Origin of the sequence: Streptomyces litchfieldiae (genome assembly GCF_031845365.1) — a bacterium.
In the GTDB taxonomy this organism is placed as follows: domain Bacteria; phylum Actinomycetota; class Actinomycetes; order Streptomycetales; family Streptomycetaceae; genus Streptomyces; species Streptomyces litchfieldiae.
In genome coordinates this window covers 1-56857 of record NZ_JAVREL010000012.1, presented here as the reverse complement: position 1 = coordinate 56857, position 56857 = coordinate 1, and the positions used below count along the sequence as shown (strand labels likewise).

Here is a 56857-nt window from a genome sequence, read left to right as displayed (position 1 = left end):
GCGCCGTGGCCCTTGCCGTACTCGTCGCGCTGACCCTGGTCCCCGCGCTGTTCGGCTACTTCGGCCGGCGGGTACTGTCCCGCCGCGTCCGCAAGGCCACCCGGCAGGGAGGCGAACGTCCGCACGCGGTGCCCACCGCGGCCGGCCGGCCCGGCCTCGGCACCCGCTGGGCGCGGTTCGTGCTGCGCCGGCCGGTGGCCGTGCTGCTGACCGCCGGGCTCGGCCTCGGCGCCGTCGCCCTCCCGGCGCTGAGCCTCGAACTCGGGTTGCCCGGAGACGAGTCCAAGTCGGTGGAGACCACCCAGCGTCGTGCCTACGACCTGCTGTCGGAAGGCTTCGGGCCCGGCTTCAACGGCCCCTTGACCGTGGTCGTGGACACATCGGAGTCCGGTGACACCCGTGCCACCACGGACCTGGTTGTCACAACCGTGCGGGAACTGGACGGGGTCGCGTCCGTCGGCGATCCCGTTCTCAGCCGGGCCGAGGACACGGCCGTCCTCACCGCCGTCCCGGAGACCGCACCGAACAGCAGCGAGACCAAGGACCTGGTGCACGCGATCCGGGACGCGGTCTCCGGTGTCGAGACCGACACGGGCGCCGACGTCCTGGTGACCGGCACCACCGCGATGAACATCGACATTTCCGAAGCCATGTCCGACGCCCTCATCCCCTACCTGACCGTGGTCATCGGCCTGGCGGTACTCCTGCTGACGGTGGTCTTCCGCTCGGTCCTGGTCCCGGTCAAGGCCGCGCTCGGCTTCCTCCTGTCGGTGGGTGCCGCCTTCGGCGTCCTCGTCGCCGTCTTCCAGTGGGGCTGGGCGGCAGACCTGCTCGGCGTCGAGCAGACCGGACCGGTCATGTCGCTGATGCCGATTCTCATCATCGGGATCGTCTTCGGCCTCGCCATGGATTACGAGGTCTTCCTCCTCACCCGGATGCGAGAGACATACGTGCACGGCGCGTCCCCGGACGAGGCCATCGTCAACGGTTTCCGGCACAGCGGACGCGTGGTGGCCGCGGCGGCGATCATCATGGTCAGCGTGTTCGCCGGATTCATCGGGATGAACAGCCCGACCATCCAGACGATGGGCGTCGGCCTGGCCGCCGCCGTCGCCTTCGACGCCTTCGTGGTCCGGATGGCGATCGTGCCCGCGGTCCTGGCGCTGCTCGGCCACCGGGCCTGGTGGCTGCCCCGTATCCTGAAGCGTGTGCTGCCGAATGTGGACATCGAGGGTGAATCACTGAGCAGACACGCCCCGCCCTCCGCGAGCACGCCGGACACGGCGGTGGTTCCGCGGCTCCCGGTCCGCCCGCGCTGAGCCGGCCATGACGAACACGGGTGGCGGTGGCCGGCGACCACGCGGCACGTGGCGGCGAGAGGGAGCGATCACGGCGACGGCGTTCGTGCTCTGTCTGCTCGGCGGCGTGGTGCAGGTCGACGACACGCTGTCACCGCCGCCCGCCGCCGCCTACCTCGTCGCCGTGCTGTCCTGTGCCGTGCTGCCGGTGCGGCACCGGGCGCCCCTGACCGCCCTGGCGGCCACGACCGCGGCCGGCTTGCTGGTGCCGCCCCTGGGCCTTCTGCTGAGCCCGCCCATCATGGCCCCCGCCGTGATCACCGCCTACTCCTACGCGCTGAACGCGCGCACCGAACGGCGCGCGGCGACCATGGTGTCGCTCGCCTCCGCGGCGCTGCTGCTCGCCACCACCCCCTGGTTCGAGAACCTCTCGTGGCAGGACGCGAGCAGGATGGGCTCGGTGGCGGCGTTCCCGCTGGTGGCCGGTGTACTCGGGCGCTCGGCGCACAACCGGCGGGCCTACCTGGCAGCCGTGGAGGAGCGGGCCCGGCGGGCCGAGGAGAGCAGGGACAGCGAGGCGCGCCGGAGAGTGGCCGAGGAACGGGTGCGCATCGCACGGGAACTTCATGACCTGGTGGCCCATCAGATCACCCTGGCCAACGCTCAGGCCACGGTCGCCGCCCACCTCTTCGACGTCCGCCCGGAGCAGACCCGCAAGAGCCTGAAGGAACTCGTCGAGACCACCAGCAACGCCCTCGACGACCTGCGGGCCACGGTCGGTCTGCTGCGTCAGTCCGGGGACGCGCCCGCGCCCGCCGATCCGGCGCCCGGACTGTCCCGGCTTCCCACGCTCCTCGACTCCTTCCGCCGCGCGGGTCTTGAGGTGTCGGTGCACCAGGAGGGCACGGCCAGGCCGCTGCCGCCGGGAGTGGACCTCACCGCCTACCGCATCGTCCAGGAGGCCCTGACCAACGTGACCAAGCACGCCCGTACCGGCAGCGCCCGGGTGCGCGTCGTCTGGGACCGCGATCGCGTGACCATCACCGTCGCCGACGACGGAGAGGGCGCCGCTCGTACGGCACAGACCGCGTCCACGGGACCGACCGCGTCCACGGCACCGGACCGTCCGCCCGGTTTCGGCCTGATCGGGATGCGTGAACGTGCCACGGCGGTCGGGGGACACCTCGCCGCGGGCAGGCGCCCCGAGGGCGGTTTCCTCGTCTCCACCCGGCTACCCCTCCCGCCCGCCAGGGACACGAGGCGAAGGACCGACGGAGAGGCCGGGGATGCGCCGTGACGCTCCGGGTGCTGCTCGCCGACGACCAGGCCCTGCTGCGCGGCGCCTTCCGGATGCTTCTCGACAGTGCCGACGACATCACCGTGGTTGGCGAGGCCACCGACGGCGGGGAGGCGGTGAGACTCACCAAGGAGCTGCGCCCGGACGTGGTGATCATGGACATCCGCATGCCCGAGGTGGACGGTCTCACCGCCACGTCCCAGATCTGCGCGGACCCGGAGCTGCGTGCCAGCCGCATCCTGATCCTCACCACGTACGAGACCGACGAGTACGTCGCGCAGGCGCTGCGCGCGGGGGCCAGCGGCTTCATCGGCAAGGGCATCGGGGCCGAGGAGCTGCTGGACGCCGTGCGCACGATCGCCGCCGGCGACACTCTGCTGTCCCGCGCCGCGACCCGCTCCCTGGTCGCCCGTTTCCTGGCCACACCGGACGACGCCCCGTCGCACCGCCCCGAACAACTCGCCGTGCTCACCCCGCGCGAACGCGAGATGGTGGCCCTGGTCGCGACCGGCCTGTCCAACCAGGAGATCGCCGAGCGGATGTTCCTCAGCCCCTTCACCGTCCGCGCCCACGTGCAGCGCGCCATGACGAAGCTGGAGGCCCGCGACCGGGCGCAACTCGTCGTCATCGCCTACCAGACGGGCCTGGTCCACGGCGGCACCGACCGACTGTCGTAGCCCGGTACCGGGTCTCCCTTCGGCGGCTCCGAGCGGCCGGCTGTATGAGGTCCCCGGGGCTGTGAGGTCACGGCACCGGGGCGAACTCCGGCAGCGTCAGGCCGAGTGGGCCGGTCGTGCTGTCCGAACCGATTCGGGCACCGGCCATGGGCTTATCCGGGGTCGGTCACGGGGATCTCGGCGATCGCCTCGCCGTTCGCGCCGTAGGCGATGACCTGGAAATCGAGAGCGAAGTCCGGGTGATGGCTGACGTCGAGATAGAAGACGCCCCAGCCCGACTCCCCCGCCAGCGTGACCACGGTGGCCGGATAGGTGACGTCCTGGCCCTCGGGCGCGACCACGATCCGCGACGGCGTCTCGTCCAGCCGCCAGGCGCCCTCGACCAGCACGACCGCGCCGGTGTCCTCCCGGTAGCCGGCACTGATGCTGTCGGGGTCGATGTTGCTGCCAGGGAGGTGCTTGTTGGCCTCGATGTCCTCGTCGAAGTACTCCGGGAGGGAGATCACGTAGTTCTGGTCGCCCTCGGGCAGCAGCCCCAGCACAAGGCCGTCGTTGATCACGTGGCGCTCGTAGGGCCGTACCTCCACCGGCGCGCCGCTGTCGTCGCCGTTCGGGAGCGCCACCTCGTGCGTGGCCGCGGGTGGTGCCGCGTCGTCGGGGGCGGCGGGGCCCGCTTCGGCCGAACCCAGCCATGCCAGGCCCGCCGCCAGCACGCCCGCCGTTCCCGCGCCCGCCGCCGCCATCCGGCGGCGGAACCGGAGCGCGCGGCCCCGGCGGATCATCTCCTCCACCGGCGCCGGCCCGGCCGTCGTTGTCGCCGCTGCCCGGCGCAGTTCCTCAACGAGCTCCCGCACGGATCCTCACCTCCTGTCCTGCCTCCGGCGCGCGCAGGTCCCGGACCGCCGGGTCGGCGCGCAGTTTCTCCAGGCCGCGCGCCGACCGGCTGCGCACCGTTCCCACCCGGATGCCGAGCAGCGCGGCGACCTCGGTCTCGGTCCGGTCCTCGACGTAACGCAGCACGACGGCGGCGCGCTGCCGCGGCGGGAGCCGTTGCAGCGCGGCCATCAGCACGTCCCGGGCAAGGACGTGGTCGACCCGGTCCCGGACGGTCTGCTCCGGGAACCGGGAGGTCAGCCACTCGGGCACCCGCAGCCCACGAATCCGGTCGCGATTGACGTTGATCATGATCCGCCACACGTAGGCGTCCGGATCGGTCGCCTGCGTCACACGCTCCCAACGCGCGTAGGCCCTGACCAGCGCCAACTGGACCAGATCCTCCGCGTCGTGGTGATGGCCGGTCAACAGGTACGCGGTCCGCAGCAGCCGGGGCCACCGGCTGACCGCGAAGGTCCTGAAGTCGGCGTCGTGGGCTTCGGGTGCACGAGTCATGGGAATCGTCAGCGGCCGAGGGAGACCTCGAACTCGCTGAACACCTCGCCGTCCCTGTCGGTCGCGGTGATGGTGTATGTGTCGACGCCGTCGATCTCCTCCCATTGGGCGGGATCGAAGTAGAAGGTGCCCCAGCCGTCCTCGTTCTTCAGCGCCACCGGCTGTGCGGCGTAGCCCCACTCCTCACCTTCCGGGGTGACCGCGATGAACGGCACGCCCTCGTCCAGCCGCCAGACGCCCTCGATCAGGGTGATCTCGCCGTCCTCGCCGTAGACACCGGCACCGACGCTGTTGGGGCGTATGTCGCTGCCGGGGTAGTGCTTGGCGGCCTGGATGTCCTCATCGAAGTACTCCGGGGAGGAGACCACGTAGTTCTGGTCGCCCTCGGGCAGCAGCCCCATCACGAAGTCGTCATTGATCACCACACGCTCGTAGGGCCGGACCTCGATCAGGTCCATCCCGCCGGCCTGGGCTCCCTGCGGGAGGAGCACCACCATCGCGGCGGCGGCAGCGGCGCCGCCGAACAGGGCGCGCCTGAGCGTCAATTGTCCGGTCATGAACCCTCCAAGGGGTCTGTCGTTGGTCGGTCATGACTCAGACGTCGGCCGTCGGCCGAATCTATCCACCGCCCCGGTCGGCGCATGGGGGCCGGTGGTACCGGGAGATGGGTGGCTCGGATGCGGGGCCACCCCCGGCGAGTCAACGGGGCCGGCGCCGTCAGGGGACGGTACAGACGACGGCCCGCAGGGTCTGTTCCGTGGTGCCGATGTTCTTGCCGAGGACAGTCCAGCCGGTGCCGGCCGGGTAGCAGTCGGTCTGTGGCTGGTCGCCGCCGCTCTCCCTTTCCTCCTCCCGCTCAGGGTCAAGGACAACAGCAGGCGAACGTCCCGGTGCTGCGCGCCGTCAAGCGGTACTTCCAGACCCTTTAGGCGAGAGGAAGCTCGGCGATTTCCGCGACGGCCACCACCGTCCAGAACACCGGCTCCGGTGCGTTCTCGGGTGGTTGCTCCTCCATCCAGTCGCGGATTCTGGTCGCGTTCTCATGGGTGTCGAGAAGTCCCACGGCGTTCGGTCGAATCCCCAGTTGTTCCTCGACTTCCCTTTCATAGCTGTGGCAGAGCCAGGAGTGAAACTCCGACATCGCCCATCCCACGCCCACCACCTCGAATCCGAGGAGGCGGCAGTCGGCGGGCATGGGCGCTCCCGAGGGCAGCAGCTTCAGGGGGTTGGCGACGTCGGACCCGGGTTCGTCGGGGGCGGCGAAGGTGTCCGTCATTTCGTCCAGCAATTCCCGTGCGTCGTCCGGAAGCATGCCGACTGCCAGCAGGCGGGGCCGCGCGTCGAGTCCGGTGCGGGTGGTGGACCGATCCGCCGGGTTCAGGCATCGGCTGACCGTGATGAAGTGGGCCGGCACCAATTGTGAATTCTGGTAAATCTCGCGCGGGGCGGGGAGGGCCAGGACGTACCCCGCGAGAACGGCTTGGGCGTCGGTCATGGGGAGAGTCTGCGGCCACACTGCTGCCCGCGCGTCAGCCGGGTGTCATTCACTGTCACTTCACCTGTGGCAACATGGCCCGCGCGGTCGGCTCATCACGACTGTCCGCCAACGACCGTAAATCGGCGGTCTATTCACATGAAAGCTCCGCATATCACCAACCGGAGCGGCGAGATCACGTCACGCAGACGTAGTCGCGCGACACTCACAGTGACGGATGCCTGAACCCCCTTGACGAGTGCTATCAGTCTCGAAGATCGTGGACCAGCCTTCCACGCGCGGCGAGTTAACGGCCGTTGTACGGTCCAAATCGCATGCCAGCGTCCCGCACATTCTCCCGCGTGCCAGGGGGCGTACAGCACGAGTCCCCGGTTGACCAGCCGGGGACATTCACGCTGGAGGGGGAACGTTGGCAGGACGCGAGCTGTGTCAAGCCGCCTCATGTCGAAGTGCGGGAGAGGAGCCCGGCAGAGCCGGCCCCGGATCGTTTTTATGCGTGGCGTGTCGCGACCGGCTGATCAATGACCTGCTGAATTTGCCCGCCCTGTACGGCGATTGCAACAGGGCCGCGGGCCCCGATGTGGTGCGCGTGATACGGAAGACCCCCCGGAAGAGTGCCACCGCCGACTCGATAAATCCTGCCGCCGCCGAAATACGGTCCGCTATTCGTACGGTTCTGGCATCCTGGGCCGGTCTCGTCGCCGACGAGCGCCGGTTGGAGCCCCCGGACCGGGACATCTCCGCGCTCGCCAGATTCCTGAGCCGGCATGTCGATTGGCTGATCCGCCACCCCGCCGCGGGTGATGCGGCGGAGGAAATCCGGAACCTCACGCGAACCGCGCGCAACGTCGCGTATCCCCACAACGTCCGACGCGTGCCCATTGGTTACTGTCCCGACGGCGACTGCGACGGCGAGCTGGTCGCCCTCATACGCCCCCGCGGCGATCTTCTTCCCTCCGAAATCGTGTGCACCGTTTCCCCCGGTCATTCCTGGCCGGCCACGTGGTGGACAAGGCTCGCCCGCCAGATACAGAGAAGCCAAGGAGAGAGTGCTTGAATCGCGAAACCGCGATGGCCGGCCTGACAGCCGATGACATTGCCTCCGTCTGGCGCATTCCCAAAGGCACTATCTACCGTTATGCCCATCAGTACCAATGGCGCCGTTACACCGAGACCGGCCGCGCTTACTACCACCCCGCCGATGTCACGGCCACCCTTGACCAGTTAATCAAGGAAGAACGCTAGTCACCACCCAGGTGTCCGCCGGCGTCCGGCTCCGCCCGGCCGCCCGGCGCCGGCCGTCGCCCGGCCAACCCTCAGCGTCTGCCCTGGAGTTGGCCCTGGGTGACCTTGACACCGAGGTGACGAAGAATATATACATATAATCACACCCCGGAGTCCGCCTTCATGGCGCCGGCTCATTCTCAGGTCCCTTCGCCGTGCGCTTGGCGCCCGGACGGCATTCGCCTGGTTTCCGGCGAATGCGGAGACCGCATGCCGCGCTCCGAACCACATCGGACCTGTCCCGCTGCTCCTCTTCACCGTCGGCAACGCCGAGCAGCGGCAGCTCATCACGTCAAATCCACCCAAGCCGGACAGGATTCTCCCGTCCGGCCGCCGGTGCCTCCATCGGACGCCACGTCGCACCACGCCCACAGCCAGCGGGACGCGACGGACCGGCGTTCCCCGAGCCCGAGCCCGACCCCCGCTCGGCAGTGTCGGGAGACTGCGAGAGAGATTTTCCGCACCAAAGGCAGATGACTCTACAGAAAGTGGATTCTAGACATGCCAAGGCTATGCAAGCCGTCGGTGAGTGTGCCGGAATATGTCATCACCATGGAAGAGACTCTGGAATTCGCCGAGAAGGCCCATTCCGGTAAGCCGCAGCTTCCTTTAGCGCTTCGTTTGATCCAGAACACCGGTGTGCGGAAGCGGCACATCGTGCAGCCCATCGAGGAAACGCTTCGCCACCCGGGCTTCGAGGAACGCAACCGCATCTATGAGATGGAATCCAAGAAGCGGTGCCCCGAGGTCATCGATCAAGCCCTGGCCAACGCCGGCGTCGCGGCCCAGGACATTGACGCGATCATCTATGTGTCGTGCACCGGGTTTCTGATGCCCTCGCTGACCGCATGGCTGATCAACACCATGGGATTCCGATCCGACACCCGGCAGATACCCATCGCGCAACTGGGCTGCGCGGCCGGTGGCGCGGCGATCAACCGGGCTCACGATTTCTGCACGGCCTACCCCGAGAGCAACGTTCTGATCGTCTCCTGCGAACTGTGCTCCCTGTGTTACCAGCCGGAGGACGACGGCGTCGGATCGCTGTTGTCCGACGGGTTGTTCGGTGACGCCGTCGCGGCGGCCGTCGTGCGGGGCAGCGGTGGCACCGGCATAGAGCTGGAACGCAACTCCTCGTATCTCATTCCGAACACCGAGGACTGGATTTCCTACGCCGTGCGGGACACGGGCTTCCACTTCCAACTGGATCGCCGGGTGCCCGGAACGATGGAGCCGCTCGCCCCGGTGATGCGTGACCTCGCCGGTGAGCACGGCTGGGACGTCAGAAACCTGGGCTTCTACATCGTGCACGCCGGCGGTCCGCGGATTCTCGACGATCTCGGCAAGTTCCTCGATGTCGACCGCAAGGTGTTCCGCCATAGCTGGGCCACTCTCACCGAATACGGCAACATCGCCAGCGCGGTCGTACTCGACGCGCTGCGCAGGCTGTTCGAGGAGGACCCGCCGATGGCGGGTGCCACCGGCGTGATCGCGGGATTCGGCCCCGGCATCACCGCGGAAATGGCGCTCGGCAGATGGGCCGTTGACGCGCCCACGCACAGAGATTGACTCCGACGGGGCGCGTCACCGCCCCACCTTCAGCGGGATTTCGCACAGACGACAAGGAAACGAAGGGCATGAGCGGCCTTATTGTCCCAGCCGGCCAGGGTCGAAAGCTGATCACCAAGGCGCAGGAAGTCACCTTCAAGGTCACCGCGGCGGACGGCGCCGCCACATCGTGCTTCGAGGTGGTGGTGCCGCCCGGCTTCGACGTCGGAGCGCACACTCATCACCGCTCGCAGGAGCTCTTCTACATATTGGAAGGAGAGCTGGACCTCCTGGCGTTCGAGCCGGTCAAACGCACCGAGGACAGTTGGCACGACTGGGAGTCCGCCGAGGGGGATCGCGTCGTCCGCGCGGGCGCGGGGAGTTGCATGTTCGTTCCGCCCGGCTGTCCGCACGCGTTCCGTAATTCCACCGACAAGCCGGCGCGCATGCTTTTTCAGAGTTACCCGTCGCCCGATCACGAGCGTTACTTCGAGGAGATCGTGGAGATCTTCTCGGCCGGCCAGTCGGTGGATCCCGAGGCCGTGCAGGAGCTGCGCGACCGTTATGACGTCAGCCAGATCACGCCGCTTCGCTACGAACCGAGCGGAAGGTGACCTCGATGGACATGATTCCCCAGGTTCACGCAAGTCTGGGCGAGCAGGAACTGGCAGCAGTGGCCGAGGTGTTCGCGTCGGGCTGGCCGGCCGGTCAGGGCCCGCGGGGCAAGGCGCTGGAGGCGGAGCTGGCTCAGCGTTACGGCGTCGGTGGCGCGGTCGCGGTGAGCAACTGCGGCGCCGCGCTCCACCTGGCGCTGCTGGCGCTGGGCGTGCGGCCGGGCGACGAAGTGATCGTCGCCGACTACACGTTCCCGGCCCCCGCCCACGCGGTGCGTTACGTCGACGCGGTCCCCGTCTTCGCCGACGTGCGCGCCGACACCGGCACCGTGGACCCCCAGGCGGTGGCGGATCTGATCGGCCCGCGAACGGTGGGCGTGATCGCGGTGGACACAGTCGGTCTCCCCGCGGACTACGCGGAGCTGAAGTCGATCGCGGACCGCCATGGACTGTTCGTCGTCGAGGACGCCGCCTGCGCAGTGGGCGCGACGTACCAGGGGCGCGAGGCGGGTGCGCTGGCGCCGGTGGCCTGCCTGTCCTTCCACGGACGCAAGGGAGCCACCAGCGGCGAGGGCGGGGCGTTGCTCACCGAGGACCCGGCGCTCGCGGCGGATGCGCGCATCCGGTCGTCGTTCGGTATCGGAAGCATCTTCGATCAGGCACAAGTAGTCGGCCTGCCGATCCCGGTGTTTACCGAAATAGGCTTCAACTACAAGCTGTCGGACATCGCCGCCGCGATCCTCCAGGTGCAGATAGGCCGGATCGACGAGCTGCTGGGCCGTCGGCGCGCCGTCGCGGCGCGCTACGCCGAACTGCTCGCCGACGAGGAACTGATCACGCTGCCGCACGTGCCACAGGACCGGACCCACGCCTGGCAGTCGTACATGGTGACGCTGGATCCGGGCGTGGACAGGGCGGCGGTCGCCGCCGACCTGCGCGCCCAGGGCGTCGGCTGCGGGCACGGCACGTGGGCGTCCCACCTGCAGCCCGTCTATGAGACGAAGCAGACGTGCCCGGTCTCGGCGGATCTCTTCGAGCGCAATCTCGCCATCCCGATGCACGCCGAGCTCAGCATGAACCAGGTCGAACGGGTCGCCGAGGTCCTGCGTTCCGCGCTCAAGACCCACGCGCGCCCGCACGGCGCCTAGGAAGGGCAGCATGAACAACAACCAACCGACGCCCGGCCGGATTATGCAGCTCATCAACGGCTACTGGGCCACCGGCATCCTCGGCGCGGCGGCGAGCCACTCGCTGTTCACCCACCTCGACGCGGGCGCGGAGACCGCCGGGCAACTGGCCGCCCGGGCCGGGATATCCGAGCGGGGCGCGCAGACGCTGCTCGACGGGCTCGTCAGTCTCGGGCTGGTCAAGCTGGACGACGGCACGTACCGCAACACCGAGGAGGCGGCCACGTTCCTGGTCGAGGGCCGGCCCACCTGTCTGAGCACCTTCGCCACGCTCAAGCTGGCCCAGATGGGCGACTTGGCGGCCCTGCCCGAGGTGGTCCGCGCCGGGGGGCCGGTGGCCGACGCGACGGTGGAGGTGGCCGACAACCCTCACTGGGCGCAGGTGGTCCCGGCCATCGCCGGGCAGTCCGTTCCCGTGGCGACGGTCGCGGCCGAGCTGCTGGGGCTGGCGGACGCCGGGGAGATCTCGATCCTGGACGTGGGCGGTGGCTCGGGCATCTACTCGGCCATCTGGCTCGGGCTCAACCCGGCCGCCCGCTCCACCCAGCTCGACTGGGCGCCGATCAACGCGATCGCCCGCCGGATGGTGGCCGAGCGAGGCGTGGGGGACCGTTTCACCTGCGTCGACGGTGACTTCCACACCACCGGCTTCGGCACCGCCGCCCACGACGTCGCCGTGTACTCCCACATCGCCCACCAGGAGGGGCCGGAGGACAACGTGGCGCTGTTCAGCAAGCTCCGGGGCGCCCTCAAGCCCGGCGGCACCCTGGTCGTCTGCGACTTCATCGTCGACGACGACCGCGGCGGCCCGCCGTTCCCGCTGATCTTCGCCGCCGAGATGCTGCTCAAGAGCAAGCAGGGCGGGACCTGGCGGCGGGCCGACTACCAGGACTGGCTCGCCAAGGCCGGCTTCGAGGACATCTCGTTCCACCCGACACCGTCGCCGGCCACCCTGGTCTTCGCCCGGTAGCGAGCTCGCCGACGCACTCAGACTGACACTTGGAGGATGAATGCCCGAGACCGCTGACTTGGCAGGTTATTACTCGGCCATCGAGGAAGCGGCGCGGCTACTGGATGTGCCCTGTTCACGTGACAAGGTCTGGCCCATTCTGACCGCGTACCAGGATGGTCTTGCTCAGTCCGTGATCGCTTTCCGGGCGGCGACCGGCGCGCGTCGCGCGGGAGAGCTCGACTGCCGCTTCACGATGCTGCCCAGGGAGATGGACCCGCTCGCCGTGGCCATCTCGAACGGCCTCCACCCGGAGACGGATCATCCCGTCGGCTCCCTGCTCTCGGATATCCACGAACGGTTCCCCGTCGACTGTTACGGCATTGACTTCGGCGTCGTCGGCGGCTTCAAGAAGACCTGGTCGTTCTTCCCCCCGGACAACATGCAGCATCTGGGGGAGCTCGCCGGTATCCCGTCCATGCCGCGCAGCCTGGCCGAGAACGTCGGCTTCTTCGCCCGCCACGGGCTGGAGGACAAGGGGAGCCTGATCGGGATCGACCACCGAAGCCGGACGCTGAACGTGTACTTCGGTGAGCCGCCGGCCGAGTGCTTCGAGCGGAAGGCCATCCTCTCGATGCTCGACGAGCTCGAACTGCCGGAGCCGAGCGAGCAGATGCTCAAGCTGGGCGAGCTGGCGTTCGGTATCTACGTCACCCTGGGGTGGGACTCCCTGAACGTCGAGCGGATCACTTTTGCCGTGATGACCCCGGATCCGCTGGCGCTTCCTGTTCATATCGAACCCACAATCGAGCAGTTCATCAAGAACGCTCCCTACGCGCCCAGTGCGGCCGACCGCAGGTTCGTCTACGCCGTCACGTCCGGGCCCGACGGGGAATACAACAAGCTCCAGTCCTACTATCAATGGCAGCCGCATATCCTGAACCTCATGCTGCTGTCCGACTCCGTCGAAGAACCCGCGTAATGTTTCGCCCAGGTCCTGTCCGGTCCTTTTCGGGCATGGGTATGCCGAAGGTATTCATCTCCGGCCGGCTCGCAGCAGCCGCCCGGTTCACGGGAGGCAGGTGACCCGCCATGGTTACTCGGGAAGCGCAGCTGGTGGAGCTGGTCGGCACGGACGGTGCCGCCACCGGTTCCTGCACGGTCGCCGAGGCGCACACCGCGCCGGGCCGGCTGCACCGGGCGTTCTCGGTGATGCTGCTGGACGACTTGGGCCGCGTCCTGGTGCAGCAACGGGCCGCCGAGAAGACGCGGTTCGCGCTGCGCTGGGCCAACGCCTGCTGCGGTCACCCGGTGCCCGGGGGGACCGTGTCCGACGCCGCCGCCCAGCGGCTGATCGAGGAGATCGGGGTGCGGGAGGTGACGCTGCGCGAGGCGGGCGTGTACCTGTACCGGGCCGAGGACCCGGCGACCGGCCGGGTCGAGCACGAGTACGACCACGTCGTGGTCGGCCGGATGCCGGTGGACCCGCCACTGCGCCTGGACCCGGCCGAGGTGGCCGACGTCCGCTGGCTGGCGCCGGACCAGTTGCGCGCGGACCTGGGTGACCACCCGGACCGGTACGCCCCCTGGCTGAGCGGTGTGCTCGCGGTGGCCACCGAGGCCGCCGGCCGCCTGCCGGAGGCATCCGCGCTCGCCGTTCACTAGGGCCTGTATCGAGTTCCCGCCCGGGCCCGCGACGCCAGTCACGGCACCTCGCCGCTCCCCCAGACTCCGTCTGGGAGGTGCCCCCAGCCGAATCGCGCGAATACGGCCGGGTATGAGCTGCGATCCGGTGCCTTGCTGGGGGTACCTCCCAGGCCCCCAAGGGCCTGGGGGGGCACCGCGTCTGACGCCGCGGGCTGATCCGACCGGGAACTCGATACAGGCCCTAGGCGACGGAGAACGTTCCCGGCCGGCGGGCCCCGGGCTGGTGCCCGGGGCCCGCCGGGTCAGGCGGCGCGGCCGGCCTTCAGCGCCGCCGCGGTGTCGACGGCACGCCGGGCCTGGTAGTGGGCCGCCTTCAGGACCACCTCACCGGGCGGGCCGTCGCCGGCCACGTGGGAGGTGCCGTACGGGTTGCCCGTCCGGAACTCGACGGGGTCGGTGTAGCCGGGCGGCACGATGATGCCGCCCCAGTGGTAGAAGGTGTTCGCCAGCGCTGGGGGTACCTCCCGGGCGGAGTCTGGGGGAGGGTGGACTCCTGGCCGTCATGGGCGGTGTTGGACGCCGTGAAGGCGGAGTACACCTTGCCGGCGAGCCTGCCCTCGAACCACAGGCCGCCCACGCTCTCGATGAACGCCCGGAGCTGGCTGGCCGGGTTGCCGAAACGGGTGGGCGTGCCGAACAGCACCACGTCGGCCCAGGCCAGGTCGTCGGGGGCGGCCTCGGCGACATCGGCGGTGTCCCGTATGTGCCGTTCCCACTCCGGCCGGGCGCCGATCGCCTCCGGCGCGGCCGTTTCGGCGACCTTGCGCAGCCGCACGCGCGCGCCCGCCTTCTCCGCGCCCTCGGTGGCGGCCCGCGCCAGGGCGTGCACGGTGCCGGTGGCGCTGTAGTAGATGATCGTGGCGTTCACGGGATCCATGAGTGGGTCCTCTTCTTTTGTTCGGACGGGGTCGGTGGCATGGCGCCACCGGCCCCTTCGACGTCCGAGGTGGCGATCGGCGGTCCCGCGTGCGGATGGCCGGGCGGGCCGGCGGGAAGCCGATCCGGTCAGCAGTACGACGACGTGGCCCCGCGTTGTGTGAGGTCACGCCGGTCACACGGTCACGCGTGGATGACGCCCGCCGATCGCGTCCTCGCGCGCCACCGAGCCGCGACAGCCCGAATATCCATCGATCACCACAAAGGAGACAGTCTCGATGAAGGGCTCCGCAGTCTACAAATCGATACGGGAGAACGGCCTTTACTTCGGCACGGTGCCGGAGAAGGCCGCAGCCATAAACGGTTCGACGCTGATCACTCTTGATCACGATCTGGACGTCCTCCCCGAGGCGGGACGGCGCCTGACGGTGGCCGAGCTCGCCGACCACGTGGACGACCTGTCGGCGCGGCTGTGGGCGGCCGGGGTGCGCTCCGGCGAGCACATCGTGATCCACAAGTCCGCCAACTCCGATGTCTGGGTGCTCGCCACCGCGGCGGCGCGCATCGGAGCGGTTCCCGTCATGCTGTCGCCCGCCCTGGACGCCGCGACCATCGGCGCCCTGCTCAACCGGCTGGATCAGCCGTCTCTGCTCACCGACGTGCGCAAGCTCGACACCTTGGCCGACGTCCCGCTGACGGACCTGACCAAGCGGGTGCTGATCGTGTCCGGAAGCAGGCCGGGCGCGGAATCGCTCACCGAACTCGCCGGATCCCCGCGGGTCGAGGCGGTGTTCCGGCCGCAGGACGAGCCCGCGAAGATCACCCACACGTCCGGCACCACGGGACTGCCCAAGCTCGTCGTGCACACCTTTCGGAGCATGGGCCAGCGGCTCATGCCGCAATGGCGGCTCCTGTCGTTGATGCGGAAGCGGGAGACCGTCGCGATCCACATTTCCTTCGTTCATTCGCGGATGTTCGCGGCGATGGCTCTGGCACTCCTCAAGGAAATGCCGGTGCTGCTCATGAACGAGTCCGATCCGGACGAGGTCGCCGAGCTGTTCCTCAAGAACCGGCCGGGATTCATCGAGGCCCTTCCCAACTCGCTGATGGAGTGGGAGGGGCTGGCCGACGATCCGCGAAAGCCGTTCGCGTCGGTGAAGTACTTCAGCAGCACGTTCGACGCGATCCATCCCGGAACGATGAGCCGGCTGCTCAAGTCGTCCGAGCGGCGCGGGGCGTTGTTCTTCCAGATCTATGGGCAGAGCGAGGTGGGCCCGGCCGTCGGCCGCCCCTACTTCCGCAACTCCGCGCACCGGGCGAACGGGCGCTGCGTCGGCTTCTCGATGCCGGGCTGCGCGAAGGTCCGCGTGGTGAGCCGGGACGGCAAGCCGCCGTCCAAGAAGAACCCGGGCTTCATCGAGGTCGCGTGGAACGGGCTGGCGAAGACCTATTTCGCCGAGCAGGACCGGTACGACGAGAACCGGCACGGGAACTGGTGGCGGACCGGCGACGTCGGTTACCGCACCCGGCTGGGGTGTCTGCACATGCTCGACCGGGAAGTGGACATGATCCCCGGGGTGCGCAGCTCCCTGGAGGTCGAGGACGTGGTGCTGAGCCGGCTGCGGGAGCTGAGCGAGCTCGTCGTGGTGCGGGGTCCGAAGTCCGAGCCGGTCCCGGTGATCTGCACGCACGACGACAAGCCGCTGGACCGGGAGCGCTGGCGCACGGCCGTCGCCGAATTCCCCCAGCTCGCCGACCCGGTCCAGATCCCGCAGGCCGAGCTGCCCCGGACCGCCACGCTGAAGGTCCAGCGGATCGAGCTGTCCCGCCGGCTCCAGGAACAGACGACCGGCGCCGGCGACTGATTCACCGGCCCCGCACGCCTCACCACACGGTGGTGGGGTCAACCAACTCGAAAGGGATCAGTGCAATGACACCAGAAGCCACACTCGCGCGCTTTCGCGAATACATGGTGGGACCCGCGCGGTTCATGACCCTGCTGTCCTGTTTCGAGCTCGGCATCATCGACACGCTGCGGGAAACCCCCGGCATGACTGCGGCCAAGCTCGGCGACGCCGTCGGCGTCAAACCCGATGCCGTGGAACAACTCCTGCATCTGCTGGTCAAGGAGGGCTTCGTCGCGCACGACGAGGAGTCCGGCGCCTACACCCTCGACGCGCTCGCGGACGTCGACCAGGCCGACCTGCGGCGCGCGCTCACCTATATGAACATGATCAAGGTCGTCGCGCTCCGGCAGTTGTTCTATCTCACCGAGAGCGCGCGGACCGGCACGCTCGTCGGCCTGAAAGAGCTCTATGGATCCGAGGGAACGCTGTACGGCGCGGTGGCCGAGCACCAGGACCTGCGCGAGTCCTGGGCGACGCTGATGAACACCGTGACCGCCCGCATGGATCCCTGGTTCTTCGACAACATCGACGTACCGTCCGGGTCGCAGGTGCTCGACCTCGCCGGGAACACCGGTCTCGGCGCGATTCACACGTACAAGATGAAGGAGTCGCCCGGGCTTCGGGTGACGACGTTCGACCTGCCCGAGAAGGAGAAGGAGTGCCTGGCGAACTTCCGGGCGGAGGGTGTGGACGAACACTGCTCGTTCATCGGCGGTGACGTCTTCGAGGGGATCCCGCAGGGCTTCGATGTCGTGCTGATCAAGCACTTCCTGGACATGTTCGACAAGGACGACGTGTTCAAGATCCTCGAAGGCGTGAACGGCTCGCTGGAAGTGGGCGGCCAGGTCCACATCATGGTGCCGGTGTACCCGGAGAACATCACCGACTCCGACAACTACAACGTCGACTTCTTCCCGGCCTTCTTCATCGGCTGCACCATGGGCCAGGGCGGGCCGCAGAAGCTGTCGACCTACCGGAGCTGGCTGGAGGAATGCGGATTCAAGGTGACGAAGGCGATCACCAAGGCCCCAGCCGACATCCCGCCGGACGTCATTCCCGTCCAGGCGATCCTGTGCGCGACGAAGGTCGCGTGATCAGCCGGGCCCGGACGTGAGGACGGGGCCTCCTGGCGGCGGCTCGGCGCGGCCCTGCCGACCGAGCGCCGGGAGGCCCCGGAAAACCGTTCGCGGGTCAGGAGCGCCGGCGGGTGGGCTTGTCGGCCTGTTCCGCCTGCTTCTCCTTGATGCGCGCCGCTTCCTTCCGTACCTCCGCCTGCGTGGCGCGCTCCTGCTGGAGCCACTCGGGGAGGTCGTTCTTCAGCGCCTCGATCTGCTCCGTGGTGAGTGCCTCGGTGACTCCCCCGCGCGCGAGGCCCGCGATCGAGACGCCCAGCTTCGCGGCGACCACCGGCCGCGGGTGGGGGCCGTTGCGGCGGAGCTCCCGCAGCCACTCCGGCGGGTTCGCCTGCAGCTCGTTCAGCTCGGCGCGGGAGATGACGCCCTCCTGGAACTCCGCGGGAGTGGCCTGGAGGTACACACCCAGCTTCTTCGCCGCGGTGGCGGGCTTCATCGTCTGGGTGCTCTGGTGCGAGGTCATGGCCCCAAGGGTAACGAGCGCGTGCGGGCCTTCCGACCGGGACCGGATAGCCTGGCCGCGTGACAGGCTCGGAAGTGCCACCTTCGTTCCGGCTCGCGTACGTTCCGGGCGTGACGCCGGCCAAGTGGGTTCGAATCTGGAACGAACGGCTGCCCGACATCCCGCTCACCCTGGTCCAGGTGCCCGCCGCCGAGGCATCCGATCTGCTGCGGCGGGGCGGTGCGACGGCGGGATTTCTCCGGTTGCCGACGGACCGGACGGATCTCAGCGTGATTCCCCTCTACACCGAGACAACGGTGGTCGTGGTCCCGAAGGACCACGTGGTGGCCGCGGTCGCCGAGGTGTCGGCCGGGGATCTCGCCGACGAGCTCGTGCTGCACCCCCTCGACGACACCCTCCCGTGGGAACGCCCGCCGGGACGGCCCGCGAACGAGCGCCCCGCCACGACGGCCGACGCCGTCGAGCTGGTGGCGGCGGGCGTGGGACTGCTCGTCGTTCCGCAGTCGCTGGCGCGCCTGCACCACCGCAAGGACCTCACCTATCGGCCGGTCTCGGACGTCCCCGAGTCGCGCGTCGCGCTGTCGTGGCCGGAGGCCGCGACGACCGAGCTGGTGGAGGACTTCATCGGGATCGTCCGCGGGCGGACGGTCAACAGCTCGCGCGGCCGGCCGACCCCGCCGCAGCCGAAGCAGCAGAAGCAGAAGCCGAAGCGGCCCGCGCGGCAGACGCCCGCGGCCGACCGAGGTTCGCGGCGCGGCTCCGGCGGCGCCAAGGGCGGCAGGCGCGGCAAGCCCCGCCGCCGCTCGTAACGCCACCGGCACGCTCAGGCCCGCACGGCGTAGAGGTGGCCGTCGCGGCTCGCCACATACACCACCCCGTCGGCCACCACCGGCGACGCCCACACCTCGTCGCCGGTCCGGTACCGCCACCGCTCCTCGCCCGAGCCGGTGTCCACCGCGAACAGGTGGCCGTCCTGGCTGCCGACGTACGCGACCCCGTCGGCCACCGCGGGCGCCGACCAGCTCCCGCCGCCGGTCCGGAACCGCCATCTCTCGTTGCCCGACGTCGCGTCCACCGCGTACAGGTGGCCGTCGCGGCTGCCGACGTACACCACTCCGCCGGTCACCGTCGGCCATGACCACACCGAATCGCCGGCCGTGAAACGCCACCTCTCCCGGCCCGACGCCACGTCCACGGCGTACAGGTGGGGGTCCTCGCCGCCGAAGAACACCACGCCGCCGGACACCGCGGGCGACACCCCCACCGGCCCGCCGGTGGGGAACCGCCACCGCTCCTCGCCCGAGCCGGTGTCCACCGCGTACAGGTGGCCGTCCTGGCTGCCGACGTACGCGACCTCGTCGGCCACGGCCGGCGGCGACCAGATCTCGCCGCCGGTCGCGAACCGCCACGCCTGCGAGCCGCCGCCCGCGTCCACGGCGTACAGGCGGCCGTCGACGCTGCCGGCGAACACCAGGCCGCCCGCCACCGTCGGCAAGGTGAACGCCTGGCCGCCCTCCGTGAACAGCCACTTCTCGGTGCCCGCGGCCCCGGTGGCATCGACCGCGGTCAGATAGCCCCGGTCACCGCTGACATACACCACATCGCCGGACACGACAGGCGTCGACAGCGTGTCGCCGCCCACCGGGCACCGCCATCTCTCCTCGGCCGAGGCCGCGTCCAGCGCGTACAGATAGCCGTGGTCGCTGCCGACGTACATCGCGCCCCCGGCCACCGCCGGAGACGCGTCGATCCCCCATTCCTCGGTGGCGACCCGCCACACCAACTCGCCCGGGGAAACGGGCGGCGGGCCACCGGTGGAGCCGGCGGGCGAATCGTCCTCGGAGGCGATGAGGCGCCAGGCGCCCAGGCCGGCGCCCGCCACGCCCGTTGCCACGGCCAGGCCGAGCAGGGCCCGGCGGCGCGGCCCCGGGGACGAGGGAACGGTCGGGGCGGAGGGGCGTTCCGGCGGGGTATCGACGGACGACTCGCGCGACTCGCGCCGGGTCGGCGCGACGGGGGTCCCCGGCGGCGGCGAGGGCTCGGTGGGCAGCGATGTCCCGACGGGCGGCGCGGTGGGGCCCGCCAGGGCCCGGGCCACCGGCGCGGGCAGCCATTCGACCGGCATCGCCCGCCCGGGCGCGCCGGTCAGCTCGTCGAGGAGCTCCTGGAGGCAGGGCCGCTCCCCCGGCTTCTTGTCCAGGCACGCCTCCACCACCGGCCGCAGCTCGTCCGGCATCCCCGCGAGATCCGCCGGCTCGTACACCGCGCGGAAGTTGATGGCGTGGATGGAGCCGGAGCCGAACGGGGGGTTTCCCGTCGCCGTGTACGCCAGCACCGCGCCCAGCGCGAACACGTCGCTGGCCGGGCCGACTTGCTCGGCCCTCAACTGCTCGGGGGACATGAATCCGGCCGACCCCAGCACCGTTCCGGTCCGGGTCAGCCCGCTGCTCTCCACCGCGCGCGAGATCCCGAAGTCGATCACCCGGGGACCGTCCTGCCCCAGCAGGACGTTGGCCGGCTTGAGGTCGCGGTGGATCACCCTCACCTCGTGGATCGACTGCAACGCCTCGGCCAGCCGCGCCCCCAGCGCCCTGACGTTCTCCAGCGGCCATGGCCCGTGCTCCGCCACCGCCGTTTCGAGCGACATCCCCGGCACGAACGCGGTGACCAGCCACGGCGGCGAGCCCTCCGGGTCGGCGTCCAGCACCGCCGCCGTGTACGCGCCGTTCACCCGCCGGGCCGCCGCCACCTCCCGGGCGAACCGCCGGCGGAACTCCGGCTCCTCGGCCAGTTCCGGCCGCACCACCTTCACCGCGACGAGCCGGCCGGACCGCGACTGCCCCACATACACCCGGCCCATCCCGCCGGCGCCCAGCCGCCCCACGATGCGGTAGCGCCCCACCTGCGAGGGATCGCCCGGCTCCAGCGCCCCGAACCCCGCCATCCTGCCCCCACTCCCTCCTGCGAAGCCCGCGTGCCGACGTCCGGAACTCGCCAGCCAGTATGCGGACTTGAGAACGCACAGGGTAGAGGAGACACGCGTCGCCGCCATGTTGCGCCGTTGGCCGTGACGTCGTTTCAGCGGAAACTTTGATCCCCGTTCATTTCCCGGAAGCGGCGGCGTTCCGGCCCGCCCGGCGGGCCGGAACGGACGGGAACGAGCCGCGACGCGTCAGCTCGCCGCGGCGGGCTGCGAGTCCGGCTGGGCGGCGGCCGCCAGCGTGCGCTGGGTGACCAGGCCCGTCTCGTAGGCGAAGACCACCGCCTGGGCGCGGCTGCGGAGGGCCAGTTTGGTCATCGCGCGGTTGAGGTGGGACTTGACCGTGGTCTCGCTGATCACGAGCTGCTCGGCCATCTCCGCGTTGGACAGGCCGCGGGCGGTGAGGCGGAGGATCTCGCGTTCCCGGCCGGTGAGGAGTTCGAGCTGGGCGGGCGGGGCGACCGAGAGATCGGTGTGGGTGACGTAGGTGTCGATCAGGCGCCGGGTGATGCTGGGCGCGAAGTAGGTGCCGCCCTCGGCGACGATCGCGATGGCCGTCGTCAGGCGTTCCGGGTCGCCGTTCTTGAGGAGGAAGCCCGCGACGCCCGCGCGGAGCGCGGCGTGCACGTATCTGTCGAGGTCGAACGCCGTGAGGATCAGCACGCGCGGCCGGGGGTCGGTCTTCAGGGCCAGGATGCGTTCCGTCGCGGTGATGCCGTCCATGCCCGGCATGCGGATGTCCATGAGGATCACGTCCGGCCGTAACTGGCCCGCCCGCGTCACCGCTTCCTCCCCGTAGGCGGCCTCGCCGACCACGTGCATGCCGGGCGCGGCGTCGATCAGCGCGCCGGATTCCGATGCGGATGAGGTACTGATCGTCGACGACCCGCGCGTCCGCTTCACCGGGCTGCTGCGCGGCCGGGCCATCGACGACTTCTACGCCTCCATCGACGTGTTCGCGCTGCCCTCGGTCTCGGAGTCGTTCGGCATCGTCCAGGTCGAGGCGATGATGACGGGCGTGCCGTCGGTGACCACCGAGCTGGCGGGATCCCGGTACCCGGTGCAGGCCACCGGCTTCGGGAAGCTGGTGCCGCCCCGGGACGTCGGGGCGCTGCGCCGCGCGATCCTGGAGGTCGCCGCGCTGTCGCCCGAGGAGCGCGCCGCCGGGCGGCGGAAGGCGACCGAGCTGTTCGGCGGGTCGGCGTTCCTCGACCGGCACGAGGAGGCGTTCACCGAACTGACCCGGCAGCAGGGGGAGTTCGTCGGATGACCCGGCAGACGGCGGACACCGGCCACCGCGCGGCCGGCCGCGACTCGGGGACCGCCCTGCGCGGCGTGACGGTGGTCTGCCACCAGTACCCGCCGTGGTCCCTGGGCGGCCCGGCCGAGTACACCGAGCGCTTCGTGCACCGCGCGCTCGGCGACCACCCGGGGCTGGCCCCGACCCCGCACACCCTGAACGGCCGCGGCGACCTGCCGCACCGGGAGCGGCACGGGGACCTCACGATCCGGCGGCACCGCCTGCCGCGCGGGCTCAAGCGGCGCGTCGTCGCCCCGCGCGACCACACCTCGGCGGCCGGGCGGGCGGCCGTCGGGCTGGCGCTGCTGCTGTTCGACGCCGCCACGTTCGCCACGCTGTGCCGGGCGCGGCGGCGCGCCGGCCTCGCCCTCTGCCGGCGGGCCCTGGCCGGCGGGTGGCGGCGGTGAACGCCCGGACGCCGCGTGTTCGGTGGCGCGCCGTCACCGGCTGGGCGCTGGTGGGCGTGATCCTGGCCGGGCTGTATCTGACGCTGCGCGGGCAGGACTGGTCCGAGGCCCGGCCCATGGTGTCGGCCCGGGCCCTGCCCTACCTCCTCGCGTCCTGCGCGGTGAACGTCGTCGCGCTGCTGCTCGCGATGCTGTCCTGGCGCAGCGTGCTGGCCGACCTGGGGCATCCGCTGGGCCGCCGGACCGCGTCCCGCATCTACTTCGTCGGGATGAGCGCCAAATACGCGCCCGGCGCCTTCTGGGTGGCGCTCACCCACGCGCGGCTGGCCAAACCGGCGGGTGTCAGCGGCCTGGTGACGTTCGCCGTCTGGCTGCTCAACATCCCGCTGTTCCTGCTGACCGGCCTGGTCGTCGGGGCGCTGGCCGGGCCGATGGTGCTGGGCGCGTGGAGCTGGCTGCTGCTGGGGCCGGTGGCGCTGCTGCTGGCCGTGCTGGCCCGGCCGGCCGTGCTCGGCCGGGCGGCGGCGGCCGGCGCCCGGCTGCTGCGGCGGGAGATCGACGTGTCGCGCTCGGGGGCGCACCCCCGCGCCGCGCTGGGCTGGATGATCGCCTGCCGGCTGGTCTCCGGGCTGTACCTGTGGCTGCTGACCCTCGCCATGGGCGCGCCGCCCGGCCGGGCGCTGCTGCTCAGCGTGGGCGCGTTCGCCCTGGCGACCACGGTGAGTTCCCTGGTCATCGTCCTGCCCGACGGCGCGCTGATCCGCGAACTCCTGCTGATCGGCGCACTCGCCCAGGTCCTCCCCCTGACGACGGCGGGCGCCGTGACGGTCGCCAGCCGGGCGGTCTGCCTGGTCACGGACCTGGGCCTGATCGCGGTGCACGCCCTGACCCTGGCGGCCGACCGGCCCCCGGCCGTCCGGGCCACTCCCGCCGCGTCGGCGGGCGAACAGGCATAGGTCCCGCGAGGCGGCACACCGTTATACAGTGCGGATATCGTCCAAGTACACGCAAACGGGGGGGCATGTCATGGCACTCTTCGGCAACGCGCACGCCATCGACCCGGCGGCGGCGCAGCAGGACTACGCGCGGCTGCTGGGCCAGGGGGAACAGGTCCAGGCCGCCTACCTGTTGATAAGGGACTCCATCCTCTTCACCGACCGTCGGCTCATCCTCGTCGACAAGCAGGGGATCACCGGCAAGAAGGTCGAGTATCACTCCATCCCCTACAAGAGCATCACGCACTTCGCGGTGGAGACCGCCGGGAACTTCGATCTCGACGCGGAGCTCAAGATCTGGGTCTCGGGCACCCCGACCCCGATCCAGAAGACCTTCACCAAGGGCGTCGACATCTATGAGGTGCAGGCGATCCTGACGCAGTTCGTGGCGCGGTAACCCAACGCGCCGGGCCACGCGCCAATCCGCCCAAACGGTCGAAAGTACACCCGCCGTCTGTCCGAAGCTGGCCAGTGGTGCGAGATTATTGCCGGTTTGAGTGAGATTGATGGCCCATGCTGAGAAGAACCTTTCTTCGCGCGGGGTCACTGACGAGCGGCGCGCTCCTCCTCCAGAGCGCGGCGCCGTCGCCGGCCTGCGCACGGCCGCGCGTCCCCCTGCCGCCCGTCGTCGATCCGCTGTACGGCCAGCCCATCGCCGACGCCCGCGCCATCCCCCGCTTCGTCAACGCCCTGCCGCGCCTGCCGCGCATCGAGGTGGCGGACGGCGACTCCCCGAGCCTCGTCCTGGCCGAGACCACGCAGGACGTCCTCGGCGGCGGCCTCGGACTCCCCACGCCGGTGTGGGGGTTCGAGCACCGGATCGGCGACGGCGACCCGGTCGCCTCGTACCCCGGGCCCACGATCGTGGCCCGCGCGCACCGGCCCCTCCGTGTGGACTGGGTCAACGCCCTGCCCAATCAGCATCTGCTCCCGGTGGACGAGACGGTCCACTGGGCCTTCACCGGACACGGGTACACGCTGGCGCGGCACGGCGTTCCGAGCGTGGTGCATCTGCACGGGGGGCACACACCGTCGGCAGACGACGGCCACCCCGACGCCTGGTACACGGCCAAGGACGCCAGGGGCCCGTCGTACTCCGGGACCCGTTTCACCTACGAGAACACCCAGGAGAGCGCCACCCTCTGGTACCACGACCACACGCACGGACTCGCCCGGCTCAACATCTACGCCGGCCTGGCCGGGTTCTACCTCCTGCGCGACGACCGGGAACTGGAGCTCATCGCGCGGGGCGAGCTGCCCGGCGGGCCGTACGAGGTGGAACTAATGTTCCAGGACCGGACGTTCCGCCCCGACGGGAGGCTGGCCTACCCCGTCCACGCCGCCCACGACGCGGGCCCGAAGTCGACGCACCGGGACTTCTACGGGCAGGTCATCGTCGTCAACGGCAAGGCGTGGCCGTATCTGGACGTGGAGCCCCGCCGCTACCGGTTCCGGCTGCTCAACAGCTCGAACTCGCGCTTCTACCAGCTCTCCGTCAACGGGGAGTGGCCGTTCCCGGTCTCCCTCATCGGCAGCGACGGCGGCTTCCTGGAGCGGCCGGTCACGCCGCTCCGGCCGGTGCTGATCTCCCCCGGCGAACGGCTCGACCTGGTGGCCGACTTCAGCGAGGCCGCGGGAGCCACGTTCGACCTCATGAACGAGGCGCCCACGCCGTTCCCGCACGGCGCCCCCGTCGAGCCGCCCGCCGACCGGGTGCTCCAGATCCGGGTCGGCCTGCCGTTCGACGGCGCGGCCGCCAACGCCCCGCTGCCCGCCGTGCTGCGGCCCGAGCCGTACACCATCCGCAGTGAACCGGCCCGCACCCGCCAGTTGCTGCTGGTGGACCGGACGGACGGGCACGGCCGGCCGCAACCGATGCTGGGCACGGTGGAGCAGGGCGTGCTCGCCTGGTCGGACCCGGTCACCGAGACGCCCCGGCTGAACGACACGGAGGTCTGGGAGTTCTACAACACGACCCAGGACGCCCACGTGGTCCATCTGCACCTGGTGCAGTTCCAGGTGGTCGAGGAGGCGCCGTTCACGGCCGACCAGGACCCGGAGACCGGCGCCCTGTCGAACATCCAGCTCGGCGAGCCCGAACGGGTGGACCCGGCCGAGCTCGGCCCCAAGGACACCGTGCGGGTCCCGCCCGGCCATGTGACCCGCATCCGGGCCGTCTTCGACAAGAAGGGCACCTATGTGTGGCACTGCCACATGCTGGAGCACGAGGACCACGGCATGATGCGCTCGTTCGTCGTCGGCTGAGGCCGGCCGGGTCCGAGGAGCCGGCCGAGGGGGTCCGTCCGTCCGCGGGCGGGCCCCCCGGGCGCCCCGCGCAAGTCGGCCAGCGGAGCGACGGGGCGGCGCTGTGCCAGTCCGGGTCGGGGAACATCTGCGCGCGCGAGAGCAACCACTGGGACGTCCTCCACTACAACTGCGGCGGCTGCTGAGCCGGCGCGGCCAGCGCCTCGGCGAGGAAGGCGAGTTGATGGGTCAGCAGGTGGGTGACCGTCGACTCGTCGGTGGGCCGGTGGGCCGTTCCGGACAGCGGGAGCACCCGGTGCGGCCGGCCCGCCGCCAGCAGGGCCGCGGACATCCGCAGGGTGTGCGCGGCCACCACATTGTCGTCGGCCAGGCCGTGGATCAGCAGCAGCGGGCGGCGCAGGGCGGCGGCCTCGGTGATGGGTGAGGAACGGTCGTAGGCCTCCGGGTGGTCGTCCGGGTGGCCGAGGAAACGTTCGCGCCAGTGGGTGTCGTACAGCCGCTGGTCGCTGGGCGCGGCCCCGGAGATCCCGGCGTGGAAGACGTCGGGGCGGCGGATCAGCGCGGCGGTGGCGAGGGTGCCGCCGTAGCTCCAGCCGCGGATGGCCACCCGCGACAGGTCCAGGTCGGGCAGCCGCGCCGCGGCGGCGCCCAGGGCCGTCACCTGGTCCTCGATCACGGGGGTGAGGGTGTCGCCGTGCACCTCCTTCTCCCAGGCCGGGCCGCGGCCGGGGGTGCCTCGGCCGTCGGCGATGACCACCGCGTAGCCGGCCTCGGCGAACCACTGGGCCTCGCAGAAGAAGGCGTGCCGGGTGCGGGTGACCAGTTGCATGGCGGGGCCGCTGTACGGGCTGAGCAGGACGGGCAGTCGGGTGCCCGGGGTGTGCCAGGACGGCAGCAGCAGCGCGGTGCGGATCGCGCGCGGCCCGGCGGCGAAATGGGTGACGCGCGGCGTGAGCAGCGGCTCCGCCTCGTGGGAGGCGAGCGGGACGGGGGCGGCGCCGGGGCGGGTGAGGGCGGTGGCGCGGCCCCGTTCGGTCGCCGAGACCAGGAGCAGCGCGCCGGTGGCGGGGTGCGCCCGGTGCACGCCGGGCGTGTCGGTGACGCGGGCGGCGGCGCGGCCGGGGGCCGTTGACCAGACGTGGGTCTCGGTGGGCTCGTCGCTGGCCGTGAACCAGACCGTCTCGCCGTCGGCGCCCAGCACCTCGCGCACCTGGAGGCCGTCGGGCGTGACGGGCCGGCCGGCCACGGCGAGGCGGTGGGTGCCGCCGGCGTCGGTGACGGTGACCAGGGCGCCGGCGGCGGTGCGCAGCGGGGCGCCGGGGATCAGGGCCACCCAGGCGGGGTCGCGTTCCTCGTGGAGGGTGGTGGTCGCGCCGGTCGCGGGGTCGGCGGCCAGGACGCGCACCGTGCGCTGGTCGCGGCTCTGCACGGACAGCAGGGGGCCGTGCGCGTCCCAGTCGGCGGTGGCCAGGTACTCGAACGCGGCGCGGTCCCAGGTGATCTCGGTGCGCCCGCCCTTGGGTCCGAACACGTGGAGGGTGACCTCGGCGTTGGGCGTGCCCGCGGCCGGGTAGCGGATGGCGCGCGGGGGGCGGGCGGGGTCGGCCGGGTCGGCGATCCACCAGCGCCGCACGGGCGAGGTGTCGACGCGGGCGACGAGCAGGCGCCGGCCGTCGCGGGACCACCAGTGGCCGCGGGCGCGGTGCATGGACTCGGCGGCGACGTGTTCGGCGAGGCCGTAGGTGATGTCGGCGTGCTCGGGGGTGGCGAGCGCCCGGTCGCCTGGGGCGGTGAGGTCGGCGACGCGCAGCGCGCCGTCCGTCACATAGGCGACGCGGCGGCCGGTGGGGTCGACGCGGGGGTCGGTCACCGGGCCGGGCACGGCGAGGCGGCGGGGCGGGGCGCCGTCGGCGGTGACCGTCCACAGCTCGCCGTTCCGGGTGAACGCGACGGTGGTGGCGGTGGCGTCGGCCGAGTACGCGGTGATGCCGCTGCCGGAGTCGGGGCCGGGGTCGGCCACGAGGCGTTCGCGGCCGTCCGGAGTGAGCTGCCAGAGGCGGGCGACGGGGTCCTCACCGTCGCTCCCGCGCAGGAACAGCACGCGCGCGCCGCCGGGCGCCACGGTGAAGGCGTGCGGGACGCCGAGGGTGAAGCGGCGGGTGCGGGCGAACTGGCGGGGAAAGGCGGCGGTGGCCGGCGTGGTGGCTGATGTGCTCATGGCGTCCTTCACTGGGCGTGTCCGGGCATGCCGAAGATCCGGTACGCGGCATGCGCGTACCGGACCGTTGGCCGGAGTGGGTGGTGCGGGTGGTGCGGGTGCTCAATCCGCCGGCGCTCGCGACGGCGCGTGGGGCGGAGAGTCGTTCGGGAGTTTACCGCGGGGGCGCGCTCACGGGGTGGGCGGCCCTCCGGGGTCCGTCCAGTTCGGGCCGGTCGCGCCGCGGTCCTCCAGCTCCCGGGTGATGATCCGCTGCCGGTGCTCCTGCGCCTCCCGGGCTGCCGTCGCGATGGCCTCGATCTCCCGGGTCAGCAGGCCGAGTTGGCGCTCCAGGTGGCGTTCGGACGGCTCGCTCCCGGGGTTCAGCCGGGACCACCAGCGGGTGCGCAGATACGCGTCCACCGCCTCCGGCACATCCCGCCGCACCGCCCGCCCCAGCACATGCACGGCCTCGGGATCCACGCCGATCTCGCGGGAGACCAGGCCCGGCTCCAGCACGGCGGCCAGCAGCCGGTCCAGCTCGGCCAGCGGCCGACCGGCCTCGCCCGGCACCCCGGCCGTCTTGAGGTAGGCGCGCAGCGCCGCGAAGTCCTCGCGCAGCGCGTCGAGTTCGGCCTCGGCCTGCTCCTCGGGGGTGGCGAACCGCGGCGTCGCAGGGCGGTCCGGCGGGGCGATCAGCGCGCCCGCGCCGTACAGCCCGGCGACCACCACGGGCCAGTAGGTCCCGGCCAGCCCGGTGAGGGCCAGTGCCAGGCCGGCCAGCCCGCAGACACAGCCGGTCAGATTCTTGCGGGACTCCAGGTACGCCAGCACCCGGCCCCCGTTACTGGTAGCCACGGATCTCCCGGAACGCGTCGCCCAGCGGTTCGCGGACCGCGTCGAACAGCTCCCCGCCCGTCAGCCCGGCGATATACCCCAGCTCATCCCGGTCGCCGTCGCCGAACAGCACGGTGAACACGGGTATGGCGGCGCGCTGTTCCGCCGGCAGCTCCCGGTGGAACGCCTCGAAGTCCTCGGCGGTGACGCTGTCCCGGTTCTCGCCGTCGGTCATCAGCACGATCGAGGTGAACGCGTCGGAGGCGCCGTCCGCCGTGAGGAACTCGTACGCCTCCATCAGGCTGCGGTAGACGGCCGTGTCGCCCTCCGCGGTCAGCGCCGCCACCTCCGCGCGGATGTCGGCCAGCGCCGGTTCGGGGTCGCCGGCCGCCACGGTGTGCGTGGTCACCGACACCACATCGGAGTTGAACGGCATCAGCGTCACCTCTTCCCGGTCCCGGAACCGCTCGCCCGGCGGGGAGCCGGCCGTGCCGGTCAACTCGCCCATGGCCTCCTTCAGTTCGGCCAGCCGCTCGCCCTCCATGGAGGCGGAGGTGTCCAGCACGTACACCGTGCGCGAGGGGCGGCGCAGCCGGTGGTCGAACTCCGCCAGCAGGCCGTCCGCCACCTCCAGCGAGCCGGGGTAGGGCAGTTCGCGGCGGCGGTCGGCCGGCAGCTCGGCGGCGGGCGCGACGCCGGTGGCCACCGGGCGGCGCAGCGTGTCCTCGGTGAGCGTCCGCTGGGCGTCGTCGCCGCGCAGGTACTCGGTGAGGTCGCGCAGCGCCTCCCGGGACTCGGGCGAGGCGGAGGTGAGCACGGTCAGCGGGTAGCGGGCGGTGACGACACCGTCGGTGGGCCGGACGACGGTCAGGTCGCCGGTGCCCGGGCCGGCCCTTGACATCAGCACCGACTCGTAGTTGATGAGCGCGTCGACGTCCGGCCGTTCGGCGAACGCGGTGGCCAGCCAGCCGGACGAGCCGGAGGTGAGCCGCTGCCCGGTGAAGAACTCGCGCAGTTCGGGTCCCGAGTCGTCGATGTCCTGCTGGGTGAGGGCCGATTGGGCGCCGGAGAGCGCGGAGGTCACGGAGATCAGCGCGCTGTAGCCGGAGTTGGAACGCAGCGGGTCCGTCATGCCGAAGGTCAGCTCGCCGCTGGCGGCCGCCCGGTGAACCGCTCCCCAGGTGACGTCCTCGGGCTCCCAGCCGAGCCGGTCGAGCACCGTGGGCCGGAAGCCGAGCGCCACCGGCGAGGTGACGATGGACGTCTCGGAGACGATGCGTTCGGCGGCCTCGGGGTGCAGCCGCAGATAGTCGTTGGTGGCCAGCCACAGCGCGTCGTACTCGCCGTCCGCCTCGCCCGAGGTGACCAGCCGCGTGGCGTCCAGCGTGCCGGACCAGGTGATGTCCGCCCGGACGCCGGTCTCCTCCGCCGCCCGCTCCAGCAGCGGCTCGGTGTCGGCGAGTTCGCTGCTGGCGAGGATCCGCACGGTGCGCGGGCCGTCGGATCCGCCGCCGTCGCCGTCTTCCGAGTCGCCGGAGCAGGCGGCCGCGGTGGTGAGGGCCAGCGCCAGCGCGGTGAGCAGGGCGGCGGCCCGCCTTCGGGGTGTCCCCGGTCTCATATCAGTCCCCCCTCGGCCCGCTCGGCCCGGGAGCGTTCCAGATGGCCGGCGGCCTGCTCCAGCTCGCCGGACAGCGCCCGGGCGGTCGCGGCCATCGACTCGGTGGCCTGCGCCTTGTACGTGTCGATGGCGTCGAGCGTGCGGTAGATCTGCTGGAACGCGGCGCGCAGCGTCTCGGCGCCGACGGCCGGTTCGGCGGCCAGCCGCTGGATCTCGCCGCTCTGCGTGGCCAGCATCTCCGCGTTGGCGGTGACCAGTTCCTCGGTGGTGGTGCGCAGCGCGGTGACCTGCTCGGTGACCTTGCGCTGGTTCTCCAGGGCGGCGGACAGCATGATGCCGATGCGCAGCGCGGTGACGGTCGTGGTGGCGGCGCGGTCGACGCCCTTGATCAGCTCCTCGCTGTTGCGGCGGACCACGTCCATCGCGAGATAGCCCTGGGCGCACACGGCGAGCTGGGTCAGCAGGTCCTGGTGCTTCTGCCGGACGGGGAAGAGGACGTCGGCGCGCAGCGCGTCGGCCTGCGCGGGGTCGGTCGCCTGGAGGTGGTCCACGCGCCGCTGGATCTCGCCGTCCAGGGCCTCGGTGAGGATCGCGTACTCCTGGAGCTTGCCCATCGTGTCCCACAGCCGGGCGCGTTCGGTGTGCAGGGCGGCGCTGTCCCGGCGCAGTTCGTCCTGGCCCGCGCGCAGGGTGCCGACGATGGCGGTGAGGGTGCCCTGCGCGGAGGCGTAACGGGCCAGGTGGTCGCGGAAACGGTTGCCGCCGGGCAGCCTGGCGAGCAGGCGGCGCACGCCGCCGCCTGCGTTCAGCTCGCGCGGGTCCAGGTCCTCGACGGTGCGGCGCAGGTCCACCAGCGACTGGGAGACCCGGGCCTGGGCGTCGCCCGCGTCGCCACCCGCGCCGCGTGCCAGGGAGCGGATGCTGCGTTCCAGCATGCGGTTGGACTGCTGGGCGGCGGCCTTCATCTCCTGCGCGCCGAGCGCGGTGACCTCGCCGACGCGGGTGGCGAACTCCGGGGAGCGCGCGTCCAGTTCGGTGAGGGAGTCGACATAGGCCGAGGCCCGGCGGCCCAGTTCCTCCCGGGTGTCGGGGTCCACGGGGACAAGGCCGGTGGCCTGCTCGGCGCGCACCGGGGCGATGGGCTCCGGCGGGGTCAGGATGAGGGGCTGCTCGGTGTCTGTCATACGCGGAACCGCCTTCCGGTGCGTGCCTTATTGCCGGGCGCGTGCCGCCATGTCCAGCAGCACGTCGGTGGTCGGTGCCGGGGCCTGCCGGACGCCGGCGAGGTCGTCCTTGAGGAAGGCGGCGTGCGGCTCGGCCGCCTCGGTGAACTCGGCCGTGGTGCCCTGCGGCCGGAACCCGTGCCGCACTGTGAGGCGGCGCAACTCCGGGTCGGTGGCGAGCAGTTCACCCAGCTCCCGGCCCTCCTCGGTGAGCGGCACCAGGGTGTGGTCGCTGGAGACGGTGGTGTCCGGGTAGAGCACCACGACGTCCCCCGGGTCCCGCCCGTCCGCGAGGAGCGCCGCGATCTGCGACTCGTAGACCAGGACCAGCGGGTTGCCGATGCCGCTGACGAAGTCCGAGAACGGCGCGTCGGAGCTGGGCGGCTGCGTGCCCTGGACCTGGATCAGCGTGCGCATCAGCGGCGCGGTGGCCTCGACGGCCGCCGCGTCCTGCACGACGGCGCCGCCGTTGGCGACGAATGAGGCCGCGGCGAGGTAGAGCGCGCCGGAGTTGGAGGTCAGGGGGTTGGTGCTGGAGATGTAGAGGGCGCCGGTCAGCTCGGTGTGGGCGGCCGCGCCGTCGAGTTCCTGCCAGGTCCGGCCGTCCTCGACGGCGGCCAGGTACGCGTTCATGTCCAGCAGGCCGCGGTGGTCCGCCTCCAGCGTGACCAGGCCCTCCGCCGCCAGCACGTCGGCGGCGGAGCGGTGCGCGAGCACCACCAGCGGCGAGTAGAATGGCCGCGCCACCGGGCCCGCCGTCTCCCGGGCGGCCTGGATCTCCTCGGCGGGGCCCTGGCTGCCGGGGAAGGCGAAGTCGTAGTCGGCCAGTTCGGCGTCGTCCATGGCCCAGGAGCCGGCCGGGTCGGTGCGGACCGTGAACCCCCGGCCGGCGAGCGCGGCCACCACCTCGGGATCGGTGAAGAACGCGCTCTTCTCCGACCCCACGATTCCCTGGACGGTCGCCGTACCCGTCCCCTCGTCGCGGCCCAGCAGGACGGCGACCACCACGCCGCCGAGCAACAACACCGCCAGACCGATCCCCCACGCTCGTCTCACACCGGCAGCCTGCTGGCAACACCCCACATCCCGGGGGTAATTGGGTGACCGGAAGGTGAAGTACCGATCCCGGAACGCCACGGGATCACCATGCCGTGACGCCGTTCCGGGTGCGACCGGGGCATGACACGCCAGCGTGGTGACGCAGGGTGACCGCCCGCGCACGTCCGGCGCGGGCCGGCGGCGAAGGGCGCCACACCTGAGCGGAAGGGGTGCCACCGGCCGCCCGGCGCGACTGGCATGCTGGGAACGGCAGGCGGGCCGACGGGCCGCCGGTGCCGGACCGACCGTAGCGGGAGCAAAGCAATGAGATAACCGAGCGTACAGTCAGCGTTTACCACGCCGTCATCTGAGCGTATCCTGACTCGCTGGTCGCGTGTTTACCGTCGCGTTTATCCTGTTCACAGTCTCTGGAAACCCGGTGCCCAAGCTCTCTGTCATCGTCGCCTGCCACAACGTGCAGGATTTCGTGCCCACCACCCTGCGCAGCCTCGCCCGGAACGCCGGGCCGGAGACCGAGTTCATCCTGGTGGATGACCGTTCGACGGACGCGACCGGCGAGATCCTCGGCCGGGCCGAGGGAGAGCTGCCGAACGCGAGAGTCATCCGGCACGACACGAACATGGGCATCTCACAGGCTCGCAACACGGGGATCGACGCGGCCCGCGGCGACTACCTCACGTTCCTGGACGGTGACGACTGGTACGCGCCGGGCTACCTCGACGCGCTGACCGAGGCCATCGAGACCATCGACGTCGACTACGTGCGCACCGATCACGTGCAGTCCAACGCCAAGCGGCGCACGGTCGTGCGCGCGCCGGCGCCGCGCCGGGGCGTGCCGATCAGCCCGCGGGACGCGATCACGCCGGCCGACCGGAAGACGATGGTCGACTACCCCTTCGTCTGGGCAGGCGCCTACCGGCGTTCACTTTTCGAGGACGGCCTGCGTTTCCAGACGCACCTGCGAACGGCCGAGGACCGGGTGTTCTGCTGGCAGTTGCAGCTCCGCGCGAAGTCGTTCGCCTCGGTGGGACTGCTCGGCGTGTTCTACCGCCGCGGGGTGACGACCTCGCTCACGCAGATAAAGGACGACCGGCAGCTCGACTTCATCCCGGCCCATGACCTGATCCTCAAGGAGGTCATGGAGGACCGGGAATCGGAGCGGTTTCTGCCCAAGATCGTCCGGACGTACTGTGCCATGATCGCTTTCCACGCCGCCAACTCCGAGCGGTACGACGCGGATGCCGCCCGCCGGCTGAAGCAGGAGTCCTCGGCGGCGCTGCGGCGCTTCCCGCCGCAGCTCCTGGAGCGGACACTGGTGGCCATGGGCGAGGAGCGCGGCAGAGTGCTCAGGCGGTTGCTCGGCCGCGGACGGAGGGCGGCCTGAGCCATGACCGAACGCACGCAGATCTTCGAGGTGTCGACGCTCTACGGAGCGGCGACGATCGCCGCGGCGCTGGACGCCGGGCAGTTCGGGCCCCGGCACGAGGCGCGCCGGGTGCTGCTCGTTTCCAACAACGCGGCCATCCCGGAAACGGCCGCCGAGCTTTCGGACATGACCGGCTGGAATCGGATCGTTACCCGTTTCGACCAGGTCGTCGACTGGAACGAGACCATCCGGCCGCACCACCCCAGCGACTGGTCGCCCGCCGACCGTGACTCCCCGCTGTGGGAGCGGCTGCTGCGGCGCTACTGGGGGCTGGGCGAGGACCCGGTCGAGCTGGTGGTGGAGTCCGTGCACGCCAAGCCGGCCTCGGCCCTCGCGGTGATCTTCGCGAACGCCGATGTGCACGTCTACGCGGACGGCCTGATGAGCTACGGGCCCACCCGGGACCGGCTGCCGCAGGAGACGGCGATACGGATTCAGCGGCTGCTGCACCTGGACCTGGTGCCGGGGCTGCGTCCGCTGCTGCTCGCCGAGCACGGCGTGCCCTCCGAGGTGGTGCCGAACGCGGCCTTCCGCGCGGTGCTGGACGAGATCAGCGGGGAGCACCGGCGCGGGACCGTGGACGTGGGATCGTCCGGGGTCGCGGTCATCCTCGGTCAGTATCTGGCGGCGCTGGACATCCTCTCCGTGCGGGAGGAGGAGTCGCTGCACGAGCGGATGCTGCGCGGGGCGGCGGCGGCCGGGTTCCGTTCGGTGGTGTTCAAGCCGCATCCGACGGCGCCCGCGCAGTACTCGAAGGTGCTGGAGAAGGCGGCGGCGGAGGCCGGGGTGCGGCTGACCGTGCTGGACACGCCGATGCTGGCCGAGACCGTCTTCGACCACTACCGCCCGGAGCTGGTGGTCGGCTGCTTCTCCACCGCGATGCTGACCGCCTCCGTGTACTACGGGGTGCCGATCGCACGAGTGGGCACCAAGCTGCTGCTGGAGCGGATCACCCCCTACCAGAACAGCAACCGGATCCCGCTCACCATCGTGGATCTGCTGGTGCCGGACCTGGAGGAGCGGAAGGCCGGCGAGATCGTCACCGAGCGGCCGGACGTGGCCGGCGAGGTGTCCCCGCTGGTGCGGACCGTGGGCTTCTGCATGCAGGCCAAGACCAACCCGGGCCTGCGCGAGGAGGCCGAGGCCTGGCTGGACGCCCATCTGAACGAGACCACCTGGCGGTACTTCAAGCGGGCGCGGCTCACCGCGCTGGCGCTGCCCGGCGGCTTCGCCTCCGGGATCACCCGCCAACTGCCGGGCGGCAGTACCGCGATTCGCATCGCGCGCAAGGTGCGCAAGGCGACGCTGCGCAACAAGTGAGCCGGCCGGACAGGGCGCCAGTGGCGCCCGGCCCGGCCGTGGCCCGCTAGCCCAGCCAGCGGCGCAGCCCCAGCTTGCCCCACAGCAGGCTGGCGCCGTAGCTCAGCACGATGGTCATGGACACCATGGCGATCAGCATGCCGCTCGCGGTCAGCGGTCCGTAGTCGTCGGTGACCCAGCGCTTCACCAGCTCCTCGACGAAGAAGACGTGCACCATGTAGGCGCCCATCGCCGCGGCGGCGAGCTTGGTGAGGCGGGGGCGCCACCGCTCGGGGATGCGCACCCGGCTGACGAGCAGCAGCAGGCTGAGCGTGAGAATGGCCACAAACGGGTGAGCGTTCGGGATGACGTAGTGCACCTGCGTGTCCCACCAGATGCAGCCGGCCATGGCCGCCAGCATCAGCGGCACCACCAGCCACCGGCCCCGCCGGGACAGGCCCTTCGGCAGGGCGAACAGCATCGCGCCGCCGATCGCGTAGACCACGGAGTAGGTGCCGAAGCTCCAGCCGACGGTCGGCACCCGCCAGTCGGTGAACTCGCTGATCGTGGCGAGGATGTTCGGCAGGGTGGCGATCACCAGGAGCGCGATGCCCAGGCCCCAGGGGCGCTGGCCGGCGCGGATCAGCACCAGGAACCCGAGCGCCATGATGATCGGGATGTAGGCGTACAGGAACCACAGGTGGTACGCGGGCTGCACCGACCCGAAGAGCGCGTCCACGGTCAGGTCGGTCATCGGCTTGTCGTTGTCGTCGCGCAGCCAGGCCCAGCCGAGATAGGCGGCGGTCCAGACGAACAGCGGCGTCCCGTTGCGGATGATCCGCGTCCACATGCGGGCACTGTCACGCGGCGGCGCCCCCATCAGCACCGCCCAGCCGGCCATGGCGAAGAACATGGGCACGGCGAACTGGTTGGCCCCGTCCGCTATGTGTCCGGCCCAGTAGGCGCTGGGTCCGTTCTCCTCCTGCCGGTCCACCGCCAGGATGAAGGCGCCGGCGACATGTCCGAGTATCACGGCGCACGAGCAGATGAGCCGCATCAGGTCGATGTCGAAGCGGTGCTCGTTCGCTGGCTCGGACCGGGGCGCGGGGACCGGGACCAGCGAGTCCTTGTCGGTCGGCGCGCCGGTGTTCGGGCTCGCGAGGGGTGCGCTGTTGGGTGGCATGGGTTCCGATCGCTGGGTCGCTGGGTCGCTGGGTTGAGGCCGGAGCGGCAGCGCCGGCGCCGGACCTGACTCCGGAATCCGTTGCTCGTGAACTTCTAGCTTCCGGGCGATAACGCGTCTTCGCCGGAAGGTGTCGGCTCGGTGAACTACGGCGTACCGGGCAGTGCCGGGCGCGAGGCGAGTCCGTCGGGTCCCGCCGGGTCACCCGGATCCGTCAGGACTCAGACAGGATCTCATCCAAGCCGGTGTCCCGGGGCCCGGGGAAGGTGGGGGACGGAGTGAAAGCGGCTTGATACACGGCCGTGACCGCGCCCGCCATCTCGCGCAGCCCGCTGAAGACCCAGACCGGGCTGCGCCACTCCGGCACGGCCACGCCATGGGCGTCGATGCCCGCGGCCTCGCACAGGGCCAGGGCGCGGCGTATGTGGAAGTCCTGGGTGACCAACAGCGCCTCCGAGACGCCGAAGACGGAGGCGGCACGGGCACAGGAGTTCCAGGTGTTGAACCCGGCGTAGTCGGCGACGATCCGGTCCGCCGGGACGTCGTGCTCGACGAGATAGCGGCGCATGGAGTCGGGCTCGTTGTAGTCCTCGGTGCTGTTGTCCCCGGTCACCAGCAGGGCGCGGACCCGGCCGCTGTGGTACAGCTCCGCGGCGGCGTCCAGCCGGTGGGCGAGCCACTGGGTGGGCTCGCCGTCCGGCCGCAGGCCCGCGCCGAAGACGACGGCGACGGGGGCGGAGGGCGCGTTGTCCACGGTGCGGACGCGGCCGTCGGTGGTGACGTACACCCAGGCCGACGGCAGCAGGCCGAGGACGCTCAGCACCATGGCCGCCTGCAGCGCGCGGCGCTTGCCGCGGGTGGTGCGCGGCATGCGCGGCCGTGCGGCGCGCAGCACGCGCCGCAGTCGATCAGTTATCACACCGTTATCACGTCCTGGACCGGCGGCGAGTTCCCCGGCGCCGGCCCTCGGCGGGGGCGCCCGTGGTCACGCCCGGGGGCATCGGGCATGATGAGCGCCGTGAGTGAGCGCCCCCACATACGGATCCGCTGATGCCCCGGTGACCGGGCTCGGCGGCGGTGACCTGGCGGTGCTGATGACCGCCGCGGTGCTGGTGGGGATCGCCAAGACATCGATCGGCGGGGTCGCGGCCATCAGCGTCGCGCTGTTCGCCGCGGTGCTGCCCGCCCGGGAGTCGAGCGGGGCGCTGCTGCCGCTGCTGATCGTCGGCGACCTGTTCGCCGTGGGCGCCTACCGGCGGCATGCGAACTGGCCGGCGCTGCTGCGGCTGTTCCCCTCGGTGGCCGCGGGCGTGCTGATCGGGGTGGTGTTCGTCGCCCGGGTCGACGACACGGTGATGCGGCGCACGATCGGCGCGCTGCTGCTGTCCGTGGTGGCCGTTCATCTGTGGCAGCGGCGGCGCAAGGCGCGCGGGGCCCCGCCGAGCCGGGGGCCGGCGTTCGTCTACGGGCTGCTGGCCGGGTTCACGACGATGGTCGCCAACGCGGGCGGCGCGGTGATGGCCCTGTATCTGCTGGCCGCGGGCTTTCCGATGCTGGCGTTCCTGGGCACCAGCGCCTGGTTCTTCATGATCGTGAACGTGTTCAAGGTGCCGTTCAGCGTGGGGCTCGGGCTGATCGACGTCGACTCGCTGGCGCTCAACGCGGCGCTGCTGCCAGCCCTGCTGGTGGGCGCGGCGCTCGGGCGGGCCGGGGTGAAGCGGCTGAACCAGGCGCGGTTCGAGCGGCTGGTGCTGCTGTTCACCGTGCTGTCCAGCATCAACCTGCTGCGCTGACGGCGCGGCCCGCCGGGCTGAACGACCGTCAGAGGGCGAGGTGTACGGGTGCACCATGCGGGAAATGACATCCGGGTAGCGGAATCGTGGCTCACTCGTTATGGGTACGGCCGCAACAATCCGCCGGGTTCGCGCATCTTTACCAGTGAGGTCCTAAGAGGTCTGGTAATGCCAGGGGGAACACTGATGCGCTCCGCGCTCTTTCGCAGATATCTCGTCACCGCGGTGGCGAGTTCCGCCGCCGTCGCACTGCTGCTGACCGGCTGCACGGCCCAGGGGCAGGAGCCGTCGGGCGATCCGTCCGACCGGTCCTCGGCGGAGGAAACGTCCGCGCCGGAGGACGACGGCGAGGCGGAGGGCGACGCCGAGGAGACCGAGGAGCCGGCGGAGCAGGTCCTGCTGGACTTCGGCGACGAGTCCGACCAGGTGCGGGAGTTGCAGGCGCGGCTGGGCCAGCTCGGCCACTTCGCCGCGCAGCCCACCGGGTACTACGGGGACGTCACGCTGGGCGCCGTGTCCGAGTACCAGCGGTCGGCCGGCTTCGAGGTGTCCGGCACGGTGTACGAAAGCACTTGGGCGGCGCTGACCGAGGCGACCTCGACGCCCACCGACGAGGAGCTGTACCCGCCGCAGCAGGTCATGGGCTACGGGGACAACTCGGATCAGGTGCGCGAGCTCCAGGCCCGGCTGAAGCAGCTCGGCCACTTCGAGGAGAACCCGACCGGGTACTACGGCGATGTCACCACCGCCGCCGTTACGGCCTACCAGCAGGCGGCCGGTCTTGAGGCGACGGGCACCGTCTTCGAGCCGACGTGGGACGCGCTCACCGCCGAGACGGAGACGCCGACCGAGGAGGAGATGTTCCCACCGCTGGAGGTGCCGGAGGTGGAGCCCGTCCAGGACCTGGACGAGCGCTGCCTGACCGGGCGGGTGCTGTGCATCTCCAAGACCACCAGCACGCTGTCGTGGGTGATCGACGGCGAGGTGCAGATGACGGTGGACGTACGGTTCGGCGCGGAGGAAACGCCCACGCGCGAGGGCGAGTTCGAGGTCTACTGGAAGTCGCGGAACCACCACTCGACGCTGTACGACTCCCCGATGCCGTACGCGATGTTCTTCGACGGCGGACAAGCCGTGCACTACTCGCAGGACTTCGCGGCCAACGGCTACAACGGCGCCTCCCACGGCTGTGTGAACGTCCGCGACGAGGCCGCCATCGCCGAGCTGTTCGACGATGTGCGGGAGGGCGACCGGGTCATCGTCTACTGGTGAGGTGACAATGGCCGCATGCGCTACATCATCATCGGAGCGGGTGCGGTCGGCGGGGCCATCGGCGGACGGCTGTTCCAGCACGGGCACGACGTGGTTCTGGTGGCGCGCGGCGCGCACGGCGCCGCGCTCGCCGAGCGGGGCCTGCGGCTGCGCACGCCGGACGAGTCGCTGACACTGCCCGTCCCGGTGGTGGACGGTCCGGACGCGGTCACGCCGCGTCCGGACGATGTGCTGATCCTCGCCGTCAAGACGCAGGACTCGGTCGCGGCGCTGGACGCGTGGGCACCGGTGGCCGGCGATCTGCCGCTGCTGTGCGCGCAGAACGGCGTGGCCAACGAGCGGCTCGCGCTGCGCCGCTTCCGCCGGGTGTACGGGGTGTGCGTGTGGCTGCCGAGCCAGTTCCTGGAGCCCGGTGTGGTCACCGCGCCCTGTGCGCCGCTGACCGGGATGCTGCACATCGGCCGTTTTCCGGGCGGGACGGACGACACGGCCCGGCGCGTGGCGGCCGATCTGGAGGCGTCGCGTTTCCTCGCCCCGGTGGTGCCGGACGTGATGCGGTGGAAGTACGCGAAGCTCCTGCTGAACCTGGGCAACGCCCTGGAGGCGCTGTGCGGCCCGCTGCGGGAGCCGCCGCTGACCGACGTGCTGGCGGGGGCCCGAACGGAGGGCGAGGCCGTGCTGGCGGCGGCCGGCATCCCGTACACGGGCGAGGAGGAGCAGGCGCGGCTGCGCGGCGACCGGATGCGGCTGCTGCCGGTGGACGGCGCGGAGCACGGCGGCGGCTCGTCGTGGCAGAGCCTGACGCGCGGCACGGGCTCGATCGAGGCCGACTATCTCAACGGTGAAATCGTGCTGCTCGGCCGGGAGTTGGGGGTGCCGACGCCGGTGAACGAGGCGTTGCAGCGGCTGGCGGACGAGTTCGCCCGGACGGGCCGGCCGGCCGGTTCGCTGCCCGTGGGTGAGCTGACCGCGCTGCTGTAGCCCCGGCCGGGGCCGCTGCGAGGGCGGGCGGATATTTCACGAGTAAATTACTTGATTAAGGTGGAGGCGTGTCCCCCGCCGCCCGCACGCCCGCCGAGCCCTGCCCGTGATGGCGCCGCTGCGCCTCGGCCGACCGTCGGAGGTCTGGCACAAGCGGGCCGGCAGCGTGTTCGTGGCCGCGGCCGTGCAACCCCGATGGCGCTGCTGATCAGCGAGTTCCCCGGCGCCCAGCCGGCCGGTGAGCTGGTGGGCGACCGGCTGCTCGACACGCTGACCGGCGCCGCCTGCGGCCTGCTCGCCGCCGCCCTCATCACCCACCGCCGCGTCGGCACCCACGTCCAACGGCTGTTCGCGCGCGCCGAGTCCGCCCGGGCCGACACCGAACGCCTCCTCGCCGCGCCCGCGCCGTCCCCCGCCGCGCTGGAGGCCGCGCAGCACCAACTGGCCCACGCTCTGACCGAGCTGGGCGCCGCCACGGCCACCGCCGCCGGGGAGTGGCGGCGCCACCCGCTCCCGAGCGAGCGGGTGGCCCGCGCGGAGCGGGCCGGACACCGTACGCTCGCCGCTGCGGTGCGGCAGCGCACGCGGACCGGCAGCGGAAACGGAGACGCATGAACGCCCCGAACGAGGACACCGTCGCCGTGGTGGTGCGGCAGTGGCAGGCCGTCCACCCCGGCCTCGACACCGGCCCCATGGAGCTGATCGGCCGCGTCAACCGGTGCGCGGCCCTGCTCCAGCAGGCGGAGGAGGCGCCGCTGCGCCGGGCCGGCCTCACCCGCGCCGAGTTCGACCTGCTGGGCGCGCTGCGCCGCACCGGACACGCGCTGAGCCCCGGCGAGCTGGCCCGGGAGACGTCCTCCTCGGGGCCGCCGTCACCAAGCGGCTGCGGCAGCTCCGGGAGCGTGGGCTGCTGGAGCGGCACAGCGACACCCGCGACCGCCGCGCCGCCCGGGTGTCCCTCACCGACGCGGGCCGCGACCTGGTGGACCGGCTCATGCCGGACCAGCTCGGCTATGAACGCGCCGTCCTGGCCGGCCTGGACGAGGAAAGCCGGCGCGAGCTGAGCGAACGGCTCGCCGAACTGCTGGCCCAGCTCGAAGGCCGCATCGGCCGCCCCGTCGAGGGTTAAGCCGAGTCCTCCTCGCCGTCCGGGAGCCGGCCGGTCAGCCGGGCGTGCCGCTGGCGGGCGGCCTGGGGAGTGCCCAGGCCCAGGCCGAACGCGATCTCCTGCCAGGTCAGCCCGCGCCCCCGGGCCATGGCCAGCAGCCCGGCCTCCAGCTCGTCCATCTCGCCGCGGGCGCGCGGCACCAGCGTCAGCGCGGCGGTGATGTCCGCGCGGTCCACCTCGGGCTCGCCGTCGGCCCGTTCGGCCGCGCCGCTGAGCAGGAACGACACCAGCCTGATCGCCTCGTGCGGGGCCGGCACATACGGATGCGTCTGCCGCGCGCGCTGCTCGGGGGTGGCCGCGTGCCGCTCGGCGATGCGGAAGAGGGCGGCGTGAACGCGGTGAGCGCGCGCCCGGTCGGGGTCGGGGGGTGTGAAGGGGTCTTCCTCGGACATGACTCCACCCTCCTCGCGCACACCCGCCGTTGTCAACGAAAAAAAGAAAACAAGTCGTTTATACAAACACAGCGTTCAACTACGCCCCGAAGAACTCCGCGAGCACCGGCGCCAGTTCGTCCGGGGCGACATCGTGGAAGTGGCCGGGCAGCGAGCGGTGCCGGGCGCCGGGGATCGCTTCCGCCAGGGTCCGGGCCGCCGAGCGCAGGCCGGCGCTGGTGTCCGTGCTGTCGACGACCAGCACCGGCGTGGTGAGCGCGGCGTACCGGTCGGCCGCCGCCGCGCCCGTGATCGTCAGGTCGTAGACCAGCGTGTGCGCGATGGACTCCAGCACCGGCCGGAAGGGGGAGTCGCGCATCGCCGCCACCATCGGCTCGGGGATGCCGATCGAGGTCTGGAACAGCTCGACGGCGGCGCCGCGTTGACCGTCCGCGACCAGCGCGGCCAGTTGGGCCGCGAGCTGCCGGGTCACGCCGTCCTCGGGCAGCGGCGGCTCGAACACGGACAGCCGGTCGATCGCGGCGCCGCCGCGCGCCAGCGCCTCCAGCGCCAGCAGGCCGCCGGAGGAGATGCCGTGGACATGCGCGCGGCCCCCGGCCGCGGCGATCACGGCGGCCAGGTCCTCGATCTCGCGGTCGACCGCATAGGGCGGGCCGTCGCCGCTGCCGCCCCGGCCGCGCCGGTCGTAGGTGAACACGGTGAAGTCGGCGGCCAGTCGCTCGGCCAGCGGCCCGCTCGGGCCGGCGTCGCGGAAGCACATGGCGCCGTCCACCAGCACGACGGCCGGCCCGGAACCGCGGCAAGTGAACGCGATGCCGGTGCCATCGGCGGACACGGCTGTGGCGTCGGTGAGATCTCCCATGAACGTGGTGACCGCGGGCGCGGCCGAAACTCATCGGCCGCGTGATCCCGGGGAAGCGCCGCTCAGGACACGGCCCGGTAGGCGTGCGGGGCGACGCCGGTCACACGGCGGAAGACCCGGCTGAAATAGGCGCGGTCGTGGAAGCCGACGGCGCGGGCCACGGTCTGCACGCTGTCATCGGTATGCTGGAGGCGTTCCTTGGCGCGCTTGATGCGCAGCCGCGTCAGGTACTCCCAGAGCGTCAGGCCGAGTTCGCGGTGGAAGAGCCGCCCGAGGTGGTCCTCGCTGACGCCGGCGGCCTGCGCGATCTGCCAGCGGGTCAGCCGGTGCCGGTAGTGCTGCTCGATGTAGGCCAGCGCGTGGCGGACCGGGGCCGGGTCGGCGGCGCGCGCCGACCGGTCGGGCAGGGCCGCCAGCAGCCGGGCCGTCTCCGCCTCGGTGAGGATGCCGCTGCCCAGCAGCACCAGCCCGGGGTGCGGCTCGGCCCGGCGGGCGTCGGCGGCCGTGAACCCCTGGTCGCCGAGCATCAGCGCGGGCGTGCCCGGCAGCCGTTCCACGAGGTCGAAGCCGTCCATGTCGGGCAGGACACGGTTGACGATGAGCAGCCCCGGCTTCTCGTCGGCGATCAGCGCCAGCGCCGTGGTCCCGTCCCGCGCGGCGCGAACGGGCCGCCCGGGCAGCAGCCGGCGCAGCCGCTCCCGGGCGTCGGCCGCGCCGTCGACGACGACGGCGGGCGCGGCCAGGCCGGAGGGCCGCAGCGCGTGCAGCGCGTCGTCGAGGCCGTCGCCGGTGACCGGGCCGTACAGCAGGAACGGCGTGCGGCGCAGCGCCGGGTGGTCGTGCAGCCGGCGGACGGCGGACCACTCCTCGGCGGTGGCCGGCCCGGCGTCCCACGCGACGGCGGCCGGGCCCGGCGCGGCGAGCAGCGCGGCGAGGTCGTCGTCGGGGTGCAGCCGGTGCACCTCCAGGGCGTGCCGCCGGGCCAGCGCGGCGATCTCGGGCGGCACCGCGGCGGCGGGGTCGGCGGCGAGCAGCAGGGTGCGGCCGGAGGGGCGGGCGGCGGGCGGCTCGGCGGGGGTGGGCAGGGGCAGCGTGAGTTCGAAGCCGCAGGCGTCGGGGGCGCGGTACGGGGTGACCGTTCCGCCGTGCAGGACGGCCAGCCGGCGGGCGATGGCCAGGCCGAGGCGGGTGCCGGGCTCGCCGGTGGCGAAGGGCAGGAAGAGCTGGTCGTCCTCGGACGGCGGGAGTTCCAGGTCGGGGCTGGTGATCCGGATGGTCAGCCGGACCGGGGTGGCCTCGGCGGTGAGCGCGGTGCCCGGGCCGGCGGCGGTGAGGAGGTTGTGGATGATCTGCCGCAGCCGGGGCTCGTCGGCCGGGACGGCGGGCAGCCGGCGCGGCAGGCGCAGCCGCCGGGCGTCGCGGCCGACGGCGGCAAAGGCGTCGGCGAGCAGCGGGCGGGGGTCGACCAGGCGGCGGGAGAGCCCGAGCGCGTCGATCTCGGAACGGGACAGGTCCAGCAGGTCGTCGATGAGCCGCAGCAGCCGGCCGGCGTCCTCGTGCGCGGCGTCGCCGGGGCGGGTGTGCCGCAGGATCGCCTCGACGGGGGTGCGCAGTTCGTCGGTGGCGTTGTCCAGCAGCCGGGTCTTGAACCGGCTGGCCCGCTCGGCGGCGTCCCGCGCCCGGCGCACCTCGGTGAAGAGCCGGACGCCCTTGAGCGCGGCGCTGATCTGGTCGCCCAGCGCGCGGTACAGCGCGCCGTGCCGGGCGGCGGTGCGGTGCGGCCCGGCGTCGAAGAGGGCGAGGCCCAGCCGTTCCTCGCCGATGTGCAGCGGCTCCAGGACGGCGGTGAACCGGCGTCCGTCGGACGGGAGTTCGCTCGGCGGCAGGCCGTCGCCCAGGACCAGCCGGCAGCCGGGGACGGCAAGGCCCGGCAGGTGGCGTTCCAGCGCGGCGGTGAGCGCGCCGGTGTCGGTGACGGTGGTCAGGGTGGTGGCGAGTTCGCGGAGCCGGCGGGCCTGCTGCTCGCTGGTCCAGCGCTCGTATTCGAGGAGGCGGTGGGACTTGTCGGCGACCATCAGCCGGGCCTGGCCGGTGAGCCGTTCGGCGCGGGCGTCGTCCGGGTCGGCGGTGGCGCGCAGGCGTCGCAGGGCGCTGTCCAGCGCGCCCGCGTCCCGGAAGGTGTGGACGTGGTCGGCGATGTGGCGTTCCAGCGCGTTGAGGAACGCGACGCCGGGCCGGTGGAACGCGGCGGCCAGCGTCTCGTCGGGCGGCGGGCCGGGGGCGGGCTCGTGGCCGGGGTCGCCCTGGTCGACCAGCGGCGAGTGGCAGCCGCAGGAGCGGCGGGTGACGAGGGTGCCGGGCACGACGCGGCGCGCGGGCGGGGGCGTGCCGCGCAGCCGGGCGATCAGGGTGTCCACGGCCAGCGCGCCCAACTCCTCGAAGGGCAGCGCGACGGAGGTCAGCGGCGGGTCGCTGATGCGGGCCTCGATGGAGTCGTTGAAGCTGATGAGCGCGACGTCCTCGGGGACGCGGATGCCGCGGCCGGCCAGGAAGCGCAGCGCGTCGGCGGCCAGCACGTCGCTGCACGCGACGACGGCGTCGAAGTCGCGCCCGGGGCGCAGCCCGCGCACGTCGAGGAGGACGCTCATCGCGGCGGCGCCCGCGCCGGCCGCGTAGTCGAGGGAGGCGGAGACGAGCGAGCGGTCGCGCGGGATGCGGTGCCGGGTGAGGGCGTCGGCGTAGGCGCGGAACCGGTCCAGCGCCACCGGGTTGGCCAGCGGCCCGCGCAGGCAGGCGAGCCGGCGGCGGCCGTGGTGGGTGACGAGGTGGCCGACGGCCTCGCGCATGCCGGCGTAGGAGTCCAGCAGCAGCGTCTCGTGGCCCCCCAGCGCGCGGTTGAGGCTGACGACGTGGCCGAGTTCGCCGAGGCGGTCGACCAGCCGGGCTGTGTCCGGGCCGGGGGCGGGCAGGCCGAGGGTGGAGGCCCAGCAGATGGCGCCGTCCAACAGGTCCGGGCCGATCAGGTCGTACAGGGAGTTCCGGGCGGCGACGCCGCCGGGCCGTAAGGCGTCACCGGGGAAGCAGATGACGTTGGCGTCGCAGCGTTCGGCGGCTTCGAGCACGCCGGACCACAGGGTGGCGCCGACGCCCAGATGAATGTTGGCCGTCACGAGGCCGATGGTGGGGCGCCGCTCCGGCCTCGGCCCGCGTTCCGCCATGAGGGCTGCCTCGCTCGTCGCACAACGCCTGGGGTGGCGTGGACGATAGCGCCGGGCGGGCGGGCCGACAAGAGCCGGCGTCGCGGTGGGTAGGGCCGCGACGCCGGTCTTGCGGCTCCCGGAGGGGAGGTCAGATCTTGCCGGTACCGGCGCCGTTCATCACGATGGACTTGACGTTGGCGGCGGGGTCGGCGGAGTAGCCGTAGGGGATCGACGCGACGGAGCCGCCGGTCTGGCCACTGCCGGAGTTGACGAAGTGGTTGTTGCGGGCGACGAGACGGCCGTCGTCGGAGCTGCCCTCGCCGAGGTGGAACGGGTCCTCGGTGTCCTCGAAGTAGTTGGCCTCGACGAGGACTCCGGCGTTCTCGGTGGAGGCGACACCGTAGCTGCCGATGTCGTTGTAGTAGTTGTTGTAGACGTGGACCGGGTCGCCGAAGCGGACGCGCGGGTTGCGCTGGTTGACCCCGTCGAACCAGTTGTGGTGGTAGGTCACGCGCAGCTTGCCGACGTCCTCCGAGGCGTTGCTGTCGGAGTGGCCGAGCAGCATGTTCTTGTCCGAGTCGTAGGTGTGGTTCCACGACACGGTGACCCCGGTCGAGGCGCGCTTGATGTCCAGGGCGCCGTCGTTCGGGTTGCTGAACTCGTTGTGGTCGATCCAGACGTTCGTCGAGTACTGAACGTTGATGCCGTCGTCGTTCGAGTTGGTGAACGACAGGTTCTGGATGATCACGTTGCTGGCGTTGCTCACGTTCAAGCCACTGCCGTTGATCCGGCCCGAGGTGCCCACGCCGATGATGGTCTTGTTCGACGTGACCCGGGCCATGCTGCTGAGGTTGATCGTGGTGTTGACCTGGATCTGGAGGCGCTCGGAGCTGCCGGCCGCGGCGATGAAGTCCGAGGCGTTGGACACGGTGACGGTGCGGCCGCCGGCGCCGCCGGTGGTGCCCGCACCGAAGCCGGTGGGCGTACCGACGGCCAGCGTCCCGACGTCCGCCGTCGGCTCGGCGGCGGTGCCGTTCGCAGCGGTGATGCCGCCCATGGTCGCCGCGGCGGCGACGACCGCAACGGCACTGACCAGCTTGAATCTCGCGCTCGTCCTGCGCATGGGATTCTCCGTCCGATCGTGGGGGGTGGAACGAGGAAACCGGTGGCCGCGCGGCTTCGGCACGTTACCGATGCTAAGCGGGGCGCTGTGGACGATGACGCTCTGTATGTGGATTTTTGCGCTCTGCTGTGTGTCAGTGGGGCGGTGCACACTGGGCACATGTGCCGCAGCATCAAGACTCTCCGCCCGCCCGCGACGCCCGTTGTCACCGACGAGGACGTGCGCGCGGCGGCGCTGCAATACGTGCGGAAGATCTCCGGGTTCCGCGCCCCGGCCGCGCACAATCGCGCGGTCTTCGACGAGGCGGTGGACGCGGTCGCGGCGGCGACCCGGGAGCTGCTGGGCGGGCTCCAGGTGCGGGGCTCGGGTCAGAGCCGTTCGAACGCCCCGCAGAACTGAAACACCCCGGTGACCGCCGGGTCGTAGGCGGCCAGCGTCCGCACCTGGAAGAACTTGCCGTACTTCGGGTCCGGCGGGTCGATGCCGTACTCGGTGCTCGTGCGGAAGCCGTAGCGGCCGTAGTAGTCGGGGCTGCCCAGCAGCGCGACGAGCGGCTCGCCCAGCGCGTCGGCGGCGCCGAGCACCGCGTGCATCAGGCCCAGCCCCACGCCCCGGCGCTGCCGGTCGGGCCGCACGCTGAGCGGGCCCAGGCCCAGCGCGGGCACCGCGCCGACCCGGCCCCGGGTGCACACGACGTGCCCGATCACCTCGCCGCCGGGGTCGGTGGCCACCAGCGACAGGGCGGGCAGCCAGCCCTCGTCGCGGCGCTGCTCGTCCACCAGCCGGGCCTCCATCGGCAGGGCGCCGTCCGGTCGGGCGAAGGCGGCGGCGGTGACGGCGTGGATGGCGGGGGGGTCGGCGGGGGTCTCGCGTCTGATCAGCACCGGCACAGTCTGGGTGCCGGGCGCCCCGGGGGGCAACGCGATTCGGCCGTGTCGGCGGGGGCCGCCGGAGTGGTCAGCGGCCGGTCCCGAGGGCAGCCAGCTCGTCGGCGAGGTCGGTGAGGCCGAGGGAGCCCAGCGACAGCGCGGCCATGTGCCAGGACTTCAGGTCGAACGCGCCGCCCGCCGCGGACCGGGCCGCCGCCCGGCCGGCGAGCCAGGCGCGTTCCCCCAGCTTGTAGCTGATGGCCTGGCCGGGGATGCCGAGGTAGCGCACGATCTCGGAGGCCGTGTGGCCCTCGCTCATCCCCGTGTGCTCGGCGAAGAACTCGGCGGCCAGCCCGGGTGTCCACACCTCGCCGGGGTGGAAGCCCTCCCCGGCCGGTATGCGCTGCCCGGTGTGCATGCCTATGTCGATGATCACGCGGACGGCGCGCGCCATCTGGCCGGAGAGATGGCCCAGGCGCCGCGCCGGGTCGGTGAAGAAGCCCAGCTCGTCCATCAGCCGCTCCGCGTACAGCGCCCAGCCCTCCGTGGTGGCGCTGACCGAGCCGACGCTCACCTGGAACCGGGACAGCTCGTCCTGCACCAGCACCCACTGCGCCAACTGGAGATGGTGGCCGGGCACGCCCTCGTGGTACCAGGTGGACACCAGCGGCCACACCGGGAAACGCGTCGCGCCCCGGGTCGGCAGCCAGGTGCGGCCGGGGCGGGCGAAGTCGAGGGAGGGGCGGGTGTAGTAGGGGGCGGCGGCGGTGCCGGGCGGGGCGATCATCGACTCCACGCGCCGGACCGGCTCGGCCAGGTCCAGATGGGTGCCGTCCAGCTCCCGGATGGCCTCGTCCATCAACTCCTGGAGCCAGTCGCGGACTTGCTCGACGCCCTCGATGGCCTCGCCGTGCTCGTCGAGGTGGCGCAGCACGGCCAGCACCGGCTCGCCCGGCAGGATCTCGGCCGCGGCCTCGCGCATCTCCCGGGCCAGCCGGTGGAATTCGGACCAGCCGTAGGCGCAGGCGTCCGCCAGGTCCAGATCGGCGCCGGTCCAGCGGCGCGCGCCGAGCAGATAGCGGTCCGGGCCCACGGCGTCGGGGGTGCCCGCCACGGCGGGCAGATAGCTGTCGCGCAGATAGCCGCGCAGCGCGTCCAGCGCGGCGGCGGCCGAGTCCGCCGCCGCGGCCAGCTCGGCGCGCAGTTCCACCGGTCCGCCGGCGGCGAAGGTGCCGTACCAGTCGGCGGCCAGCAGCTCGCCGATCTGCTCGGCCAGCGTGGCGGCCTGCCGGGGCGCGGCGGGCAGGCCGCGCGCGAGGCCGGTGGCCAGCGAGCGCCGGTAACCGTCCAGCGCGCCGGGCACGTTGCGCAGCCGCCGCGCGACGACGGCCCAGTCCTCCGGGGTGCCGGTGGGCATCATCAGCAGCATCGCGCGGATGCGGTGCACCGGGGAGAAGAGGTTGGAGACGTCCCGCAGCGGCTCGCCCGCCTCGTGGCGGGCCAGCTCGGCGGTCAGCCGCTCCCGCAGCAGCCGGGCCGCGCGCCGCTCGGCCGGCGAAAGGGTGGCGGACGGCGCGTGTGACTCGGCGGCCGTCAGCTCGGCGAGCGCCGCCCGGTGGGCGGCGGCGAGCGCCGCGTGGCCGTCGGGGGAGTAGTCGGGGAGGTCACCGGACCCGGGGCGGATGCCCAGCTCCGTCGCGACCTGGGGGTCGAGGTCGGCCAGGGTCTCCACATGCGCGTCGGCGATCGCCCGCGGGCCTGACTGGTGCATTGTGTCATCCTCGTACAACACCCACCTCGACGGAAGAGACCCAGAAGGCACACGTGTTCGATGAGTTGATCGGCCGGGAGCACGCCGCCGGGGTGCTGCGCGCCGAGATCGAACGGGCCACGGGCAGCCACGGCGGCCTGGTGCTGGTCGCCGGCGAAGCGGGCATCGGCAAGACCGCGCTGGTGACCGGCGCCGCCGAGGAGGCCCGCTCGCGCGGCGCGCTGGTGCTCGGCGGCTCCTGCTGGGACTCCGACAACGCCCCCGGGTACTGGCCCTGGGTGCAGGTCGTCCGCGCCCTGCGCCGCGCGGTGCCAGCGGGTGAGTGGGCGGCGGCCCGGGACGCGGCGGGCGAGAGCCTGGCCGCGCTGCTCGCCGAGGCGCCGCCGGCGGCCACCGTCCCCGGGGTCCCGACGGGCGAGGGCTTCGAGCTGTACGACGCGGTGACCACCGCGCTGGTGACCGTCTCCGCCACCCGGCCGGTGGTCGTCGTGCTCGACGACCTGCACTGGGCCGACACCGCCTCGCTGCGGCTGCTCCAATTCGCCGCCCAGCACACCTGGTTCGAACGGCTGCTGCTGATCGGCACCTATCGCGACGCCGAGGTGGAGCCCGCCGGCCACCCGCTGCACTCGCTGATGATGCCGCTGGTCGCCAAGGCCACGACGGTCACGCTGACCGGACTCGGCCCGGCCGAGGTCGGCGCCCTGATGACCCGCACCGTGGGCCGCGCCCCCGACCCGCCGCTGCTCGCCGAGGTGCACCGGCGCACCGGCGGGAACCCGTTCTTCGTCGAGCAGACCGCCCGGCTGTGGCACAGCGGCGGCGCGCTCAGCGCGACCCCGCCCGGCGTGGGCGACGCCGTGCGGCGGCGGCTCGGGCTGCTGCCGGAGCCGGTCGCGCGGCTGCTGACGCACGCGGCCGTGCTGGGCCGGGAGTTCCACCGCCAGGTCCTCGCCGCCGCCGGGGGCACGCCCGTGCCCGAGGTGGACCGGCTGCTCGACCACGCGGTGGCCGCGCGGCTGGTCGCGCAGCGCGGCGCCGGGAGGTTCGGCTTCGCGCACGACCTGGTGCGCGAGACGCTGTACGAGGCGCTGGACGAGTCCGAACGGCGCGCCCGGCACGCCGCCGTGGTGCGCGCTCTGGACGACGACCCGGAGCTCGCCGGGCGCGTCCCGCCTGCGGACGCGGCCCGCCACGCCTGGCTGGCGGGCCCCGAGGTCGCCCCGGCGCGCGTGGTGGACCTGCTGCTGGCCGCCGCGAACGACGCCGTCGGGCGGATGGCGCTGGAGGAGGCGAGCGGCCACTACCGCCGGGCGCACGAGCTGGCCGCCGAGGTCGATCCGCGCCGCCGCGTCCTGATCGCCCTGGAGTTCCGCGAACGGCTCTGGCACGTCGGCGACCCGGAGGAGGCGGCGCGGCACTTCCCGGAGGTCGCAGCCGAGGCGCGCGCCCTGGCCGACCCCGGGCTGCTGGCCCGGGTGGCGCTCTCGCTCTACCGCAACGAGGGCTCCGGCGCCTCGGGCGAACTGCGCTCGCTGCGCGCCGAGTTGATCCGGGAGGCGCACCGGGCGCTGGTCGGCCCCGCCGACGCCGGCGCGACCGCCGCCGAGGACGACCCCGCCGCCCTGGAGGGCCTGGCCCGGGACCTGGCCGTCCGCGCCGCCGTGCTGGCCCGGCGCGGCAAGGACGACGACGCGCTGGGGTTCAGCCTGCTGGCCCGCCACGACACCATCTGGGGCCCCGGCACGGCGGGCGAACGGGAGGTGCTGACCGCCGAGTTGGTCCGGCTGGCCCGCCGCACGAACGACGAGGACCTGGAGCACTTCGCGTCCTCGCTGCGCTGGGTGGCGCTGGTCGAGCTGGGCGACCCGCGCTACGCGGAGCAACTGTCCGAGTTCGTCGCCATCGTGGAGCGGCAGGACACCCCGCGCTACCGCCTCTCCTCGGTGATCGACCAGGCCATCGTCGCGACCATGTGCGGCCGGTTCGCCGAGGCGGAGGCGTTCATGGCGCAGGTCGGGGGCCTGGCGGGCAAGGGCGCGCACGTGGAGCAGTTCGCCTGCTACGTGCACCATCTGCGCTGGTCCTGGCTGCTGACCCAGGGCCGGTTCGCCGAACTGGACGAGCTGCACGGCTCGTTGACCGGCGCCGACTATCAGTGGCCGGAGCTGATCGCGGGCATCACGGCCGCCCAGCGGGGCGACACCGGCGCGGTGCTGCGGCAGTTCGACGTGGCCCGGCAGCGGCGGTACCCGCGGGCCGTCGAGGCGCTGTGGCTGCGGTTCCAGGCGCAGGCCGCGGCGGCGTCACGGGATCCGGACCTGTGCGCCCGGGCCCGGGCCGACCTCGCGCCCCACGCGGGCCAGTGGTCGGTGTCCCTGTTCGGCTTCGACATCAGCGGCCCGATGGACCTGTGGTCGGCGGTGCTCGACGCCGCCGAGGAGCGCTGGGACGCCGCCGTCGAGGGCTTCACCGCCGCCGCGCGCTCGGCCGACCTGCTGCGCGCCCGGCCCTGGGCCGCCGAGGCGCGCGCCCACCTGGCGCGGGCGCTGCTCGGCCGCGGCAAGCCGGGCGACGCGGCGGCCGCCGCCGCGCTGACCGACGAAGTGGCGCACGAGGCCGCCGAGCTGGGCCTGCACCACCTCCGGGAACGGGCCCCCCGGGAGCGCGCGGCCCCGGAGCCGCCGGCCGGACCGGCGGACGAGTTCCGCTTCGACGGCACCGTGTGGACCCTGCGCCACGCGGGCCGCACCGTGCACATGCCGGACGCCAAGGGCCTGCGGGACCTGCGGGAGCTGCTGACCCACCCCGGCACCGACATCCCGGCGGTCCGGCTGCTCGACCCGGCCGGCGAGGTGCCGCGCTACGGCGGGGACGCCGTGCTGGACGAGACGGCCAAGGCCCGTTACCGCAGCCATCTCGACCGGCTGGACGCCGAGATCGACCGGGCGGCCGAGGCCGGCGACGAGCGGCGGGTGGCCGAGCTGGACCGCGAACGGGCCGCGCTGCTGGAGGAGTTGCGGGCCGCCGCCGGGCTGGGGGGGCGCACCCGCCGACTGGGCGACGAGGCGGAGCGGGCCCGGAAGACGGTCACCGCCCGCATCCGGGACACCCTCCGCCGCCTCGACGCGCGCCACCCCGAGCTCGCCGCCCATCTGCGCGCCACCGTCACCACCGGCGCGCTGTGCGCCTACCGCCCGGCGCCCGGGCAGGAGGTTCACTTCCGGTTGTAGAGGCGCATCGTCAGCGTGCCGAAAACGGCCACCAGCAGCGCCCCCGCGACCAGGACCCAGCCGATCGCGCCCGTGTCCACGTCGCCGTCCATCAGCCCGCGCGCCGCCACCACCAGCCGGGAGACCGGGTTGACGTCGACGAACGCCTGGAGCCAGCCGGGCATGGTCTCCGGCTCGACCAGGATGTTGCTCAGGAACGTCATCGGGAACATCACCATCATGCTGACGCCCATCACGGACTTCTCCGAGCGCAGCATCAGCCCGAACATCGTCCATATCCAGGAGAACGCGAAGGAGAACGCCACCAGCAGCGCGATGGCACCCGCCACCCCCACGACCCCGCCGTCCGGCCGGTAGCCCATGATCAGGCCGACGGCCAGGATCACCACGGACGCCATGGTGTAGCGGAACATGTCGCCCAGCAGGTAGCCGACCATCGCCGAGGGCCGCCACACGGGCAGCGTCCGGAACCGGTCGAACACGCCCTTGGCGATGTCGGTGTTCACCGCGACGCCCGTGTACATGGTCGTCATCACGACGCTCATCACCATGATCCCGGGCAGCAGGAACTGGAGATACTCCGTCGTCGACCCGGCGAGCGCCCCGCCGAACAGATACGTGAACATCAGCGTCATCATGATCGGGAAGACGGTCACGTCGAAGAGCTGCTCGGGCACGTGCTTGATCTTCAGCATCGCCCGCCAGCCGAACGTGGCCGACGCCGACAACGCGCTGGGCCGCGGCGGCCGTTCTCCCTTGGCGAGCACGGCCCGCAGCGTCTCGGTCTCCGGGACGTAGGCGTCCTCGTCCTCGTCCCGGGCGGGGGCCTCGGTGTTCGTCGCGGTGGTCATGCCGCAACCTCCTGTTTCTTCTCGGTCTTCTCGTTCTTCTCGGTGAGGGCGAGGAACACCTCGTCCAGGCTGGGCTGGCCGAGGGAGAAGTCGTCCACGACGATCCCGTCGGCCGCCAGCTCGGCCAGCGCGCGCGACGCCAGCTCGGCCGGGCCGGTCGTCCCGCCGTCGGGCATGATCCGCGCGGTCAGTGCCACCGGATCGGCGTCGAGCTGCACCTGGGTGTCCAGCACCCGCGCCAGCACCCGCCGCGCGTCGCCGCGCCGGTCGCCGTCGCGCAGCCGCACATGCACCGCGCCCGCGCCGACCGAGGACTTGAGCTGGCCGGGGGTACCCTCGGCGATCACCTTGCCGTTGTCGATGACCGCGATGCGGCCGGCGAGCTGGTCCGCCTCGTCCAGGTACTGGGTGGTCAGCAGCACGGTGGTGCCCTGGGCGACCACGGCGCGCACGATGTCCCAGACCTGGTTGCGGCTGCGCGGGTCGAGCCCGGTGGTCGGCTCGTCGAGGAAGAGCAGATCGGGCGTGTTCAGGATGCTGGCCGCGATGTCCAGGCGGCGCCGCATGCCGCCCGAGTAGTTCTTCGCCTGCTTGGCGGCCGCCTCGGTCAGACCGAACGCCTCCAGCAACTGCGCCGCCCGCTCCCGCGCGGCCGGCTTGCGGTGGCCGAGGAGGCGGGCGAGCAGGACCAGGTTCTCCGTGCCGGTCAGGTCCTCGTCCACCGAGGCGTACTGCCCGGTCAGACTGACCCGGCCGCGCACGGCGTCCGCCTGCTTCAGCACGTCCAGCCCGAAGACGCGCGCCTCGCCGCCGTCCGGGCGCAGCAGCGTCGCGAGCATCTTGACGGTGGTGGTCTTGCCCGCGCCGTTGGGCCCGAGCACCCCGTAGACAGTGCCCGCCGGCACCGCGAGATCGACGCCGTCCACGGCTCGCTTGTCACCGAATACCTTGACGAGCCCTGTCGTTTCGATCGCCAGCTCGCCGGTGCGCTCACTCATCGTTTTCCTTCCGCTTCCTGGGTCTTGTGAATGGGGACCGCGTGCGCGGCCGTTTCTCATCGCTCGTCACGTCACATACGGCCGCCGTTCCCGGGCCTCGCGCAACGCCAGTCCCCACCAGACGAGTTCGTCGAGCATCGCGGTGGCCGCCCGCTCCCGGGCCGGCGTTCCGATGCCCGCCTCGTCGAGGAGGTCGAGCCCGACGACGTCCCGCAGGGTCACGGTGCGCAGCTCGGTGAAGACGCCGCGCAGCGCCTCCACCGCGTGCAGCCCGGTCGAGCAGGAGCCGTAGGACACGAAGCCGACGGGCTTGGTGTGCCACTCGTCGTAGGCGTAGTCGATGGCCTGCTTGAGCGACGCGGGAAAGCTGCGGTTGTACTCGGGCGTGACGACGACGAACGCCTCGGCGCGGCAGACGGCCCGGGAGAAGCGCAGCATCGCGGGCGTGGGCCGCTCGGGATAGCGCTCGGGGAACGCGAACTCGACGAGGTCGAGCACCTCGACGTCGAGGTCCGCCCGCGCCCGGGCCCGCTCGGTGAACCACCGCCCGACCGCCTCCCCGGCCCGGCCCTGCCGCGTGCTCCCGATGATCACGGCGGTCACCAGCCGGCCGCTCTCGCCACCCATGGCCGCCACCTCCTCTCACCCAGGAGGGCGCGAGACGGCTTCCGGCACCCGCGAGATCCGATCTCGCGGACCCCGCCGGGTGAATGTTTCCGCGTTCGGGCCGCATGGCCCGGTGCGAACGGAGCAGAATCGCTCAATCACGGTGAGCGACACACACCCGGTGAAGGAGGCGCACCTTGGGAACGGTGACGGGGATCCCGGTGACCGCGGCCGGCGGTGGCGGGGATGAGGACCCCATCAGGTTCGAACGGCTCTGCCGGGACCTGGAGTTGGCCAGAGCCGCCCTGCCGGGCGGGTACCGGGCGGAGATCATCGGCGGGCGGATCGTCATGTCCCCCTGGGCGCGGGGGTTCCACAACCGCGTCCTGGAGTCCCTGCTGGCGCAGTTGACGCCGCACGTGCCCCCGGGCCAGGCGGCGCGGACGACGCCGGGCCTGTTTCTCTTTCCGCGGCAGTCGCGGGTGTACGGCCCGGACCTGCACGTGGCGGACCGGACGGCCACACCGGGCACCGGCTTCCTGCTGCCGGGCGCCGCGCTGTCCCTGGTCGCCGAGCAGACGTCGGGGGCGACCAGGGAGGCGGACTGGACGGAGAAGGCGGACGTCTACGGCCGGGCGCAGGTGCCGGTGTACCTCCTGCTGGACATGCGGGAGGCCACGGTCACGGTCTTCCACGACCCGACGCCGGGGCTGGGCTACCGGCAGCGGTCGGGGGTGACGTTCGGCGAACGCGTCCGGGTGCCGGAGCCGTTCGGCTTCGCGCTGGACACGGCGGGCTGGGAGCGCTGAGGAACGGCGTCCGGTCCGGGGGTTCACCCGCGGCGGGCGGCTCCGGCCGGCCGGACGACATCGACGGGAAGCCCGGCCTCCGGCCGCAAACGCCTCGCATTCACCACCGGAGAGATCCTGACGATGACCCCGACCACCGTCCTGCGGGCCGCCCGCCGCCTCGACCCGCGTCTGCTCAGGGCTGCGTCTCGGTCAAATTCTCGGCCCTGAAGGGGACCGAGCTTGTTGGCTCGGTCGGGAGGGCGTTGATTGCAAGTGGAGCGCGGCTGGCTGCGGCGTGGTTCCCCTGCGTCCGGAACTAGCGTGTGCTGGTTCT

Annotated in this window: 50 protein-coding genes and 3 pseudogenes (1 of these 53 cut by a window edge); 29 read left to right on the top strand and 24 right to left on the bottom strand. The window is 72.1% G+C overall.

Features of this window, described 5'->3' with window-relative positions:
• The 3 genes in view from RM590_RS20370 to RM590_RS20360 are tightly spaced (at most 7 nt apart) and all read left to right on the top strand, a layout consistent with a single transcriptional unit that may run on beyond the window.
• Window positions 1–1319 carry the 3' portion of an MMPL family transporter gene (locus tag RM590_RS20370; RefSeq protein WP_311706081.1) on the top strand. It extends 928 nt beyond the left edge of the window, so the window shows 1319 of its 2247 coding nt (coding positions 929–2247); its start codon lies off the left edge, out of view; the stop codon is at window positions 1317–1319.
• A gap of 7 nt (window positions 1320–1326) precedes the next feature.
• Complete coding sequence (locus RM590_RS20365) at window positions 1327–2595, top strand: sensor histidine kinase (protein ID WP_311706080.1); 1269 nt, start codon at window positions 1327–1329, stop codon at window positions 2593–2595.
• Window positions 2592–3272 (top strand): response regulator transcription factor, encoded by a 681-nt coding sequence (locus RM590_RS20360; RefSeq protein WP_311706079.1) that lies wholly within the window; start codon window positions 2592–2594, stop codon window positions 3270–3272. Before RM590_RS20365 ends, RM590_RS20360 begins: the two co-directional genes overlap by 4 nt.
• Before the next feature lie 152 nt (window positions 3273–3424).
• Here RM590_RS20360 and RM590_RS20355 read toward each other — a convergent pair whose 3' ends face one another.
• The 4 genes from RM590_RS20355 to RM590_RS20340 all read right to left on the bottom strand — a co-directional run bounded on the left by RM590_RS20355 (window position 3425) and on the right by RM590_RS20340 (window position 6156).
• Window positions 3425–4126 (bottom strand): hypothetical protein, encoded by a 702-nt coding sequence (locus RM590_RS20355; protein ID WP_311706078.1) that lies wholly within the window; start codon window positions 4124–4126, stop codon window positions 3425–3427.
• Entirely contained in the window at window positions 4110–4661 is a 552-nt protein-coding gene (locus tag RM590_RS20350; RefSeq protein WP_311706077.1) for a SigE family RNA polymerase sigma factor, read from the bottom strand. Before RM590_RS20350 ends, RM590_RS20355 begins: the two co-directional genes overlap by 17 nt.
• Window positions 4662–4669: 8 nt before the next feature.
• Entirely contained in the window at window positions 4670–5218 is a 549-nt protein-coding gene (locus RM590_RS20345) for a hypothetical protein (RefSeq protein WP_311706076.1), read from the bottom strand.
• Between the two features lie 368 nt (window positions 5219–5586).
• Window positions 5587–6156 (bottom strand): hypothetical protein, encoded by a 570-nt coding sequence (locus tag RM590_RS20340; protein WP_311706075.1) that lies wholly within the window; start codon window positions 6154–6156, stop codon window positions 5587–5589.
• Window positions 6157–6652: 496 nt separating this feature from the next.
• Between RM590_RS20340 and RM590_RS20335 the strand changes: the two genes are divergently transcribed.
• From RM590_RS20335 to idi, 8 genes are all read left to right on the top strand, one after another.
• Window positions 6653–7213, top strand: coding sequence for a hypothetical protein (locus RM590_RS20335; protein ID WP_311706074.1), 561 nt, complete (start codon window positions 6653–6655; stop codon window positions 7211–7213).
• Entirely contained in the window at window positions 7210–7401 is a 192-nt protein-coding gene (locus RM590_RS20330) for a hypothetical protein (protein ID WP_311706073.1), read from the top strand. The genes RM590_RS20335 and RM590_RS20330 overlap by 4 nt, the downstream gene beginning before the upstream one ends.
• Before the next feature lie 540 nt (window positions 7402–7941).
• Window positions 7942–9009, top strand: a complete 1068-nt coding sequence (locus RM590_RS20325; protein ID WP_311706072.1) for a type III polyketide synthase — start codon at window positions 7942–7944, stop codon at window positions 9007–9009.
• A 68-nt stretch (window positions 9010–9077) separates the two neighbouring features.
• A complete protein-coding gene (locus tag RM590_RS20320; protein ID WP_311706071.1) occupies window positions 9078–9602 on the top strand; it encodes a cupin domain-containing protein in 525 nt (174 codons plus the stop codon).
• Window positions 9603–9607: 5 nt separating this feature from the next.
• Window positions 9608–10750, top strand: coding sequence for a DegT/DnrJ/EryC1/StrS family aminotransferase (locus RM590_RS20315; RefSeq protein ID WP_311706070.1), 1143 nt, complete (start codon window positions 9608–9610; stop codon window positions 10748–10750).
• Window positions 10751–10760: 10 nt separating this feature from the next.
• The gene (locus RM590_RS20310) at window positions 10761–11759 is read left to right on the top strand and encodes a class I SAM-dependent methyltransferase (protein WP_311706069.1); all 999 of its coding nucleotides are present in this window, start codon (window positions 10761–10763) and stop codon (window positions 11757–11759) included.
• A 40-nt stretch (window positions 11760–11799) separates the two neighbouring features.
• Entirely contained in the window at window positions 11800–12720 is a 921-nt protein-coding gene (locus RM590_RS20305) for an aromatic prenyltransferase (RefSeq protein WP_311706068.1), read from the top strand.
• Between the two features lie 110 nt (window positions 12721–12830).
• Window positions 12831–13403, top strand: a complete 573-nt coding sequence (gene idi, locus RM590_RS20300) for an isopentenyl-diphosphate Delta-isomerase (RefSeq protein ID WP_311706067.1) — start codon at window positions 12831–12833, stop codon at window positions 13401–13403.
• Between the two features lie 284 nt (window positions 13404–13687).
• Here the strand turns inward: idi and wrbA are convergent.
• Window positions 13688–14322, bottom strand: a pseudogene (gene wrbA / locus RM590_RS20295) (NAD(P)H:quinone oxidoreductase type IV).
• 277 nt (window positions 14323–14599) lie between these two features.
• Between wrbA and RM590_RS20290 the strand changes: the two are divergent.
• Window positions 14600–16186 carry a class I adenylate-forming enzyme family protein gene (locus RM590_RS20290; protein WP_311706066.1) on the top strand — a complete coding sequence of 529 codons (1587 nt, stop codon included), beginning with the start codon at window positions 14600–14602 and terminating at the stop codon, window positions 16184–16186.
• A 65-nt stretch (window positions 16187–16251) separates the two neighbouring features.
• Window positions 16252–17322, top strand: a complete 1071-nt coding sequence (locus RM590_RS20285) for a methyltransferase (protein ID WP_449657246.1) — start codon at window positions 16252–16254, stop codon at window positions 17320–17322.
• A 97-nt stretch (window positions 17323–17419) separates the two neighbouring features.
• Here the strand turns inward: RM590_RS20285 and RM590_RS20280 are convergent, their stop codons facing one another.
• The gene (locus RM590_RS20280; protein ID WP_311706064.1) at window positions 17420–17824 is read right to left on the bottom strand and encodes a DUF5997 family protein; all 405 of its coding nucleotides are present in this window, start codon (window positions 17822–17824) and stop codon (window positions 17420–17422) included.
• A gap of 59 nt (window positions 17825–17883) precedes the next feature.
• Here RM590_RS20280 and RM590_RS20275 point away from each other — a divergent pair, with 59 nt between their 5' ends.
• Window positions 17884–18633 carry a LysR substrate-binding domain-containing protein gene (locus RM590_RS20275; protein ID WP_311706063.1) on the top strand — a complete coding sequence of 250 codons (750 nt, stop codon included), beginning with the start codon at window positions 17884–17886 and terminating at the stop codon, window positions 18631–18633.
• A gap of 14 nt (window positions 18634–18647) precedes the next feature.
• Here RM590_RS20275 and RM590_RS20270 read toward each other — a convergent pair whose 3' ends face one another.
• Window positions 18648–20768 carry an outer membrane protein assembly factor BamB family protein gene (locus tag RM590_RS20270; protein WP_311706062.1) on the bottom strand — a complete coding sequence of 707 codons (2121 nt, stop codon included), beginning with the start codon at window positions 20766–20768 and terminating at the stop codon, window positions 18648–18650.
• Between the two features lie 228 nt (window positions 20769–20996).
• A pseudogene (locus RM590_RS20265) lies at window positions 20997–21669 on the bottom strand (response regulator).
• 6 nt (window positions 21670–21675) lie between these two features.
• Between RM590_RS20265 and RM590_RS20260 the strand changes: the two are divergent.
• The 5 genes from RM590_RS20260 to RM590_RS20240 all read left to right on the top strand — a co-directional run bounded on the left by RM590_RS20260 (window position 21676) and on the right by RM590_RS20240 (window position 25771).
• Window positions 21676–22074: a glycosyltransferase gene (locus RM590_RS20260; protein WP_311706248.1), complete on the top strand. Its 399-nt coding sequence runs from the start codon at window positions 21676–21678 to the stop codon at window positions 22072–22074.
• A complete protein-coding gene (locus RM590_RS20255) occupies window positions 22071–22511 on the top strand; it encodes a hypothetical protein (RefSeq protein ID WP_311706061.1) in 441 nt (146 codons plus the stop codon). Before RM590_RS20260 ends, RM590_RS20255 begins: the two co-directional genes overlap by 4 nt.
• Window positions 22508–23467, top strand: coding sequence for a lysylphosphatidylglycerol synthase domain-containing protein (locus tag RM590_RS20250; RefSeq protein WP_311706060.1), 960 nt, complete (start codon window positions 22508–22510; stop codon window positions 23465–23467). Before RM590_RS20255 ends, RM590_RS20250 begins: the two co-directional genes overlap by 4 nt.
• 70 nt (window positions 23468–23537) lie before the next feature.
• The gene (locus tag RM590_RS20245; protein WP_311706059.1) at window positions 23538–23903 is read left to right on the top strand and encodes a PH domain-containing protein; all 366 of its coding nucleotides are present in this window, start codon (window positions 23538–23540) and stop codon (window positions 23901–23903) included.
• A gap of 116 nt (window positions 23904–24019) precedes the next feature.
• Complete coding sequence (locus RM590_RS20240) at window positions 24020–25771, top strand: multicopper oxidase family protein (RefSeq protein WP_311706058.1); 1752 nt, start codon at window positions 24020–24022, stop codon at window positions 25769–25771.
• A gap of 163 nt (window positions 25772–25934) precedes the next feature.
• Here the strand turns inward: RM590_RS20240 and RM590_RS20235 are convergent, their stop codons facing one another.
• The 5 genes from RM590_RS20235 to RM590_RS20215 form a co-directional block, all read right to left on the bottom strand.
• The gene (locus tag RM590_RS20235; RefSeq protein WP_311706057.1) at window positions 25935–27989 is read right to left on the bottom strand and encodes a prolyl oligopeptidase family serine peptidase; all 2055 of its coding nucleotides are present in this window, start codon (window positions 27987–27989) and stop codon (window positions 25935–25937) included.
• A 171-nt stretch (window positions 27990–28160) separates the two neighbouring features.
• On the bottom strand, window positions 28161–28826 hold the full coding sequence (locus RM590_RS20230; RefSeq protein ID WP_311706056.1) for a hypothetical protein: 666 nt from the start codon (window positions 28824–28826) through the stop codon (window positions 28161–28163).
• The gene (locus RM590_RS20225; RefSeq protein WP_311706055.1) at window positions 28813–30423 is read right to left on the bottom strand and encodes a substrate-binding and vWA domain-containing protein; all 1611 of its coding nucleotides are present in this window, start codon (window positions 30421–30423) and stop codon (window positions 28813–28815) included. The genes RM590_RS20230 and RM590_RS20225 overlap by 14 nt, the downstream gene beginning before the upstream one ends.
• Window positions 30420–31607, bottom strand: coding sequence for a toxic anion resistance protein (locus RM590_RS20220; RefSeq protein ID WP_311706054.1), 1188 nt, complete (start codon window positions 31605–31607; stop codon window positions 30420–30422). Before RM590_RS20220 ends, RM590_RS20225 begins: the two co-directional genes overlap by 4 nt.
• Window positions 31608–31634: 27 nt before the next feature.
• Window positions 31635–32702, bottom strand: a complete 1068-nt coding sequence (locus RM590_RS20215; RefSeq protein WP_311706053.1) for a substrate-binding domain-containing protein — start codon at window positions 32700–32702, stop codon at window positions 31635–31637.
• A gap of 421 nt (window positions 32703–33123) precedes the next feature.
• Between RM590_RS20215 and RM590_RS20210 the strand changes: the two genes are divergently transcribed.
• Together RM590_RS20210 and RM590_RS20205 are read left to right on the top strand one after the other, a co-directional pair.
• A complete protein-coding gene (locus RM590_RS20210; RefSeq protein WP_311706052.1) occupies window positions 33124–34089 on the top strand; it encodes a glycosyltransferase family 2 protein in 966 nt (321 codons plus the stop codon).
• A 3-nt stretch (window positions 34090–34092) separates the two neighbouring features.
• Window positions 34093–35451 carry a polysialyltransferase family glycosyltransferase gene (locus RM590_RS20205; protein ID WP_311706051.1) on the top strand — a complete coding sequence of 453 codons (1359 nt, stop codon included), beginning with the start codon at window positions 34093–34095 and terminating at the stop codon, window positions 35449–35451.
• Window positions 35452–35497: 46 nt separating this feature from the next.
• On the opposite strand, the gene RM590_RS20200 is transcribed toward RM590_RS20205, so the two are convergent.
• Together RM590_RS20200 and RM590_RS20195 are read right to left on the bottom strand one after the other, a co-directional pair.
• Window positions 35498–36613, bottom strand: coding sequence for an acyltransferase (locus RM590_RS20200; RefSeq protein WP_311706050.1), 1116 nt, complete (start codon window positions 36611–36613; stop codon window positions 35498–35500).
• Window positions 36614–36827: 214 nt separating this feature from the next.
• Window positions 36828–37484 (bottom strand): SanA/YdcF family protein, encoded by a 657-nt coding sequence (locus RM590_RS20195; protein WP_394813922.1) that lies wholly within the window; start codon window positions 37482–37484, stop codon window positions 36828–36830.
• 187 nt (window positions 37485–37671) lie between these two features.
• Here RM590_RS20195 and RM590_RS20190 point away from each other — a divergent pair, with 187 nt between their 5' ends.
• The 5 genes and pseudogenes from RM590_RS20190 to RM590_RS20170 all read left to right on the top strand — a co-directional run bounded on the left by RM590_RS20190 (window position 37672) and on the right by RM590_RS20170 (window position 41788).
• Entirely contained in the window at window positions 37672–38406 is a 735-nt protein-coding gene (locus tag RM590_RS20190) for a sulfite exporter TauE/SafE family protein (RefSeq protein WP_394813921.1), read from the top strand.
• A 186-nt stretch (window positions 38407–38592) separates the two neighbouring features.
• A complete protein-coding gene (locus tag RM590_RS20185; protein WP_311706048.1) occupies window positions 38593–39678 on the top strand; it encodes a L,D-transpeptidase family protein in 1086 nt (361 codons plus the stop codon).
• Between the two features lie 15 nt (window positions 39679–39693).
• Window positions 39694–40659, top strand: coding sequence for a ketopantoate reductase family protein (locus tag RM590_RS20180; protein WP_311706047.1), 966 nt, complete (start codon window positions 39694–39696; stop codon window positions 40657–40659).
• Between the two features lie 195 nt (window positions 40660–40854).
• The gene (locus RM590_RS20175; RefSeq protein ID WP_311706046.1) at window positions 40855–41274 is read left to right on the top strand and encodes a hypothetical protein; all 420 of its coding nucleotides are present in this window, start codon (window positions 40855–40857) and stop codon (window positions 41272–41274) included.
• A pseudogene (locus RM590_RS20170) lies at window positions 41271–41788 on the top strand (MarR family winged helix-turn-helix transcriptional regulator). Before RM590_RS20175 ends, RM590_RS20170 begins: the two are co-directional and overlap by 4 nt.
• On the opposite strand, the gene RM590_RS20165 reads toward RM590_RS20170, so the two are convergent.
• From RM590_RS20165 to RM590_RS20150, 4 genes are all read right to left on the bottom strand, one after another.
• The gene (locus tag RM590_RS20165) at window positions 41785–42219 is read right to left on the bottom strand and encodes a DNA-binding protein (RefSeq protein WP_311706045.1); all 435 of its coding nucleotides are present in this window, start codon (window positions 42217–42219) and stop codon (window positions 41785–41787) included. The pseudogene RM590_RS20170 and the gene RM590_RS20165 overlap by 4 nt on opposite strands.
• A gap of 79 nt (window positions 42220–42298) precedes the next feature.
• Window positions 42299–43081, bottom strand: coding sequence for an alpha/beta fold hydrolase (locus tag RM590_RS20160; RefSeq protein WP_311706044.1), 783 nt, complete (start codon window positions 43079–43081; stop codon window positions 42299–42301).
• A gap of 62 nt (window positions 43082–43143) precedes the next feature.
• Window positions 43144–46251: a substrate-binding domain-containing protein gene (locus RM590_RS20155; protein WP_311706043.1), complete on the bottom strand. Its 3108-nt coding sequence runs from the start codon at window positions 46249–46251 to the stop codon at window positions 43144–43146.
• A gap of 178 nt (window positions 46252–46429) precedes the next feature.
• Window positions 46430–47404: a pectate lyase family protein gene (locus RM590_RS20150; protein WP_311706042.1), complete on the bottom strand. Its 975-nt coding sequence runs from the start codon at window positions 47402–47404 to the stop codon at window positions 46430–46432.
• Between the two features lie 159 nt (window positions 47405–47563).
• On the opposite strand from RM590_RS20150, the gene RM590_RS20145 reads away from it, so the two are divergent.
• Window positions 47564–47803 (top strand): DUF2277 domain-containing protein, encoded by a 240-nt coding sequence (locus RM590_RS20145; RefSeq protein ID WP_311706041.1) that lies wholly within the window; start codon window positions 47564–47566, stop codon window positions 47801–47803.
• Here the strand turns inward: RM590_RS20145 and RM590_RS20140 are convergent.
• Complete coding sequence (locus RM590_RS20140; RefSeq protein ID WP_311706040.1) at window positions 47773–48288, bottom strand: GNAT family N-acetyltransferase; 516 nt, start codon at window positions 48286–48288, stop codon at window positions 47773–47775. The genes RM590_RS20145 and RM590_RS20140 overlap by 31 nt on opposite strands.
• A gap of 73 nt (window positions 48289–48361) precedes the next feature.
• A complete protein-coding gene (locus RM590_RS20135; protein ID WP_311706039.1) occupies window positions 48362–50044 on the bottom strand; it encodes a DUF885 domain-containing protein in 1683 nt (560 codons plus the stop codon).
• A gap of 53 nt (window positions 50045–50097) precedes the next feature.
• Here RM590_RS20135 and RM590_RS20130 point away from each other — a divergent pair, with 53 nt between their 5' ends.
• Window positions 50098–53277 carry an ATP-binding protein gene (locus RM590_RS20130; RefSeq protein WP_311706038.1) on the top strand — a complete coding sequence of 1060 codons (3180 nt, stop codon included), beginning with the start codon at window positions 50098–50100 and terminating at the stop codon, window positions 53275–53277.
• Here the strand turns inward: RM590_RS20130 and RM590_RS20125 are convergent.
• The 3 genes from RM590_RS20125 to RM590_RS20115 all read right to left on the bottom strand — a co-directional run bounded on the left by RM590_RS20125 (window position 53262) and on the right by RM590_RS20115 (window position 55753).
• Complete coding sequence (locus RM590_RS20125; protein ID WP_311706037.1) at window positions 53262–54128, bottom strand: ABC transporter permease; 867 nt, start codon at window positions 54126–54128, stop codon at window positions 53262–53264. The genes RM590_RS20130 and RM590_RS20125 overlap by 16 nt on opposite strands.
• A complete protein-coding gene (locus tag RM590_RS20120) occupies window positions 54125–55126 on the bottom strand; it encodes an ATP-binding cassette domain-containing protein (protein WP_311706036.1) in 1002 nt (333 codons plus the stop codon). Before RM590_RS20120 ends, RM590_RS20125 begins: the two co-directional genes overlap by 4 nt.
• Before the next feature lie 66 nt (window positions 55127–55192).
• Window positions 55193–55753, bottom strand: coding sequence for an NADPH-dependent FMN reductase (locus RM590_RS20115; RefSeq protein WP_311706035.1), 561 nt, complete (start codon window positions 55751–55753; stop codon window positions 55193–55195).
• A 185-nt stretch (window positions 55754–55938) separates the two neighbouring features.
• Between RM590_RS20115 and RM590_RS20110 the strand changes: the two genes are divergently transcribed.
• The gene (locus RM590_RS20110; protein ID WP_311706246.1) at window positions 55939–56541 is read left to right on the top strand and encodes a Uma2 family endonuclease; all 603 of its coding nucleotides are present in this window, start codon (window positions 55939–55941) and stop codon (window positions 56539–56541) included.
• Window positions 56542–56857 lie beyond the last annotated feature (316 nt).

Bases quoted from the DNA above. Each gene is read 5' to 3' on its own strand.
- RM590_RS20365 (WP_311706080.1), top strand. From the start codon at position 1,327: ATGACGAACACGGGTGGCGGTGGCCGGCGACCACGCGGCACGTGGCGG.
- RM590_RS20350 (WP_311706077.1), bottom strand. From the start codon at position 4,661: ATGACTCGTGCACCCGAAGCCCACGACGCCGACTTCAGGACCTTCGCG.
- RM590_RS20345 (WP_311706076.1), bottom strand. From the start codon at position 5,218: ATGACCGGACAATTGACGCTCAGGCGCGCCCTGTTCGGCGGCGCCGCT.
- RM590_RS20340 (WP_311706075.1), bottom strand. From the start codon at position 6,156: ATGACCGACGCCCAAGCCGTTCTCGCGGGGTACGTCCTGGCCCTCCCC.
- RM590_RS20325 (WP_311706072.1), top strand. From the start codon at position 7,942: ATGCCAAGGCTATGCAAGCCGTCGGTGAGTGTGCCGGAATATGTCATC.
- RM590_RS20320 (WP_311706071.1), top strand. From the start codon at position 9,078: ATGAGCGGCCTTATTGTCCCAGCCGGCCAGGGTCGAAAGCTGATCACC.
- RM590_RS20315 (WP_311706070.1), top strand. From the start codon at position 9,608: ATGGACATGATTCCCCAGGTTCACGCAAGTCTGGGCGAGCAGGAACTG.
- RM590_RS20310 (WP_311706069.1), top strand. From the start codon at position 10,761: ATGAACAACAACCAACCGACGCCCGGCCGGATTATGCAGCTCATCAAC.
- RM590_RS20305 (WP_311706068.1), top strand. From the start codon at position 11,800: ATGCCCGAGACCGCTGACTTGGCAGGTTATTACTCGGCCATCGAGGAA.
- idi (WP_311706067.1), top strand. From the start codon at position 12,831: ATGGTTACTCGGGAAGCGCAGCTGGTGGAGCTGGTCGGCACGGACGGT.
- RM590_RS20290 (WP_311706066.1), top strand. From the start codon at position 14,600: ATGAAGGGCTCCGCAGTCTACAAATCGATACGGGAGAACGGCCTTTAC.
- RM590_RS20285 (WP_449657246.1), top strand. From the start codon at position 16,252: ATGACACCAGAAGCCACACTCGCGCGCTTTCGCGAATACATGGTGGGA.
- RM590_RS20280 (WP_311706064.1), bottom strand. From the start codon at position 17,824: ATGACCTCGCACCAGAGCACCCAGACGATGAAGCCCGCCACCGCGGCG.
- RM590_RS20270 (WP_311706062.1), bottom strand. From the start codon at position 20,768: ATGGCGGGGTTCGGGGCGCTGGAGCCGGGCGATCCCTCGCAGGTGGGG.
- RM590_RS20255 (WP_311706061.1), top strand. From the start codon at position 22,071: ATGACCCGGCAGACGGCGGACACCGGCCACCGCGCGGCCGGCCGCGAC.
- RM590_RS20245 (WP_311706059.1), top strand. From the start codon at position 23,538: ATGGCACTCTTCGGCAACGCGCACGCCATCGACCCGGCGGCGGCGCAG.
- RM590_RS20240 (WP_311706058.1), top strand. From the start codon at position 24,020: ATGCTGAGAAGAACCTTTCTTCGCGCGGGGTCACTGACGAGCGGCGCG.
- RM590_RS20235 (WP_311706057.1), bottom strand. From the start codon at position 27,989: ATGAGCACATCAGCCACCACGCCGGCCACCGCCGCCTTTCCCCGCCAG.
- RM590_RS20225 (WP_311706055.1), bottom strand. From the start codon at position 30,423: ATGAGACCGGGGACACCCCGAAGGCGGGCCGCCGCCCTGCTCACCGCG.
- RM590_RS20220 (WP_311706054.1), bottom strand. From the start codon at position 31,607: ATGACAGACACCGAGCAGCCCCTCATCCTGACCCCGCCGGAGCCCATC.
- RM590_RS20205 (WP_311706051.1), top strand. From the start codon at position 34,093: ATGACCGAACGCACGCAGATCTTCGAGGTGTCGACGCTCTACGGAGCG.
- RM590_RS20200 (WP_311706050.1), bottom strand. From the start codon at position 36,613: ATGCCACCCAACAGCGCACCCCTCGCGAGCCCGAACACCGGCGCGCCG.
- RM590_RS20195 (WP_394813922.1), bottom strand. From the start codon at position 37,484: ATGCCGCGCACCACCCGCGGCAAGCGCCGCGCGCTGCAGGCGGCCATG.
- RM590_RS20185 (WP_311706048.1), top strand. From the start codon at position 38,593: ATGCGCTCCGCGCTCTTTCGCAGATATCTCGTCACCGCGGTGGCGAGT.
- RM590_RS20180 (WP_311706047.1), top strand. From the start codon at position 39,694: ATGCGCTACATCATCATCGGAGCGGGTGCGGTCGGCGGGGCCATCGGC.
- RM590_RS20175 (WP_311706046.1), top strand. From the start codon at position 40,855: ATGGCGCTGCTGATCAGCGAGTTCCCCGGCGCCCAGCCGGCCGGTGAG.
- RM590_RS20165 (WP_311706045.1), bottom strand. From the start codon at position 42,219: ATGTCCGAGGAAGACCCCTTCACACCCCCCGACCCCGACCGGGCGCGC.
- RM590_RS20160 (WP_311706044.1), bottom strand. From the start codon at position 43,081: ATGGGAGATCTCACCGACGCCACAGCCGTGTCCGCCGATGGCACCGGC.
- RM590_RS20150 (WP_311706042.1), bottom strand. From the start codon at position 47,404: ATGCGCAGGACGAGCGCGAGATTCAAGCTGGTCAGTGCCGTTGCGGTC.
- RM590_RS20145 (WP_311706041.1), top strand. From the start codon at position 47,564: ATGTGCCGCAGCATCAAGACTCTCCGCCCGCCCGCGACGCCCGTTGTC.
- RM590_RS20135 (WP_311706039.1), bottom strand. From the start codon at position 50,044: ATGCACCAGTCAGGCCCGCGGGCGATCGCCGACGCGCATGTGGAGACC.
- RM590_RS20125 (WP_311706037.1), bottom strand. From the start codon at position 54,128: ATGACCACCGCGACGAACACCGAGGCCCCCGCCCGGGACGAGGACGAG.
- RM590_RS20120 (WP_311706036.1), bottom strand. From the start codon at position 55,126: ATGAGTGAGCGCACCGGCGAGCTGGCGATCGAAACGACAGGGCTCGTC.
- RM590_RS20115 (WP_311706035.1), bottom strand. From the start codon at position 55,753: ATGGGTGGCGAGAGCGGCCGGCTGGTGACCGCCGTGATCATCGGGAGC.